The sequence below is a fragment of the Streptomyces sp. NPDC033178 genome (assembly GCF_055577685.1).
This window is the reverse complement of record NZ_JBVIPT010000003.1, coordinates 461,374-519,044: the sequence shown is the minus strand read 5'-3', so window position 1 is coordinate 519,044 and position 57,671 is coordinate 461,374. Positions and strand designations below refer to the sequence as shown.

General features: G+C 69.8%; 48 protein-coding genes and 1 tRNA gene (1 of these 49 running past the window's edge). 37 read left to right on the top strand and 12 right to left on the bottom strand.

What is annotated here, in order from left to right:
* The 16 genes from ACZ5VQ_RS09575 to ACZ5VQ_RS09500 form a co-directional block, all read left to right on the top strand.
* On the top strand, positions 1–86 hold the 3' portion of the coding sequence (locus tag ACZ5VQ_RS09575) for an ROK family protein (RefSeq protein ID WP_469104586.1). The gene continues 1,096 nt to the left of window position 1, outside the view; only the last 86 of its 1,182 coding nucleotides appear in the window; its start codon lies off the left edge, out of view; its stop codon occupies positions 84–86.
* 215 nt (positions 87–301) lie between these two features.
* The gene (locus tag ACZ5VQ_RS09570) at positions 302–1,819 is read left to right on the top strand and encodes a sugar ABC transporter ATP-binding protein (RefSeq protein WP_469104408.1); all 1,518 of its coding nucleotides are present in this window, start codon (positions 302–304) and stop codon (positions 1,817–1,819) included.
* Positions 1,816–2,835 carry an ABC transporter permease gene (locus ACZ5VQ_RS09565; protein WP_469104407.1) on the top strand — a complete coding sequence of 340 codons (1,020 nt, stop codon included), beginning with the start codon at positions 1,816–1,818 and terminating at the stop codon, positions 2,833–2,835. Before ACZ5VQ_RS09570 ends, ACZ5VQ_RS09565 begins: the two co-directional genes overlap by 4 nt.
* 17 nt (positions 2,836–2,852) lie before the next feature.
* Positions 2,853–3,890: a substrate-binding domain-containing protein gene (locus ACZ5VQ_RS09560; RefSeq protein ID WP_469104406.1), complete on the top strand. Its 1,038-nt coding sequence runs from the start codon at positions 2,853–2,855 to the stop codon at positions 3,888–3,890.
* A 170-nt stretch (positions 3,891–4,060) separates the two neighbouring features.
* Positions 4,061–5,281 (top strand): Gfo/Idh/MocA family protein, encoded by a 1,221-nt coding sequence (locus tag ACZ5VQ_RS09555; protein ID WP_469104405.1) that lies wholly within the window; start codon positions 4,061–4,063, stop codon positions 5,279–5,281.
* 13 nt (positions 5,282–5,294) lie between these two features.
* Positions 5,295–6,299, top strand: coding sequence for a sugar phosphate isomerase/epimerase family protein (locus ACZ5VQ_RS09550; protein WP_398894207.1), 1,005 nt, complete (start codon positions 5,295–5,297; stop codon positions 6,297–6,299).
* Between the two features lie 91 nt (positions 6,300–6,390).
* Positions 6,391–8,910, top strand: coding sequence for a PQQ-dependent sugar dehydrogenase (locus tag ACZ5VQ_RS09545; protein ID WP_469104404.1), 2,520 nt, complete (start codon positions 6,391–6,393; stop codon positions 8,908–8,910).
* Between the two features lie 12 nt (positions 8,911–8,922).
* Positions 8,923–10,329 (top strand): ThuA domain-containing protein, encoded by a 1,407-nt coding sequence (locus ACZ5VQ_RS09540; RefSeq protein WP_469104403.1) that lies wholly within the window; start codon positions 8,923–8,925, stop codon positions 10,327–10,329.
* A 160-nt stretch (positions 10,330–10,489) separates the two neighbouring features.
* Positions 10,490–11,731 (top strand): inositol-3-phosphate synthase, encoded by a 1,242-nt coding sequence (locus ACZ5VQ_RS09535; protein ID WP_469104402.1) that lies wholly within the window; start codon positions 10,490–10,492, stop codon positions 11,729–11,731.
* A gap of 335 nt (positions 11,732–12,066) precedes the next feature.
* Positions 12,067–13,161 (top strand): SCO3242 family prenyltransferase, encoded by a 1,095-nt coding sequence (locus tag ACZ5VQ_RS09530; protein WP_469104585.1) that lies wholly within the window; start codon positions 12,067–12,069, stop codon positions 13,159–13,161.
* Positions 13,158–14,162 (top strand): sugar phosphate isomerase/epimerase family protein, encoded by a 1,005-nt coding sequence (locus tag ACZ5VQ_RS09525; RefSeq protein WP_469104401.1) that lies wholly within the window; start codon positions 13,158–13,160, stop codon positions 14,160–14,162. The genes ACZ5VQ_RS09530 and ACZ5VQ_RS09525 overlap by 4 nt, the downstream gene beginning before the upstream one ends.
* Complete coding sequence (locus ACZ5VQ_RS09520; RefSeq protein WP_469104400.1) at positions 14,159–14,857, top strand: EboA domain-containing protein; 699 nt, start codon at positions 14,159–14,161, stop codon at positions 14,855–14,857. The genes ACZ5VQ_RS09525 and ACZ5VQ_RS09520 overlap by 4 nt, the downstream gene beginning before the upstream one ends.
* Entirely contained in the window at positions 14,857–15,876 is a 1,020-nt protein-coding gene (locus tag ACZ5VQ_RS09515; protein ID WP_469104399.1) for a TatD family hydrolase, read from the top strand. Before ACZ5VQ_RS09520 ends, ACZ5VQ_RS09515 begins: the two co-directional genes overlap by 1 nt.
* A gap of 3 nt (positions 15,877–15,879) precedes the next feature.
* Positions 15,880–17,049: a metabolite traffic protein EboE gene (gene eboE, locus ACZ5VQ_RS09510; protein WP_469104398.1), complete on the top strand. Its 1,170-nt coding sequence runs from the start codon at positions 15,880–15,882 to the stop codon at positions 17,047–17,049.
* Complete coding sequence (locus ACZ5VQ_RS09505) at positions 17,046–18,470, top strand: nucleotide pyrophosphatase/phosphodiesterase family protein (RefSeq protein WP_469104397.1); 1,425 nt, start codon at positions 17,046–17,048, stop codon at positions 18,468–18,470. The genes eboE and ACZ5VQ_RS09505 overlap by 4 nt, the downstream gene beginning before the upstream one ends.
* Positions 18,471–18,646: 176 nt before the next feature.
* The gene (locus tag ACZ5VQ_RS09500) at positions 18,647–19,822 is read left to right on the top strand and encodes a sugar phosphate isomerase/epimerase family protein (RefSeq protein ID WP_469104396.1); all 1,176 of its coding nucleotides are present in this window, start codon (positions 18,647–18,649) and stop codon (positions 19,820–19,822) included.
* A 209-nt stretch (positions 19,823–20,031) separates the two neighbouring features.
* Here the strand turns inward: ACZ5VQ_RS09500 and ACZ5VQ_RS09495 are convergent, their stop codons facing one another.
* From ACZ5VQ_RS09495 to ACZ5VQ_RS09480, 4 genes are all read right to left on the bottom strand, one after another.
* Complete coding sequence (locus ACZ5VQ_RS09495; protein ID WP_469104395.1) at positions 20,032–21,420, bottom strand: OFA family MFS transporter; 1,389 nt, start codon at positions 21,418–21,420, stop codon at positions 20,032–20,034.
* Between the two features lie 165 nt (positions 21,421–21,585).
* Entirely contained in the window at positions 21,586–23,718 is a 2,133-nt protein-coding gene (locus tag ACZ5VQ_RS09490) for an acetate--CoA ligase family protein (RefSeq protein WP_469104394.1), read from the bottom strand.
* 3 nt (positions 23,719–23,721) lie between these two features.
* Positions 23,722–24,999 carry a formyl-CoA transferase gene (gene frc / locus ACZ5VQ_RS09485; protein WP_469104393.1) on the bottom strand — a complete coding sequence of 426 codons (1,278 nt, stop codon included), beginning with the start codon at positions 24,997–24,999 and terminating at the stop codon, positions 23,722–23,724.
* A gap of 1 nt (position 25,000) precedes the next feature.
* The gene (locus ACZ5VQ_RS09480) at positions 25,001–26,686 is read right to left on the bottom strand and encodes a thiamine pyrophosphate-binding protein (RefSeq protein ID WP_362076650.1); all 1,686 of its coding nucleotides are present in this window, start codon (positions 26,684–26,686) and stop codon (positions 25,001–25,003) included.
* A 187-nt stretch (positions 26,687–26,873) separates the two neighbouring features.
* Here ACZ5VQ_RS09480 and sucC point away from each other — a divergent pair, with 187 nt between their 5' ends.
* The 3 genes from sucC (at position 26,874) to ACZ5VQ_RS09465 (ending at position 30,683) form a co-directional block, all read left to right on the top strand.
* On the top strand, positions 26,874–28,004 hold the full coding sequence (gene sucC / locus ACZ5VQ_RS09475) for an ADP-forming succinate--CoA ligase subunit beta (protein WP_469104392.1): 1,131 nt from the start codon (positions 26,874–26,876) through the stop codon (positions 28,002–28,004).
* An 11-nt stretch (positions 28,005–28,015) separates the two neighbouring features.
* Complete coding sequence (sucD, locus tag ACZ5VQ_RS09470) at positions 28,016–28,900, top strand: succinate--CoA ligase subunit alpha (protein WP_469104391.1); 885 nt, start codon at positions 28,016–28,018, stop codon at positions 28,898–28,900.
* Positions 28,901–29,141: 241 nt separating this feature from the next.
* Entirely contained in the window at positions 29,142–30,683 is a 1,542-nt protein-coding gene (locus ACZ5VQ_RS09465) for an aldehyde dehydrogenase family protein (protein ID WP_469104390.1), read from the top strand.
* Between the two features lie 106 nt (positions 30,684–30,789).
* Here ACZ5VQ_RS09465 and ACZ5VQ_RS09460 read toward each other — a convergent pair whose 3' ends face one another.
* A complete protein-coding gene (locus tag ACZ5VQ_RS09460) occupies positions 30,790–32,154 on the bottom strand; it encodes a DUF2254 domain-containing protein (protein WP_469104389.1) in 1,365 nt (454 codons plus the stop codon).
* A 141-nt stretch (positions 32,155–32,295) separates the two neighbouring features.
* Here ACZ5VQ_RS09460 and ACZ5VQ_RS09455 point away from each other — a divergent pair.
* Positions 32,296–32,380, top strand: a tRNA-Leu gene (locus ACZ5VQ_RS09455).
* Between the two features lie 69 nt (positions 32,381–32,449).
* Here ACZ5VQ_RS09455 and ACZ5VQ_RS09450 read toward each other — a convergent pair.
* Together ACZ5VQ_RS09450 and ACZ5VQ_RS09445 are read right to left on the bottom strand one after the other, a co-directional pair.
* Entirely contained in the window at positions 32,450–33,517 is a 1,068-nt protein-coding gene (locus ACZ5VQ_RS09450) for a D-2-hydroxyacid dehydrogenase (protein WP_469104388.1), read from the bottom strand.
* Entirely contained in the window at positions 33,517–34,152 is a 636-nt protein-coding gene (locus ACZ5VQ_RS09445; protein ID WP_362076586.1) for an RraA family protein, read from the bottom strand. Before ACZ5VQ_RS09445 ends, ACZ5VQ_RS09450 begins: the two co-directional genes overlap by 1 nt.
* 602 nt (positions 34,153–34,754) lie before the next feature.
* Here ACZ5VQ_RS09445 and ACZ5VQ_RS09440 point away from each other — a divergent pair.
* The 7 genes from ACZ5VQ_RS09440 (at position 34,755) to ACZ5VQ_RS09410 (ending at position 41,541) form a co-directional block, all read left to right on the top strand.
* Positions 34,755–36,134, top strand: a complete 1,380-nt coding sequence (locus ACZ5VQ_RS09440; protein ID WP_469104387.1) for an MFS transporter — start codon at positions 34,755–34,757, stop codon at positions 36,132–36,134.
* A 22-nt stretch (positions 36,135–36,156) separates the two neighbouring features.
* The gene (locus ACZ5VQ_RS09435; RefSeq protein ID WP_469104386.1) at positions 36,157–36,963 is read left to right on the top strand and encodes a LamB/YcsF family protein; all 807 of its coding nucleotides are present in this window, start codon (positions 36,157–36,159) and stop codon (positions 36,961–36,963) included.
* Positions 36,964–36,986: 23 nt separating this feature from the next.
* Complete coding sequence (locus ACZ5VQ_RS09430) at positions 36,987–37,730, top strand: 5-oxoprolinase subunit B family protein (RefSeq protein ID WP_469104385.1); 744 nt, start codon at positions 36,987–36,989, stop codon at positions 37,728–37,730.
* On the top strand, positions 37,727–38,746 hold the full coding sequence (locus ACZ5VQ_RS09425) for a 5-oxoprolinase subunit C family protein (RefSeq protein WP_469104384.1): 1,020 nt from the start codon (positions 37,727–37,729) through the stop codon (positions 38,744–38,746). The genes ACZ5VQ_RS09430 and ACZ5VQ_RS09425 overlap by 4 nt, the downstream gene beginning before the upstream one ends.
* A 71-nt stretch (positions 38,747–38,817) precedes the next feature.
* Entirely contained in the window at positions 38,818–39,627 is an 810-nt protein-coding gene (locus ACZ5VQ_RS09420; protein ID WP_469104383.1) for an SDR family oxidoreductase, read from the top strand.
* Between the two features lie 97 nt (positions 39,628–39,724).
* Positions 39,725–40,894, top strand: a complete 1,170-nt coding sequence (locus ACZ5VQ_RS09415) for a pyridoxal phosphate-dependent aminotransferase (protein ID WP_469104382.1) — start codon at positions 39,725–39,727, stop codon at positions 40,892–40,894.
* 32 nt (positions 40,895–40,926) lie between these two features.
* Positions 40,927–41,541, top strand: coding sequence for a TetR/AcrR family transcriptional regulator (locus ACZ5VQ_RS09410; RefSeq protein ID WP_469104381.1), 615 nt, complete (start codon positions 40,927–40,929; stop codon positions 41,539–41,541).
* Between the two features lie 41 nt (positions 41,542–41,582).
* Here ACZ5VQ_RS09410 and ACZ5VQ_RS09405 read toward each other — a convergent pair whose 3' ends face one another.
* Positions 41,583–42,608, bottom strand: a complete 1,026-nt coding sequence (locus tag ACZ5VQ_RS09405) for a LacI family DNA-binding transcriptional regulator (protein WP_469104380.1) — start codon at positions 42,606–42,608, stop codon at positions 41,583–41,585.
* 352 nt (positions 42,609–42,960) lie between these two features.
* On the opposite strand from ACZ5VQ_RS09405, the gene ACZ5VQ_RS09400 reads away from it, so the two are divergent.
* The 5 genes from ACZ5VQ_RS09400 to ACZ5VQ_RS09380 all read left to right on the top strand — a co-directional run bounded on the left by ACZ5VQ_RS09400 (position 42,961) and on the right by ACZ5VQ_RS09380 (position 49,118).
* Entirely contained in the window at positions 42,961–44,352 is a 1,392-nt protein-coding gene (locus ACZ5VQ_RS09400; protein ID WP_469104379.1) for an ABC transporter substrate-binding protein, read from the top strand.
* A gap of 140 nt (positions 44,353–44,492) precedes the next feature.
* Positions 44,493–45,401 (top strand): carbohydrate ABC transporter permease, encoded by a 909-nt coding sequence (locus ACZ5VQ_RS09395; protein WP_469104378.1) that lies wholly within the window; start codon positions 44,493–44,495, stop codon positions 45,399–45,401.
* A 2-nt stretch (positions 45,402–45,403) separates the two neighbouring features.
* On the top strand, positions 45,404–46,291 hold the full coding sequence (locus ACZ5VQ_RS09390; RefSeq protein WP_469104377.1) for a carbohydrate ABC transporter permease: 888 nt from the start codon (positions 45,404–45,406) through the stop codon (positions 46,289–46,291).
* Positions 46,292–46,344: 53 nt separating this feature from the next.
* The gene (arfA, locus tag ACZ5VQ_RS09385) at positions 46,345–47,862 is read left to right on the top strand and encodes an arabinosylfuranosidase ArfA (RefSeq protein ID WP_469104376.1); all 1,518 of its coding nucleotides are present in this window, start codon (positions 46,345–46,347) and stop codon (positions 47,860–47,862) included.
* A gap of 83 nt (positions 47,863–47,945) precedes the next feature.
* Positions 47,946–49,118, top strand: a complete 1,173-nt coding sequence (locus ACZ5VQ_RS09380) for a sialidase family protein (RefSeq protein WP_469104375.1) — start codon at positions 47,946–47,948, stop codon at positions 49,116–49,118.
* Positions 49,119–49,249: 131 nt separating this feature from the next.
* Here the strand turns inward: ACZ5VQ_RS09380 and ACZ5VQ_RS09375 are convergent, their stop codons facing one another.
* Positions 49,250–50,254, bottom strand: coding sequence for an NADP-dependent oxidoreductase (locus ACZ5VQ_RS09375; RefSeq protein ID WP_469104374.1), 1,005 nt, complete (start codon positions 50,252–50,254; stop codon positions 49,250–49,252).
* 194 nt (positions 50,255–50,448) lie between these two features.
* On the opposite strand from ACZ5VQ_RS09375, the gene ACZ5VQ_RS09370 reads away from it, so the two are divergent.
* Together ACZ5VQ_RS09370 and ACZ5VQ_RS09365 are read left to right on the top strand one after the other, a co-directional pair.
* The gene (locus tag ACZ5VQ_RS09370; protein ID WP_469104373.1) at positions 50,449–51,264 is read left to right on the top strand and encodes an oxidoreductase; all 816 of its coding nucleotides are present in this window, start codon (positions 50,449–50,451) and stop codon (positions 51,262–51,264) included.
* A 92-nt stretch (positions 51,265–51,356) separates the two neighbouring features.
* Positions 51,357–52,223, top strand: coding sequence for an alpha/beta fold hydrolase (locus ACZ5VQ_RS09365; protein ID WP_469104372.1), 867 nt, complete (start codon positions 51,357–51,359; stop codon positions 52,221–52,223).
* Positions 52,224–52,270: 47 nt separating this feature from the next.
* Here ACZ5VQ_RS09365 and ACZ5VQ_RS09360 read toward each other — a convergent pair whose 3' ends face one another.
* Together ACZ5VQ_RS09360 and ACZ5VQ_RS09355 are read right to left on the bottom strand one after the other, a co-directional pair.
* Entirely contained in the window at positions 52,271–52,843 is a 573-nt protein-coding gene (locus ACZ5VQ_RS09360) for a TetR/AcrR family transcriptional regulator (RefSeq protein WP_469104371.1), read from the bottom strand.
* A gap of 127 nt (positions 52,844–52,970) precedes the next feature.
* Complete coding sequence (locus ACZ5VQ_RS09355) at positions 52,971–53,456, bottom strand: carboxymuconolactone decarboxylase family protein (protein ID WP_469104370.1); 486 nt, start codon at positions 53,454–53,456, stop codon at positions 52,971–52,973.
* 176 nt (positions 53,457–53,632) lie between these two features.
* Here ACZ5VQ_RS09355 and ACZ5VQ_RS09350 point away from each other — a divergent pair, with 176 nt between their 5' ends.
* Positions 53,633–54,571: an RNA polymerase sigma-70 factor gene (locus tag ACZ5VQ_RS09350; protein WP_469104369.1), complete on the top strand. Its 939-nt coding sequence runs from the start codon at positions 53,633–53,635 to the stop codon at positions 54,569–54,571.
* 91 nt (positions 54,572–54,662) lie between these two features.
* On the opposite strand, the gene ACZ5VQ_RS09345 is transcribed toward ACZ5VQ_RS09350, so the two are convergent.
* Entirely contained in the window at positions 54,663–55,130 is a 468-nt protein-coding gene (locus ACZ5VQ_RS09345; RefSeq protein WP_362076526.1) for a winged helix-turn-helix transcriptional regulator, read from the bottom strand.
* 93 nt (positions 55,131–55,223) lie between these two features.
* Here ACZ5VQ_RS09345 and ACZ5VQ_RS09340 point away from each other — a divergent pair, with 93 nt between their 5' ends.
* The gene (locus tag ACZ5VQ_RS09340) at positions 55,224–55,724 is read left to right on the top strand and encodes a PaaI family thioesterase (RefSeq protein WP_362076523.1); all 501 of its coding nucleotides are present in this window, start codon (positions 55,224–55,226) and stop codon (positions 55,722–55,724) included.
* Between the two features lie 298 nt (positions 55,725–56,022).
* On the top strand, positions 56,023–57,435 hold the full coding sequence (locus tag ACZ5VQ_RS09335) for an amidohydrolase family protein (protein WP_469104368.1): 1,413 nt from the start codon (positions 56,023–56,025) through the stop codon (positions 57,433–57,435).
* Positions 57,436–57,671: the final 236 nt, after the last annotated feature.

The following is a 57,671-nucleotide window of genomic DNA, read 5'->3' as shown; positions in this document are numbered from 1 at the left end:
CGATCGTTCTGGGGGAGTTGGGCCCCACCGCCGGAGTCATCGGCGCGGCCCGGCTCATCAGCGACCACCTCTTCTCACCCGCGTAACGCCTGCTTCCAGAGCCGCAAGAGCGCAACCACGCCTTCACGAGCCGCAAGAGCGCCATTTCCGCACGAGCCGCAAGAGCGCCACTTCTCCACGAGCCGCAAGAGCAGCACCTCTTCCCGAGGTGCTACCGCACCACACCTCACCACACACCCTGCTTCGCCCTGCCTCACTCCGCCCTGCCCTGAGACCGGCCCGCACGCCGAGGGGAACCGTCATGGCTCCAGAACCACCCCTGCTCACCATGTCCGGAATCACCAAGTCGTTCCCCGGTGTCCGGGCCCTCGACGGCGTCGACCTGGACGTCCAGACCGGCGAAGTGCACTGCCTGCTCGGCCAGAACGGCGCGGGGAAGTCCACTCTCATCAAGGTCCTCGCAGGTGCCCACCAGCCTGACGACGGCGTGATCACCTGGCGCGGCGAACACGTCACCCTGCGCTCGCCCATCGCCGCCATGCGCCTCGGTATCGCCACCATCTACCAGGAACTCGACCTGGTGGAGCACCTGTCGGTGGCCGAGAACGTCTACCTCGGCCATGAACCGACGACCGCCGGATTCGTCGTGCGCGGCAAGGACGCCAAGGCCTCAACCGGTGCTCTCCTCAAGCGACTTGGGCACTCGGAGATAGATCCGGCGCGGCTCGTCGGTGACCTGTCCGCGGCCCAGCAGCAGATCGTCTCCATGGCACGGGCGCTCTCCCACGACGTACGGCTCATCGTCATGGACGAACCGTCCGCGGCCCTGGACCCCGACGAGGTCGACAACCTCTTCCGCATCGTCGGCGACCTGACCGCGGAAGGGGTCGCCGTCGTCTACATCTCGCACCGGCTGGAGGAGATCCGCCGCATCGGCGACCGGGTCACGGTCCTGAAGGACGGCCGGGCGGTGGCGGGCGGACTGCCCGCGAAGTCGACGCCGACCCGCGAGGTCGTCGCGCTGATGACCGGGCGGAACGTCGAGTACGTCTTCCCGGAGCGGCCCACGCACCAGGCGCTTCCCGATCCGGTGCTTGAGGTCCAAGGCCTCGCCCGGGACGGTGAGTTCGCCTCGCTCGACCTCACCCTGCGCCCCGGCGAGATCGTCGGCCTCGCGGGACTCGTCGGCTCCGGCCGCTCCGAGATCCTGGAGACCATCTACGGCGCCCGCAAACCGAGCACCGGCCAAGTCCTCGTCGACGGCAAGCGGTTGAAGCCCGGCAGCGTCCGCGCCGCCGTCCGCGCCGGACTCGGACTCGCCCCCGAGGAACGCAAGGCACAGGCCCTGCTGATGCTGGAGTCCGTCACGCGGAACGTTTCGGTGTCCTCCATGTCCCGCTTCTCGTACGGGGGTTGGCTCGACCGGAGCGCCGAGCGGAACGCGGCGCAGAAGGCGACCCGCGAGCTTTCACTGCGCCCCGACAACCCGTCCGCCCCTGTGCGCACCCTCTCCGGCGGCAACCAGCAGAAGGCCGTCCTCGCCCGCTGGCTGCTGCGCGGCTGCCGGGTGCTGCTGCTCGACGAACCGACCCGCGGCGTCGACGTCGGCGCCCGCGCCGAGCTGTACGCCGTCATCCGCCGCCTCGCCGACGAAGGCCTGGCCGTGCTCATGGTCTCCAGCGAAGTACCCGAGGTCCTCGGCCTCGCCGACCGCGTCCTGGTGCTCCGCGAGGGCCGGGTCGTGCACACGGCGCCCGCCCGGGAGCTCGACGAACACCGCGTACTCGACCTCGTCATGGAAGGAAGCCCGGCGTCATGACGCAGCCCGTGTCCCCGCCCCGGGACGACACCCCGAAGCTGTCACCACAGGTGGACCCCAGTCCGTGGCGGGCGGTCGTGGCCCGTGCCGACGTCCGCACGCTCTCGCTGCTCGGTGTGCTCGCCGCACTGATCCTCATCGGAGGCATCACCAAGCCCGACGAGTTCCTCGACACCCGCAACCTCCAACTCGTCCTCACCCAGGCCTCGGTGATCGGTGTCGTCACGGTCGGCATGACCTTCGTCATCATCTCCGGCGGCATCGACCTGTCCGTCGGCGCGATCGTCGCGCTCGCCTCGGTGTGGGCGACGACCGTCGCCACCCAGGACTACGGCTTCGTCGGCATCTTCTTCACGGCGGTGATGGTCGGCGTCGGCTGCGGCCTCGTCAACGGGGTGCTGATCGCGTACGGCACCATGGTGCCGTTCATCGCGACACTGGCCATGCTCGCCTCGGCCCGCGGTCTCGCCCTCCAGATAACCGACGGCAACACCCAGGTCGTCACCGTCGACGGCATCCTCGACCTCGGCGAGCGCGACTCCTACGTCCTGGGCGTCCCGCCGCTCGTCATGGTGTTCGCGGTCGTGACGATCATCGGCTGGCTCGTACTCAACCGCACCACCTTCGGCCGGCGCACGGTCGCCGTCGGCGGCAACGCGGAGGCGGCCCGGCTCGCCGGTATCGACGTACGCCGCCAGCGCCTCTACCTCTACCTGCTGTCCGGACTGTGCTGCGGCATCGCGGCCTTCCTGCTGATCATCCTGTCCGGCTCGGGCCAGAACACCAACGGCAACCTCTACGAACTCGACGCCATCGCCGCCGCGATCATCGGCGGCACCCTGCTCACCGGGGGACGCGGCACCATCGTCGGCTCGGTGCTCGGAGTCCTGATCTTCACCACGATCACCAACATTTTCGCCCTGAACAACCTGCAGAGCGACGTCCAGCAGATCGCCAAGGGCGCGATCATCGTCGCCGCCGTGCTCGTCCAGCGCCGTACCGCCAGCACGACCTGAGGAAAGGGTTCACCGCCATGCCAGAGATCACGAGCCGCAGAGGACTGCTCTTCGGCACCGCCGCCGTCTCGGCCGGTGTCCTCCTCGCCGGTTGCACCAGCAACGAATCCGACGACGAGCCGGCCTCCAACGACCAGCCCGCCGCCGACGACAAGCCCGGCAAGCAGGTCACCATCGGCTTCGCCGGCCCGCAGGCCGACCACGGCTGGCTCAACGCGATCAACGACAACGCCAAGAGCCGCGCCAAGAAGTACAAGGACGTGACGCTGGAGATCACCGAGGGCTCCAACGACACCGCCCAGCAGATCGGCCAGATCGAGACGCTGATCAACAAGAAGGTCGACGTCCTGGTGGTGCTGCCCGCCGACGGCAAGGCGCTCACCCAGGTCGGCCTCCAGGCCATGCGCGCGGGCATCCCGGTCGTCAACCTCGACCGGATCTTCAACTCCCCGCAGGCGTACCGCTGCTGGATAGGCGGCGACAACTACGGCATGGGCCTCAACGCCGGCCACTACATAGGCGAGAAGCTCAAGGACAAGAAGGGCGCGCGGGTCATCGAACTCGCGGGACTCGACAACCTGGAACTGACGAAGCAGCGCACGCAGGGCTTCGACGCGGCCCTCAAGAACTACCCGAACATCAAGAAGGTCGCCCGCCAGGCCGCCGAGTTCACCGTCGAGTCGGGACAGGCCAAGATGTCCCAGCTCCTGCAGGCCCAGTCGAACTTCGACGCCCTGTGGAACCACGACGACGACCAGGGAGTCGGCGCCCTGCGCGCCATCGAGCAGGCCGGACGCGACGACTTCCTGATGGTCGGCGGCGCGGGCGCCCTGTCCGCCATGCAGGCCATCGAGTCGGACAACAGCGTCCTCAAGGCCACCGTCCTCTACCCGCCCACCATGGCCGCGTCCGCGATCGACCTCGCCCGCGCCCTCGGCCAGAGCAAGGGCATCGGCGGCCTCGCCGAGTTCGAGATCCCGGCGTCCCTGACGCTCTACTCGGCGGTCGTCGACAAGGACAACGTCAAGCAGTACCTGCCCACGGGCTTCAAGTAGGCCGCGCCCCAGTAGGGGCGCCCCGTCAGGGGCGCGGGACTGTGACGACGTGCGGCTCCGCCGCGTGGGCGCGAGCAGCCACAACGGACCCGCAGTCTTCACACCGCGCCAGGCGGAGCGCCCCCGCGCAACACCCCCCACCGCGCCACGACGAAGAGGAGGACCTCCGCATGGGACAGCCGCAGCAGCCCGACGAGGCACAGGCCGGGGCAGCGGCCGGAAGGCCGCCCCTGGGCGTGGGCATGGTCGGATACGCGTTCATGGGCGCCGCCCACTCACAGGGCTGGCGCACCGTGGGCCGTGTCTTCGACCTGCCACGCCGACCGGTCCTCGCCGCCGTCTGCGGCCGTGACGCGGGAGCCGTACGAGCGGCGGCCGACCGGCTCGGCTGGGCGGCCGCCGAGACCGACTGGCGGGCACTGATCTCCCGCGACGACGTCGACGTGGTCGACATCTGCACCCCCGGCGACAGCCACGCCGAGATCGCCGTCGCCGCGCTCGCGGCCGGCAAGCACGTGCTGTGCGAGAAGCCCCTCGCCAACACGGTCGAGGAGGCGGAGGCGATGGCCGAGGCCGCCCGGGCCGCCGCCGAGCGCGGCCAGGTGGCGATGGTCGGCTTCAACTACCGCCGGGTGCCCGCAACTTCGCTCGCCCGGCAGATGGTCGCCGAGGGGCGCCTCGGCACCCTGCGGCACGTACGGGTGACATACCTTCAGGACTGGCTGGTGGACCGGGAGTTCCCGCTCACCTGGCGGCTGCGCAAGGAGACGGCGGGCTCGGGAGCGCTCGGCGACCTCGGGGCGCACATCGTCGACCTCGCCCAGTACCTGGCGGGCGAGCCGGTCGTGGGAGTGTCCGCGCTCACCGAGACCTTCGTACGCGAGCGGCCGCTGCTGTCCGGATCCTCCAGCGGCCTCTCGGCGGCCGGAGGCAGCGAACTCGGAGCCGTCACGGTCGACGACGCCGCCCTGTTCACCGGGCGGTTCGCCTCGGGCGCTCTCGCGTCCTTCGAGGCCACCAGGTTCGCCACCGGCCGCAAGAACTCCCTGCGCATCGAACTCAACGGCGACAACGGCTCGTTGGCCTTCGACCTGGAACGCCTCAACGAACTCTCGTACCACGACGCGACCGAGCCCGGTACCCACGCCGGCTTCCGCCGCATCCTCGTCACCGAACCCGACCACCCCTACCTGGAGGCCTGGTGGCCGCCGGGCCACGGCCTCGGTTACGAGCACACCTTCACCCACCAGGCCCGCGACCTCGTGCACGCGATCGCGGACGGCGGGCAGCCGCTGCCCTCCTTCGCCGACGGGCTGCAGGTGCAGCGTGTGCTCGCGGCGGTCGAGGAGAGCGCCGAGAAGAACTCCGTCTACACCCCCATCGCGAGCTGAGGAAGGCCAGTCCATGCCGCGCAACTTCACGCTGTTCACCGGCCAGTGGGCCGACCTGCCGCTCGAAGAGGTCTGCCGGCTCGCCCGCGACTTCGGCTACGAGGGGCTCGAACTCGCCTGCTGGGGCGACCACTTCGAGGTCGACAAGGCGCTCGCGGACTCCACCTACCTCGACTCGCGCCGGGAACTGCTCGACAAGTACGGCCTCAAGTGCTGGGCCATCTCCAACCACCTGGTCGGCCAGGCCGTCTGCGACGCCATCATCGACGAGCGCCACCAGGCGATCCTGCCCTCCCGTATCTGGGGCGACGGCGAGGCCGAGGGCGTACGGCAGCGGGCGGCGGCCGAGATCGCCGACACCGCGCGTGCCGCGGCGGCCTTCGGCGTCGACACCGTCATCGGCTTCACCGGCTCCGCGATCTGGCACCTGGTCGCGATGTTCCCGCCCGCCCCCGAGTCGATGATCGAGCGCGGCTACGACGACTTCGCCATGCGCTGGAACCCCATCCTCGACGTCTTCGACACCGAGGGCGTGCGGTTCGCGCACGAGGTCCACCCGAGCGAGATCGCGTACGACTACTGGACAACTCAGCGCGCCCTTGAGGCCGTTGACCACCGGCCGGCCTTCGGGCTGAACTTCGACCCCTCGCACTTCGTCTGGCAGGACCTCGACCCGGTCGGCTTCCTGTGGGACTTCCGAGACCGGATCTACCACGTGGACTGCAAGGAGGCCCGCAAGCGCCTCGACGGCCGCAACGGACGGCTCGGCTCCCACCTGCCGTGGGGCGACCCGCGCCGCGGCTGGGACTTCGTGTCCGCGGGCCACGGCGACGTCCCCTGGGAGGACGTGTTCCGGATGCTGCGCTCCATCGACTACAAGGGCCCCATCTCGGTCGAGTGGGAGGACGCGGGCATGGACCGCCTCCAGGGCGCACCCGAGGCACTCACCCGACTGAAGGCGTACGACTTCGAACCTCCGACGGCGTCCTTCGACGCGGCGTTCGGCGGCAACGACTAGCCACCCCCCTCACAGAGTTCGTTCCGGGGTGACGGCGCACCCCGGCGCATCGCACCCGCATGTACAACCAGCCCCACTCTGGAGGCATTCCGTGCACGGGAACGACCACATAAGCACCACCAGAACCGAGAGCCACAGACGACGCCCGAGACTCCGACTGCGCAAGGCGCTCGCCCTGTTCACCGGTGCGCTCCTCGCGGGTGCCTCGCTCACCCTGGCCGCGCCGCCGGCGGGCGCCGCCGTCGCCGACCCGGCCGCCGCGCCGGCCGCGCCCGCGGCAGCCGAGGACTTCCAGCAGGTCACCCTCGCCAAGGGCGAACCCGAGGTCGGCGAGCCCATGTCGCTGGCCGTCCTCCCGGACCGCTCGGTCCTGCACACCTCGCGCGACGGCGAACTGCGGATCACCGACAGCGCCGGCAACACCAAAATGGCGGGCAAGCTCGCCGTGTACTCGCACGACGAGGAAGGCCTGCAGGGCGTCGGCATCGACCCCGGCTTCGCCGACAACCGGTTCATCTACCTCTACTACGCCCCGCCGCTCGACACTCCGGCGGGCGACGCCCCCGAGACGGGCACCGCGGCCGACTTCGCGCCCTTCGACGGCGTCAACCGGCTCTCGCGCTTCGTACTGAAGGCCGACGGCACCCTCGACAACGCCAGCGAGAAGAAGATCCTCGACGTCCCGGCGACCCGCGGCATCTGCTGCCACGTGGGCGGGGACATCGACTTCGACGCGGCCGGGAACCTCTACCTGTCGACCGGTGACGACTCCAACCCGTTCCAGTCGGACGGCTACACGCCCATCGACGAGCGCGCCAACCGCAACCCCGTCTTCGACGCGCAGCGCACCTCCGGCAACACCAACGACCTGCGCGGCAAGATCCTGCGCATCAAGGTGAACGCCGACGGTTCGTACACGGTTCCCGACGGCAACCTCTTCGCGCCCGGCACGGACAAGACGAAGCCCGAGATCTACGCGATGGGCTTCCGCAACCCGTTCCGCTTCAGCGTCGACAAGAAGACCGGCATCCTCTACGTCGGCGACTACGGCCCGGACGCCGGTGCCGCCGATCCCGCGCGCGGCCCGGCCGGCCAGGTCGAGTTCGCCCGCGTCACCGAGCCCGGCAACTTCGGCTGGCCCTACTGCACGGGCAACAACGACGCCTACGTGGACTACGACTTCGGCACGGGCGCGTCGGGGGCCTCCTTCGACTGCTCCGCGCCCAAGAACACCTCGCCCAACAACACCGGTCTGACGGATCTGCCCCCCGCCCAGACCGCGTGGATCCCCTACGACGGCGGATCCCTGCCCGAGTTCGGCAGTGGCTCCGAGTCCCCGATGGGCGGCCCGGTCTACGACTACGACGCCTCGCTCGACTCCCCGGTCAAGTTCCCGGAGGCGTACGACGGGGACTTCTTCGCCGGGGAGTTCGGCCGCCGCTGGATCAAGCGGATCGCCTCGGACGACAGCGGCACCGTGCAGTCCATCAACGACGTGCCGTGGACCGGCACCCAGATCATGGACATGGCCTTCGGCCCGGACGGCGCGCTGTACGTCCTCGACTACGGCCTCGCGTGGTTCGGCGGCGACGAGAACTCGGCCCTGTACCGGATCGAGAACGCGACCGACGGTCACTCGCCAGTGGCACAGGCCGCGGCCGACCGCACCTCGGGACAGGCCAAGCTGAAGGTCAAGTTCTCCTCGGCCGGCACCACGGACGCCGACGGTGACGCCCTCACGTACAGCTGGGACTTCGGCGACGGCGGCAAGTCGACGGCGGCGAACCCTACGTACACGTACAAGAAGAACGGCACCTACACGGCGACGCTGACCGCGAAGGACACGACCGGGCGGACCGGCAGCGCGAGCGTACGGATCGTCGTCGGCAACACCGCGCCGAAGGTGACCCTCCAACTCCCCGAGGACGGACAGCTGTTCAGCTTCGGTGACGCCGTGCCCTTCAAGGTCAAGGTGACCGACCCGGAGGACGGCAGGTCGATCGACTGCGCCAAGGTGAAGGTCAGCTTCGTCCTCGGCCACGACAGCCACGGCCACCCGCTGACCACCGCGAACGGCTGCTCCGGCACCATCCAGACCAGCGCCGACGGCGGCCACGATGAGGACGCGAACATCTTCGGTGTCTTCGACGCGGAGTACACCGACAACGGAGGCGGCGGCCAGGAGGCGTTGACCACGCACGACCAGAACGTCGTCCAGCCCAGGCACCGGCAGGCCGAGCACTACGGCAAGTCCGAGGGCGTCACGATCCAGACCAAGGCCACCGCACACGGCGGAAGGACCGTCGGTGACATCAACAACCGCGACTGGATCTCCTTCGAGCCGTACGTCCTGAGCAACGCCACGAAGATCACGGCGCGCATCTCCTCCGGCGGCACCGGCGGCAAGCTGGAGGTCCGCGCGGGCTCGCCCACCGGCCGCCTGCTCGGCACCGCGACCGTCCCGGTGACCGGCGGCTGGGAGAACTTCCAGGACGTCAGCGCCAATCTGAGGAACGCGCCGCGTGGCACCACCACGCTCTACCTCGTCTTCAAGGGGAGCGGTACCGGAGCCCTGTACGACGTGGACGACTTCACCTTCACAACCCGCTGAGGGAGGTGCGCCATGCGAGCAACTGGCCGAACAGTGACCGCTGTCGTCGGCGCCACCCTGCTCATCGGGTGTGTGTCGGGGCCGGCGGCGTCGAAGGGATCCTCCTCCGACTCGTCGCCGCCGTCCGGGACTTCCGCTTCGAAGAAGCCCTCGAAGGGTGAGCGGGTCCTGGTGTTCTCCAAGACCGCCGGGTTCCGGCACGACTCGATCCCCGAAGGGGTCGCCGCGGTGAAGAGCCTCGGCGCCGATAACGGGTTCGCGGTGGACGCCACCGAGGATGCGCGAGCCTTCTCCTCGCGCAACCTCGCCCGGTACGACGCCGTGGTGTTCCTCTCCACGACCGGGGACGTCCTCAACGAGGCCCAACAGCGGGCCTTCGAGGGCTACATCAAGCGCGGCGGCGGATATGTGGGCATCCACGCGGCCGCCGACACCGAGTACGACTGGGAGTTCTACGGCGGCCTCGCCGGCGCCTACTTCCAGTCGCACCCGGCGATCCAGCCCGCGCGGATCGAGGTCGAGGACCGGGCACACCCGGCCACCTCGCACCTCGGTGAGTCCTGGAACCGTACGGACGAGTGGTACAACTACCGCTCCAATCCCCGGGACCGGGCCCACATCCTGGCCTCGCTCGACGAGTCGTCGTACAGCGGCGGCACGATGAGCGGCGACCATCCGATCGCCTGGTGCCAGGAGTACCGGGGCGGCCGCGCCTTCTACACCGGCAGCGGTCACACCAAGGAGTCGTACGCCGATCCCGCCTTCCGGCAGCACCTGCTGGGCGGCATCCGGTGGACCGTCGGAGCCGCGGAGGCCGACTGCCGCCCGGAGAAGGGGTATTCACCCCTCTTCGACGGGACCGCCGAGTCACTGGCGGACTGGAAGCAGGCGGGACCGGGCTCGTTCTCGCTCTCGGGCGACGGCACACTCACGTCGTCCGGCGGCCTGGGCATGCTCTGGTACGCGGACCGCGGCCTCGGCTCGTACTCGCTGAAGCTCGACTGGAGGATGGCGAGTGCCTCCGGGGACGACAACTCCGGTGTGTTCGTGGGCTTCCCTGCCTCCGACGATCCCTGGTCGGCCGTCAACAACGGCTACGAGGTCCAGATCGACGCGTCCGACGCCCCCGACCGCACCACCGGGGCCGTGTACAGCTTCCAGTCCGCCGACATCGGGAAGCGCGACCGTGCGCTGAACCCGCCGGGGGAGTGGAACACGTACGAGATCCGCGTGGAGGGCGAACGACTCCGCGTCTGGCTCAACGGCGTGAAGATCAACGATTTCACCAACACCGATCCGGCGCGCAGCCTGCGTGACGGTCACGTCGGCATCCAGAACCACGGAGCCGAGGACCAGGTGTCCTTCCGGGACATCCGGATCAAGGAACTGCCGGCGCGATCCGGCGCGCAGGGCGATTGAGCGGCGGCGGGCGGGGGACGCCGGACCTCCGCCCGCCGTCTTGTCCCCTCCATCTGTCCCCTTCGCGGCAGCTGACTTTCCCGGCTGCCGATTCCGGCTCGCTTTCCCGGCTTGCGTTTCCGGCTTGCGAATGACCTCACGTACGACAAGGAGGCTGCCCATGTCCGCCGAATCCTCCGTCTCCCCGCCGCGGGTGGGAGTGTGGCTGATCGGAGCACGTGGCTCTGTCGCCACCACGGCCGTCACGGGCTGCGCCGCGGTGACCGCGGGGCTGCACCCACCGACAGGCATGGTCACCGAGACCCCCGCGTTCGCCGACTGCGGGCTGCCCCCGCTGTCGTCCCTCGTCTTCGGCGGTCACGACACGGTGGACTGCCCCCTGCCGAAGCGTGCGGAGGCGCTCGCCGCCGGGGGCGTGCTGCCGCCCGGACTTCCGGCGGCCGTCACAGCCGAACTCGCCGCCGCCGACCGGGAGATCAGGCTCGGCGGCCCGCTGTCCGGTGAGACGCGCGACGAGGACGAACTGGTGGAGGCCCTGGCCCGCGATATCCGTGACTTCACGAGCCGATGCGGACTGGACCGCACGGTCGTGGTCAACGTGGCGTCCACGGAACCCGTGCCCACCGGCGCGCAGCTCCCGGCCAGCTCCCTGTACGCGGCGGCCGCGCTGCGGGCGGGCTATCCGTACGTCAACTTCACTCCGTCCATGGGCCTGCACCACCCGGCACTGGCGTCCGCCGCCGCGGAGTCCGGGCTGCCGTACGCGGGCCGGGACGGCAAGACCGGCCAGACCCTCCTGCGGTCGGTCCTCGGCCCGATGTTCGCGCAGCGCGCGCTGGCCGTCCGCGCCTGGTCCGGTACGAACCTGCTGGGCGCCGGTGACGGCGCGGCCCTCGCCGATCCGGGGGCCGCGGCCGCGAAGAACGCGGGCAAGGAACGCGTCCTCGCCGACACCCTCGGCGGGGTTCCCGAGGGCGAGACCCACATCGACGACGTGCCTTCGCTCGGCGACTGGAAGACCGCCTGGGACCACATCGCCTTCGACGGCTTCCTCGGCACCCGGATGGTCCTCCAGACGACCTGGCAGGGCTGCGACTCCTCCCTCGCGGCCCCGCTGATCCTCGACCTGGCCCGCCTGGTCGCCCGGGCCCACGAAGCCGGCCTGTCCGGCCCGCTGTCCGAACTCGGCTTCTACTTCAAGGACCCGGTGGGGGAGGGGCCCGCTGCCCTGGGCGAGCAGTACGCGGAACTGGTGGGGTTCGCGGGGCGGTTGCGGGGGGCCGGGGATCCACCGCGGGGCCTTGGGGATCCGCAACCGCCTTCGGGCGAGCGGCCGGGCTTCTCGGTCGAGCGGCCTGCCTCTTCGGGCGAGTGGCGAGGCCTTTCGGGTGAGCGGCGATGAGCGGGAGGGGGCGGCCGGTGTCGCAGGACGCGAGCCCGGGTGGGCCGCACACCGGCCCGAGCGACGAACTGCACGCCGGCCCGGGCCAGCCGCACGGCAGCCCGAGCGAGCTGCACGCGAGCCGGAGCGAGCCGCACGGCAACCCGAGCGAGCTGCACGCGAGCCGGAGCGAGCCGCACGGCAACCCGAGCGAGCTGCACGCGAGCCGGAGCGAGCTGCACGGCAGCCCGAGCGAGCTGCACCCCGGCCCGGGCCAGTTGCGCACGAGCCCGGTGTCACTGGAGGCGGACCTCGCGGAACAGCAGGCGAGTTCTGGGGCGCGGAGGGTGAGCTCGATGCCACAGGAGGACGCCGCGAGGGCGGCATCACCACGGACCGCGAGGCAGGGAGTGAACGTGAACGCCTGGGTGGAACTCCTGCGCCTCCCCGCCCTCTTCACGGTCCCCGGCGACGCGCTCGCTGGCGCCGCCGCGGCCGGGGCGCGCCCGAACCCCCGAACCCTGGTGGCCATAGCTTCCTCCCTCTGCCTGTACGAGGCCGGCATGGCCCTCAACGACTGGGCCGACCGCGCGGAGGACGCCGTGGACCGCCCGCACCGCCCCCTGCCCTCCGGCCGCATCAGGCCGGCCGCGGCCCTGGCGGCGGCCGGCGGCCTGACGGCGGCGGGCCTGGCCCTGGCGTCCACGGCGGGCCGCCGACCCCTCGCGGTCGCCGGCGCGCTGGCGGCCACGGTCTGGTCGTACGACCTGGTCCTCAAGCGCACCCCCGCGGGCCCCGTGGCGATGGCCGCGGCCCGCGCCCTGGACCTCCTGCTCGGCGGGGTGGCCGCCAACGGCGACATGCGCAGGGCACTGCCCTCCGCACTGGCCCTGGGCGCCCACACCCTGGCCGTCACCACGGTCTCCCGCCACGAGACCCAGGGCGGTTCACCGTGGGCTCCCTTGAGTGGATTGGCCACGACGGCGGCACTGGCCTGGTCCATCTCCCGCGACGCCCCGGCACGGGACCGCCACCCGGGATGGGACCGCCACCCGGCACGGGACCGCCACCCGGGATGGGACGGGCACCTGGGACGGGATCGGCAGTCGGCGAGGGGCCGGCGGTCGGCACGGGACCGGCACCCGGCGCAGGGCTGGAATCCGGTACGGGACCGGCAGCCAGGACACACGGCGGCAACCGCCGCGAACCTCGTGTCCCTGCGCGGAGCACTCGCCGCCGTCTACGCGGCGACCGCCGCCCGCCCTCTCTTCCACGCCGCCCTCAACCCGTCACCTCAGCTCACCCAACGGGCTGTCGGCGGAGGGATCCGAGCCATGATCCCTCTGCAGGCCGCCCTCGCGGCCCGCTCCGGCGCTCCGGTCACCGCACTGCTGACGGCGGCGCTCGCTCCGGCCGCCCGCCGGTTCGGCCGGAAGGTGAGCATGACATGAGCCTTCGGCCGAGCCCCTGCCCCACCGCGCACCCCCTCCGCTACTCCTACGGCACCAACGGCCTCACCGACCTCCGCCTGGACGACGCCCTCTCCCTTCTCGCCGACCTCGGCTACGACGGCGTCGGCCTGACGCTCGACCACATGCACCTGGACCCACTCGCCCCCGACCTCGCGGCCCGCACACACAAACTGGCCCGCAGACTGGACGAGCTCGGCCTGGGCGTCACCATCGAGACCGGCGCCCGCTACGTACTCGACCCGAGGCGCAAGCACGGCCCGTCCCTCCTCGACCCGGACCCGGCCCAACGCGCCCGCCGCGCCGACCTGCTCGTCAGAGCCGTCCAGATCGCCACCGACCTCGGCGCCCACGCGGTCCACTGCTTCAGCGGCATCCTCCCGAAGGACACGGCCACAGCCACGGCGACGGCCGAAAGCGCGGACGCCGAAGCAGCTGTCGGCGAAGCGGCCGAGGACGCCGCCTGGAAGCGCCTCGCCGAAACCCTCACCCCCGTCCTCGACGCCGCCACCGCCGCCGGAATCCCGCTCGCCGTCGAACCCGAACCCGGTCACCTACTCGCCACCCTCGACGACTTCCACCGTCTGCGTACCGCCCTCGGCAGCCCCGACGCCCTCGGCCTCACCCTCGACATCGGCCACTGCCAGTGCCTCGAACCCCTCTCACCCGCCGACTGCGTACGCGCCGCCGCCCCCTGGCTCCGCCACGTCCAGATCGAGGACATGCGGCGCGGCGTCCACGAACACCTCCCCTTCGGTGACGGAGAGATCGGCTTCCCTCCCGTACTCGAAGCCCTCGCCGCCGTCGGCTACCAGGGTCTGGTCTCCGTCGAACTGCCCCGCCACTCCCACGCGGGCCCCCAACTCGCCCAGCAATCCCTCCCGTTCCTCCACCACGCGGCCGCCGTCTCCACACCCCCGGACGCCGACCGGCCGCCGATCCCCGGCGAGGGCTCCACCGCCTCCGAAGGGAGAACCCCGTGAAGGACCTCCACGACGACCTCGGCACCCCGACGGACGTCGCCCCGCCGCCCCTCGCAGCCCTGCACACCCGCCTGAACGGACGGCTCGACGGCGCCGCCCGCGCCTGGCTGGACCAGGCCCTCGACGAGGCGGCCGCCCACCCGGGCACCCACGGGCCCATCTCCGTCTGGGAGTTGCGGATCGCCGAGGCCGGCCGCCGCTGCGGCCCCGACCACGCGGAGGCGGCCCGCATTCTCCTGCTGCACGCGGCCCGGGCCGACGTCACCACCCTCGCCCGCGTCTACCGTCAGGGCACCGCCGACGAACGCCGCGCCGTCCTCCAGGCACTGCCCCACCTCGTGCCGGGCCCCGACGCCCTGCCGATCGTCGAGGACGCCCTGCGCACCAACGACACCCGGCTCGTGGCCGCCGCCGTCGGTCCGTACACGGCCCTGCACCTGGATGCCCACAACTGGCGGCACGCCGTGCTCAAGTGCCTGTTCACCGGTGTCCCCGTCGAGGCGGTGGCCGACCTGCCCCGCCGCGCCCGCGCCGACGCGGAACTCGCCCGCATGCTCGCCGACTACGCCGACGAACGCATCGCCGCGGGCCGCCCCGTACCCCATGACCTGCACCGCGTCCTGTCCCTGACCGAGCACCCGGCCACCCCGCCCGGCACCGACGCCCCCCACGGCAGCGACGGCAAGGAGTCCTGATGCGCATCTTCGACCCCCACATCCACATGACGTCACGGACCACCGACGACTACGAAGCCATGCACGCGGCCGGTGTCAGAGCCGTCGTCGAACCCGCCTTCTGGCTCGGCCAGCCCCGCACCTCGGTGGCCTCCTTCCTCGACTACTTCGACTCCCTCCTCGGCTGGGAACCCTTCCGCGCCGCCCAGTACGGCATAGCCCACCACTGCACTCTCGCCCTCAACCCCAAAGAGGCCAACGACCCCCGCTGCGTGCCCGTCCTCGACGAACTGCCCCGGTATCTCGTCAAGGACCACGTCGTGGCCGTCGGCGAGATCGGCTACGACTCGATGACCCCCGCCGAGGACACCGCCCTGGCCGCCCAGCTCCAGCTCGCCGCCACCTACGAGCTGCCCGCGCTCGTCCACACCCCGCACCGCGACAAGCTGGCCGGTCTGCGCCGCACCCTCGACGTGGTCCGGGAGTCCGCACTGCCCCCGGACCACGTCCTGATCGACCACCTCAACGAGACCACGGTCAAGGAGGCCAAGGACGGCGGCTGCTGGCTCGGCTTCTCCGTTTATCCGGACACCAAGATGGACGAGGAACGCATGGTCGCGGTCCTGCAGGAGTACGGGCCGGAGAAGGTGCTGGTCAACTCCGCGGCCGACTGGGGCAGGAGCGACCCGCTGAAGACCCGCAAAGTCGCCGACGCCCTGCTGAAGGCAGGGTTCACCGAGGACGACGTCGACCAGGTGCTGTGGCGCAACCCCGTCGCCTTCTACGGACTCAGCGGACGCCTCGACCTGGACGTCGCCGGCACGGACGCCACCCACGAGGGCAACTCCATCCTCCGCGGCGTCCCGAAAGCCGACCCCGGGACCGCCCCCGGGACAGACCCGAAAGCCGACCCCGGGACCGCCCCCGGGACAGACCCGGACACCGACCCCGGGACCGCCCCCGGGACAGACCCGGACACCGCCCCCGGGACCGACCCGGGCACCACTCCCAGGACCGCCTCCACGACGACGGGGGCGTGACCCATGCGCTTCCGCCACCCCGACGGCTCCACCGTCCACCTCGCCTACTGCACCAACGTCCACCCCGCCGAGACCCTCGACGGAGTCCTCGCCCAGCTCCGCGACCACTGCGAACCCGTACGCAAACGCCTCGGCCGCGACCGTCTCGGCATCGGCCTGTGGCTCGCCAAGGACGCCGCGCACGCCCTCGTCAGCGACCCCTCCGCCCTTCGGGGGCTGCGCACCGAACTCGACATCCGCGGCCTCGAAGTCGTCACCCTCAACGGCTTCCCCTACGAGGGATTCGGCGCCGAGGAGGTCAAGTACCGTGTCTACAAGCCGGACTGGGCCGACCCCGAGCGGCTCGAACACACCACGGCCCTCGCCCGCGTGCTCGCCGGCCTCCTCCCCGACGACGTCACCGAAGGCACCATCTCGACCCTGCCGCTCGCCTGGCGCACGGTGTACGACGACAGCCGTGCCGCCCGGGCCCACGCGGCCCTGACCACCCTCGCCGAACGCCTCGACGCGCTGGAGGAGCTGACCGGCCGCTCCATCCGTATCGGCCTGGAGCCGGAGCCGGGCTGCACCGTCGAGACCACGGCCGACGCCATCGCCCCGCTCACCGCGATCGGTCACCCCCGCATCGGTGTCTGCGTCGACACCTGCCACCTCGCCACCTCCTTCGAAGATCCGAACACCGCCCTGGACGCGCTTGGCGCCGCCGGCGTCCCCGTCGTCAAGTCCCAGCTCTCGGCCGCCCTGCACGCCGAACACCCCCACCTCCCCGAAGTCCGCGAGGCCCTCGCCGCCTTCGACGAACCCCGCTTCCTGCACCAGACCCGCACCCTCACCGCCGCCGGACTCCGCGGGACCGACGACCTCGGCGAGGCCGTCAAGGAGGACGCTCTGCCCGACGCCTCCCCGTGGCGCGCCCACTTCCACGTCCCGCTGCACGCGGCACCCGACGCGCCCCTCACCTCCACGCTGCCCGTACTCAAGGACACGCTGACCCGACTGGTCGGCGGCCCGCACCCGCTGACCAGCCACCTCGAGGTCGAGACCTACACCTGGCAGGCCCTCCCGCCCGAGCTGCGCCCCCGCGCCCGCGCCCAGCTCGCCGACGGTATCGCCGCGGAACTCACCCTCGCCCGAGACCTGTTGACGGACCTCGGCCTGAAGGAACTCCCATGAGCACCCACGAGACCCCGGCAGCGCCGGCCGGCACCGACGGCTCCACGAGCCCCACCCCGCTCCTCGTCCTCGACGTCGTCGGCCTCACCCCCCGTCTCCTCGACCACATGCCCCACCTCAAGACCCTCGCCCAGTCCGGCTCGCAGGCCACCCTCGGCACGGTCCTGCCCGCCGTCACCTGCGCCGCCCAGTCGACGTTCCTCACCGGCACCCACCCGTCCGAGCACGGCATCGTCGGCAACGGCTGGTACTTCCGCGACCTGGGCGACGTACTGCTGTGGCGCCAGCACAACGGACTGGTGTCCGGGGACAAACTGTGGGACGCCGCCCGCCGCGCGCACCCCGGCTACACGGTCGCCAATATCTGCTGGTGGTACGCCATGGGCGCCGACACCGACATCACCATCACCCCTCGTCCGATCTACTACGCCGACGGCCGCAAGGAACCCGACTGCTACACCCGGCCCCCGGCCCTGCACGACGAACTCACCGAGAAACTCGGCACGTTCCCGCTCTTCCACTTCTGGGGTCCCGGCGCCGACCTCGTCTCCAGCCGCTGGATCATCGACGCCACCCGGCACATCATCCGCACCCGCCACCCGGACCTGACCCTCTGCTACCTCCCTCATCTCGACTACGACCTGCAGCGCTTCGGCCCCGACGACCCGCGCTCCCTCAAAGCGGCCGCCGATCTGGACGCGGCCATGGCCCCCCTCCTCGACGACGCCCGGGCGGAAGGCCGCACCGTCGTCGCCCTGTCCGAGTACGGCATCACCCGCGCGGACCGTCCCGTCGACATCAACCGCGCGCTGCGCCGCGCCGGACTCCTCGAAGTGCACACGCAGGACGGCATGGAGTACCTCGACCCGATGGCCTCACGTGCCTTCGCCGTAGCCGACCACCAGATCGCCCACGTCTACGTACGCCGCCCCGAGGACATGGAGGCCACGAAAGCGGCGCTCGCCGATCTGCCCGGTATCGAGCAACTCCTCGACGACGAGGGCAAGAAGATCCACCACCTCGACCATCCGCGCTCCGGCGAACTCGTCGCCGTCGCGGAGCCGGACGCCTGGTTCACGTACTACTACTGGCTCGACGACGCCCGCGCGCCCGACTTCGCGCAGCTCGTCGAGATCCACCGCAAACCCGGCTACGACCCGGTCGAGCTCTTCATGGATCCGCTCGACCCGTACGTCAAGGTCAAGGCCGCGGGCGCGCTGGCCCGCAAGAAGCTCGGCATGCGCTACCGCATGGCGGTCGTGCCCCTCGATCCCTCACCTATTCGAGGCAGCCACGGCCGCCTCCCCCTGAGCGACGACGAAGGTCCGCTCATCATCTGCTCCACCCCCCGCGCTGTCGGCGACCGCGTCGCGGCCACCGATGTGAAATCCCTGTTGCTCGACCTGGCCGGCCTCGGGTGACAGCACCCGGGAGCGACCGGACGGGCGATTACGAAAAGTGAAACACACGGCACCGACAGTGCGTTCGGCCTGTGGATAACCGGCACACCGCACGGCAACCGTCACAGCCGGACCTCTGACGAACATGGCTGGGCCCCTGCCGAACACGGAGGGCCCCTACCCGAAAGAGAGACACCGTGACCGCGTTCAACGACGAATCCGGAACCGGCGACGCCCTGCGTCGCGCGCTCGGCGTCAACCGCCGCCGCTTCCTCAGCACCTGCACCGTCGTAGCCGCCGGGGCGATCGCCGCCCCGGTGCTGGGCGCCTCACCAGCCCTGGCCCAGGACCGGGGCAGAGGCCACGACCACGACCACGACCACGGTCGCGGTCACGTCCTCGTTCCGCCGGGCAAGCGCGGCATCATCCTCTACACCGTCCGCGACGCCACGGCCCGCGACCCGCTCGCCTCGGACCTGCCCTCCGGCTTCCGCGAGGTGTTCAAGCAACTGGCCCGCCACGGATACCGTCAGGTGGAGTTCGCCGGCTACAACCAGCACGCCAACGCGCCCGGCGGCGCCAGCCTGGAGTCCGTCGCGGGCGCCAAGCTGCTGCGCTCCTGGCTCGACGACTACGGCCTGCGCGCCCAGGGCAACCACGGCTTCATACCGTCCTCCTGGCCGCTGACCAGCGCCGATCTGGACAACTTCAAGAAGCACCTGGAGATCGCCAACATCATCGGCATGGACCACATGGGCACCGGCGGCGACCCCACCGGCAGTTCCTACCCGGCCGACTGGGACGTGGCGGCCGACAAGTGGAACGCGCTGGGCAGGATCGCCCGCCGCGAGGGCATCAAGCTGTACACGCACAACCACGACTCCGCCTACGGCTTCCTGCTCGACGGAGGCCCGCTGGACGCCCAGGGCCGGCCCACCCGCAGCTCCGGCATCCGCAAGCTGGAGTACTTCCTGAAGGCCACCGACCCGAAGCTGGTCTGGCTGGAGATGGACATTTTCTGGGCACACGTGGCCCAGTACAAGTTCCACACCTACACCGCCCACGACGGCTCCACCCGCGAGAAGGTCTTCGACCCGGCGGGGCTCGTCGCTCGCAACAACAAGCGCTACCCGCTGTTCCACGCCAAGGACGGTGTCGTGAGCACCACCAACGGCATGGGCTACGACATGGTGCCCTTCGGAACAGGCGTCATCGACTACACCACGTTCTTCTCGCGGGTCGGGGAGCGGAACTACCACAACCCGATGGTCGAGGACGACAACTCGCCCAGTGCCACCGACCCCGCACAGTCGCTGCGCGAGGCCAAGATCAGTTACGACAACCTCGCGGCCCTCCGGGCAAGGCGCCACTGACCCCGGACACACAGCGAACGGTCCTCCCCACGCGGTGTCGTGGGGAGGACCGTCGGCGTTTCCAAGGACAGAATTCCAAGGACAGAAGCAGTTCGTGGAGGTTCTAGAGCGTCGGGGACGTGTGCGGCGGACACAGTGCGGGACGGTTCCGCACCGCAGGGTTCATGAGGGGGCATCCCCCCACCGGTTCGATTCGCCTCCTCGCCGGTTCAGGCCATCTCCTCGCCGATCGGGTGCGGGTTGGGCACGACGCGCTTGGGGCTCGGGCGGCCCGGAGCGCGCAGGAAGAGCGCGAGGACCGCGGAACCGAGACCGATGCCGCCTGCCAGTGCGAAGGCGCCTCCGTAGCCCCAGGTGCTCACGACGACCGCTCCCACGCCGGAGCCGACGAGACCGGAGATGAGCTTGGAGCTGTAGACCATGCCGTAGTTGGAGGCGTTGTTGTTCTCACCGAAGTAGTCCGCCGTCATGGCCGCGAAGAGCGGGAAGATCGCGCCGCCGCCGAAGCCCGAGACCATAGAGCAGACGAGGAAGAACGGCATCGAGCCCATGTTCCCGGAGAAGAACACGCCGAACTGCGAGCAGCCGAGGACGATACAGACGATGACGAGTGTGTTCCGGCGGCCGTAGCGGTCCGAGATCCAGCCGATGACACCACGTCCGGTGCCGTTGACGATGGCCTTGAGTGACATCGCGGTGGCCACGATGCCGCCCGCGAACCCCATCTCCTTTCCGAACGGCACCTGCATGGCGATGCCGAAGATGTTGATACCGGCCGTGCACAACAGGCAGAACCACATCATCCACAGGACGGGCGTCCTGGCCGCCTCCCGCGGTGTGTACTGCTTGACCGCCGGCGGGTTCTTCGCCAGTGCCCGCACGACCCGCGGGTCGTCGGAGGTCTTCAGCGGGTCGACGTGTGCGGGCCACCAGTTCTTCGGCGGGTCCTTGAAGAACCAGCCGGCGACGGCGACGACCGTGCAGCAGATCACGCCGACCATGACCAGCACGGTCTCGTAGTTGGACAGGTCCATGTACGAGGTGAACAGGAACACGAAGGGCACGGAGCCGTAGGCGAAACCGCCGTTGACCATGCCGGTCTTGCCGCCCTTGCGCTCCGGATACCACTTGCCGACCATGTTCACGCAGGTTGCGTAGACGAGGCCGGCGCCGATGCCGCTGAACATGCCGAAGCCTATGTAGGCGACGATCACGTGTGGCGCGTACGCCAGCGAGATGTAACCCAGGATCGTGCCGAGTGCGCCGAGCATCATGGCGTACCGCGCGGGCAGCTTTCCGCTCTCGCGCAGCTGGCCGGCCGGGAAGGCCACGGCCGCCTGGAAGAACACCCAGACGCCCATCAGCCAGAAGATGTGCCCACTGTCCCAGAGGTGGGCCTCGTGCAGGGTGTCCTCGGCGGATGTGAACGCGTACTCCGAGGAGCTGATGCCCATCATGCCCATCCAGGGGAAGAGCACCATGGTCCAGCGTGGTCGCCCCATGATGTCCCGGTCGGTCTCACCGATCCGATACAGGCGGCCGTTGCGGTCCGTCACCTCCCTGTAGGGGACGGGTGTCGTGAAGTCGGTGGTTGTCATGTCGCGTAGCACCCCTTGCGTCGAAAGATCTGGCCAGCGCCCCCTGTCCAATTCCTTTCGTGTGCGCACGGGTCCCGGGGCGGGCCGACGCGCACCGTCGGCCCGCCCCTTCACCGGGTCAAGTCATGAACCGCCCCCCAACAGCGCCCGCCACGCGCCGCCGCCTCACAACAGCCCCGCAGCCCGCGCCCAGCGGTACTTCGCGCCGAGCACGGCCACCGGCTTCTCGGTCGTGTACGGGTATGCCACGACCCCGTGCTCGTAGAGGTACTGGCAGGCCTCCTCGACCTCGACATCGCCCGCGAGCGACGCCACGACGGGCTTCTCGATCCCGCGCTCCCTGAATTCGGCCACCACGCGCGCGGTGAGCTCGGCGAAGACCATGGGAGGGGTCACGATCGTGTGCCAGTAGCCGAGGACCAGCGAGTGGATCCGCGGGTCCTCAAGACCGAGCCGGATCGTCGCCTCGTACGTCGACGGCGGCTCGCCGCCCGTGATGTCCACCGGGTTGCCGGCCGCGCCGAAGGGCGGGATGAACTTCCGGAAGGACGCGTCCAGGTCCGGCGGGATCTCCATCAGGGAGAGGCCGTTGTCGGTCACCGCGTCGGACAGCAGTACGCCACTGCCGCCGGCGCCCGTGATGATCACGATGTTGTCGCCCTGAGGAGTCGGCAGTACCGGCAACCCGCGCGCGTACTCCAGCATTTCGTTCAGACCGGGCGCCCTGATGACACCGGCCTGCTTCAGGATGTCCTCGTACACGGCGTCGTCGCCCGCGAGGGCGCCCGTGTGCGAGCCCGCGGCCTTGGCGCCGGCCGCCGTACGGCCCGCCTTCAGGACGACCACCGGCTTCTTGGGGACGGTCGCCCGCGCGGCCTCCACGAAGGCGCGTCCGTCCTTGAGGTCCTCCAAGTGCATGGCGATGCACTTGGTGTTGGGGTCCTCGCCGAACCAGGTCAGCAGGTCGTCCTCGTCCAGGTCCGACTTGTTGCCGAGCCCCACGATCGCGGAAACACCCGTCTTCGTAGTGCGCGCGAAGCCCAGAATGGCCATCCCTATGCCACCGGACTGCGAGGTGAGCGCGACGCCGCCCTTGACGTCGTACGGCGTGCAGAACGTGGCGCACAGGTCCTGCCACGTCGAGTAGTAGCCGTAGATGTTCGGCCCGAGCAGCCGGACGCCGTACCGCTCGCCGATGGCCACGATCTCGTCCTGGAGCTCGTGCTCACCCGTCTCCGCGAACCCGGAGGGGATCAGGACGGCGTTGGGGATCCCCTTGCGTCCCACCTCCTCCAGGGCCGAGGCAACGAACTTGGCGGGAATAGCGAAGACCGCCACATCCACCTCACCGGGAACGTCCGTGACACTCTTGTACGCCTTGCGGCCCAGAATGTCATCGGCCTTGGGGTTCACCGGGTGGATCTCCCCGGAGAAGCCGCCGTCGATGAGGTTGCGCATGACCGAATTGCCTATCTTGCCCTGCTCGTTGGAGGCGCCGATCACGGCCACCGACGACGGCTGCATCAGCCGGCGCATGGTGGTGAGGATCTCGTCGCGCGTGTACTTGCGGCGGGGCTTGGCCACTTCCTCGGCGAGGATGACCCGGATGTCCGCGGCCACCGCTCCCTCCGGGGTGGCGATCACCGGGTTGAGGTCCACCTCGGCGATCTCCGGGAAGTCCGCGACCAGTTCGGAGACCCGGCGTATCTGCTCGGCGATCGCCCACCGGTCCACCGCCGGAGCGCCCCGCACACCGCGCAGGATCTCCGCGGCGCGGATCGAGTCCAGCATCGACAGCGCCTCGTCCGCGTCCACGGGCGCCAGCCGGAACGTGACGTCCTTGAGGACCTCGACGAGCACACCGCCGAGCCCGAAGGCCACGACCTTCCCGAACGTCGGATCGGTCACCGCACCGACGATGACCTCCTGCCCCTGGGGGAGCAGTTCCTGGACCTGTACGCCCTCGATACGGGCCTGGGAGTCATAGGCCCGGGCGTTCTCGATGATCTTGTGGAAGGCGGCGCGCACGTCCGTCGCGCCCTCCACTCCGACGATCACGCCGCCGGCGTCGGTCTTGTGGAGGATGTCCGGGGACACGATCTTCATCACGACGGGCCCGCCGAAGCGCGCCGCGTACGAGACCGCCTCGTCGACGTCGGTCGCCAGCTCCTCGCCGGGGACGGCGATCGCGTACGCGTCGGCGATCACCTTGCCCTCGGGCGCGGTCAGCGCCGTCCGCCCCTCGGCCCGCACGGCTTCGAGGAGCGTACGCACCCTCAACACCCGGTCTTCGGCCATCAATCAGATCACTCCGTTCGACTTGAGCAGGCGCAGCTCCTCGTCGCCGAGACCCAGCTCGCCGACGTACACCTCTTCGTTGTGCTCGCCGAGCAGCGGCGAACTGGTCACGTCCACGGGGGAGTCGGAGAGTTTCAGCGGGCTGCCCACGGTCACGAAGTCGCCCCGCTCGGGGTGCGGCACCGTCACGACCATCTCGTTGGCCACCAGCGACTCGTCCTCGATGATCTCCTTGGTGGAGAGGATCGGGCCGCAGGGGATGTTGTGGGCGTTGAGCTGCTCAAGCACCTGCCACTTGGGGAGCGTGGACGACCACTCCTCGATGAGCTGGAACATCTTGGTGAGCTGGGGGAGGCGGGCCTCCGGGGTCGCCCACTCGGGGGCGTCCGCGAGTTCGGGGCGCCCGATGAGCTCGGTGATGGGCTTCCAGCCGACGGGCTGCACGATGACGTACACGTAGTCGTTCGGGCCGCCCGGCGCGCACTTGACCGCCCAGCCGGGCTGACCGCCGCCGGACGCGTTGCCCGACCTGGGAACCTCGTCGCCGAAGTCGTCGTTGGGATATTCAGCCAGCGGCCCATGCCCGAGGCGCTGCTGGTCCCGCAGTTTCACCCGGCACAGATTCAGCACGGCGTGCTGCATCGCCACGTTCACGCGCTGCCCGCGCCCCGTGTTCTCCCGCTGGAACAGGGCGGCGAGGATCGCCGCCACCGCGTGGATGCCCGTGCCCGAGTCACCGATCTGGGCCCCCGTCGCCAGCGGCGGCCCGTCCTCGAAGCCGGTGGTCGACATCGACCCGCCCATGGCCTGAGCGACGACCTCGTACGCCTTGAAGTTGGTGTACGGGCCGTCCCCGAACCCCTTGATGGAGGCATAGACGATCCGCGGATTGATCTCCTGGATGCGGTCCCAGGTGAAGCCCATGCGGTCGACCGCGCCCGGTCCGAAGTTCTCGACCATGACGTCGGAGCGCCGGATCAGCTCGGTGAGGATCTCCTTGCCGCGCTCGGTCTTGGTGTTGAGGGTGATGCTCCGCTTGTTGCAGTTGAGCATCGTGAAGTAGAGGGAGTCGACGTCCGGGAGGTCGCGCAGCTGCTTGCGCGTGATGTCTCCGGTCGGCGCCTCCAGTTTGACGACGTCCGCGCCGAGCCAGGCGAGCAGCTGGGTGGCGGAAGGGCCGGACTGGACGTGCGTCATGTCGAGGACGCGGATGCCTTCGAGTGCCTTGGTCGAGGCCGCCGGCGTCGAGGCCGTCGGTATCGTCGCTGTCAACGGGTCCACCTCACTTGTACATCGTCTGGTTCATGGTTCCGGGGGCGTACGCGTCCGGGTCGACCCAGACGTTGATCAGTGACGGCTTGCCCGACTCGCGGGCGCGCTGGAGGGCGGGGGCGATGTCGGCGGGGTCGCGGACCTCCTCGCCGTAACCGCCCAGCATCTGGGCGAACTTGTCGTAGTGGACGTCGCCGAGGGTGTTGCCGACCCGCTCGCGCTCCAGGCCGTACTTGGCGGCCTGGCCGTAGCGGATCTGGTTCATGGAGGAGTTGTTGCCGACGATGCCGACGAACGGGAGGTTGTAGCGGACGAGGGTCTCGAAGTCCCAGCCGGTGAGGGAGAAGGCACCGTCTCCGAAGAGGGCGACGACCTCCTTGTCGGGCCGTGCCTTCTTGGCGGCGAGCACGAACGGGACGCCGACGCCGAGCGTGCCGAGCGGTCCCGGGTCCATCCAGTGCCCGGGTGACTTGGGCTGCACGACCTGACCGGAGAAGGTGACGATGTCGCCGCCGTCGCCGATGTAGATGGAGTCCTCGGTGAGGAAGTCGTTGATCTCGCTGACCAGGCGGTACGGGTGGATCGGCGAGGCGTCCGACTTCAGGTTGGGCAGCCGCTTCTCGATGGCGGTCTGCTCGGCGGCGCGCAGTTCGTCGAGCCACTCCTTGCGCTTCGACCCGCCCCCGTTGATGCGCCCGGAGGCCGCCTCGGCGACCGACTTCAGGACGAGTCCCGCGTCACCGACGATCCCGAGGTCGATGTCCCGGTTCTTGCCGACGGTCCGGTAGTCGAGGTCGATCTGCACGACGGTCGCGTCCTGCGACAGCCGCTTCCCGTAGCCCATGCGGAAGTCGAAGGGCGTGCCGACGATGACGATGACGTCGGCGTTGGAGAAGGCGTACCGGCGCGAGAGCTGGAAGTGGTGCGGGTCCCCGGGCGGCAGCGTGCCGCGCCCGGCGCCGTTCATGTAGGCGGGGATGTTGAGAGCGCGTACGAGGTCGATGGCGGATTCGGTGCCGCGGGTCGTCCACACCTGGCTCCCCAGCAGGATCGCGGGCTTCTCGGCGTGCACGAGCAGGTCGGCGAGCTTCTCGATGGCCTCGGGGTCACCGGCCGAGCGGGTCGAGGCCCGGTAGTGGCCGGCGGCGGGGACCCGGGCCTTCTCGACCGGCACCTTGGCGTCGAGGACATCGCGCGGGATCTCCAGGAAGGACGGGCCGGGCGCCCCGTGGTAGCACTCGCGGAACGCCATCGACACCATGTCGGCGGCCCGCGCGGTGTCTGGCACGGTCGCCGCGAACTTGGTGATCGGCGTCATCATGTCGACGTGCGGCAGGTCCTGCAGGGACCCCATCTTGTGCTGGGTGTGGGCCCCCTGGCCGCCGATCAGCAGCATCGGGGACTCCGCGCGGAAGGCGTTGGCGACACCCGTCACGGCGTCGGTCGTGCCGGGACCGGCGGTGACGACGGCGCAGCCGGGCTTGCCGGTGATGCGCGCGTAACCGTCGGCGGCGTGGGCGGCGACCTGTTCGTGGCGTACGTCGACGACCTCGATGCCTTCGTCGACGCAGCCGTCGTAGATGTCGATGATGTGGCCGCCGCAGAGCGTGTAGATGACCTCCACACCCTCCGCTTTGAGTGCCTTGGCGACCAGGTGCCCACCGGAGATGAGGTTCTGGCTGTTGTCGTCGGGCATGGCGAAGTCCTGTCCCTTCGTAGGGGATTGGGCGCGCGGAAGTGCAGGTCGGACGTGGTGCGCGCACTGTTCGTGGATGCCGTCGCGGTACATTGCATACAGTCGACGAATACTGTATGAAGCTTGTTATCCCGCATCCAGTGGGTGGTGTCCAGGGGGCGTGCGGCACTTTTAAGAGGGAGCCGAGATGGACCTGTTCGAGCACCAGGCAAGGGAACTCTTCGAGGAACACGGCATTTTGGTGCCGAGGGCGGAGGTCACGGACTCGCCCAAGGAGGCACGCGAGATCGCCCGCAGGCTCGGCGGCCGAGTCGTCGTCAAGGCACAGGTGAAGACCGGCGGACGCGGCAAGGCGGGCGGCGTGAAACTCGCCGCGGACCCCGCCGCCACCGAACTGACGGCACGTCAGATCCTCGGTATGAACATCAAGGGCCACACCGTCGGCAAGGTGATGCTGGCCCAACCGGTCGACATCGAGAGCGAGTTCTACGTCAGTTACGTACTCGACCGGGCCGCCGGCCGGTTCCTCGCGATCGCCTCGGCCGAGGGCGGCATGGACATCGAGGAGGTCGCCGCCACCCGGCCGGACGCCGTGGCACGCGTCCACATCGACCCCGCCGAGGGCGTCACCTCGGCGAAGGCGGCCGAGATCGCCGACGCCGCGGGCCTGCCCCCGCAGACCGTCGACGTCCTGGTCAGGCTCTGGGACGTACTGATCCGCGAGGACGCCGTACTCGTCGAGGTGAACCCCCTCGTCCGTACCGCCCAGGGGCAGATCCTCGCCCTCGACGGCAAGGTCACCCTCGACGACAACGCCCGCTTCAGGCAGGCGCGTTGGGGCGACCAGGAGTCCACGCACGACGACCCGCTGGAGGCGGCGGCCGCCGCCAAGAACCTCAACTACGTGAAGCTGGACGGCGAGGTCGGCATCATCGGAAACGGCGCCGGACTCGTCATGTCGACCCTCGACGTGGTCGCCGGCTGCGGCGCGCGCCCCGCCAACTTCCTCGACATCGGCGGCGGCGCCTCCGCCCAGATCATGGCCGACGGCCTCTCCGTCATCCTCTCCGACCCGGCGGTGAAGTCCGTCTTCGTCAACGTCTTCGGCGGCATCACCGCCTGCGACGCGGTCGCCGACGGCATCGTGCAGGCCCTGGAATCAGTCCACTTGACCAAGCCGCTGGTCGTCCGCCTCGACGGGAACAACGCCGTACGCGGCCGCGCGATCCTCGATGAGCGCGCACACCCCCTGGTCCAGCAGGCCACCACCATGGACGGCGCCGCGCGCCGTGCCGCCCAACTCGCCAACGCCAGCTGAAGGAGCGGGACATGGCCATCTACCTCACCAAGGAGAGCAAGGTCCTCGTCCAGGGCATGACCGGCGGCGAGGGCATGAAGCACACCCGGCGCATGCTCGCGGCCGGTACCGACGTCGTCGGCGGCGTCAACCCGCGCAAGGCCGGGCAGAGCGTCGACTTCGACGACCGTGCCGTGCCCGTCTTCGGCTCCGTGCGCGAAGGCATCGAGGCCACCGGAGCCGACGTCAGCGTCGTCTTCGTCCCACCCGCCTTCTCCAAGGCGGCAGTTGTCGAAGCAGCCGACGCGGGCATCGAACTCGCCGTCGTCATCACCGAGGGCATCCCGGTCCACGACTCGGTCGCCTTCACCGCGTACGCGAGGGCGAAGGGCACGCGGATCATCGGCCCCAACTGCCCCGGCCTGATCACCCCCGGCCAGTCCAACGCGGGCATCATCCCGGCCGACATCACCAAGTCGGGCCGCATCGGCCTCGTCTCCAAGTCGGGCACGCTCACCTACCAACTCATGTACGAACTCCGGGACATCGGCTTCTCGACCTGCGTCGGCATCGGCGGCGACCCCGTCGTCGGCACCACCCACATCGACTGCCTCGCCGCCTTCCAGGACGACCCCGACACCGAACTCGTCGTCCTCATCGGGGAGATCGGTGGCGACGCCGAGGAACGCGCGGCCGCGTACGTCCGCGACCACGTCACCAAACCCGTGATCGGCTACATCGCCGGATTCACCGCACCCGAGGGCAAGACGATGGGCCACGCGGGCGCCATCGTCTCCGGCTCGTCCGGCACGGCCCAGGCGAAGAAGGAAGCCCTGGAAGCGGCCGGCGTACGGGTGGGCGACACCCCGACCGAGACGGCCCGGCTGGTCCTCGCCGCACTCGGTGAGCCCGGATGAGGGAGCGTGATGTCACTCATAGTTGACACCGCGTTACTTTCCGAGGTCGAGATGGATCGCTAGCGTCCTTCGTACGACGTCTCCGTACGCGAGTACGCCAAGCACTCCGAGTACACCAAGCGCTCTGGGTAGACCATGCACTCCGAGCGCCCCAGGTACTCCAAGTGCGCCCAGTACTCCCGTACGGGAGACGAGCCATGCACTACCGCCCCCGACTGTGCACCGAGAGCGGAGCAACCGAATGGCACCCACCCTCACCCTCAAGTCCCACACCTCCTGGACCGACGCCTGGCAACGCTGCCTCACCGTGGCGCCGGAAGCGTTCCGGGACGACCGTGTCCTCAACCTCTGGGGCGCCGCCTGGCAGGCGGACGGCAGGGCGCTGCCCGCCACCAGCCCGGTGGATGGGAGCCCCATCGCGGGCCCGCCGCGCCTCGACGGCCCGACGGCCCACCAGGCCGTACGCGCCTCACTCGACCACCACCGCGCCTGGCGGCACGTGCCCCTGGACGAACGCCGGGCCCGCGTCGCGGCCACGCTCGACGCGCTCACCGAACACCGCGAACTGCTGGCCCTCCTCCTCGTCTGGGAGATCGGCAAGCCCTGGCGGCTCGCGCAGGCCGACGTCGACCGGGCCATCGACGGCGTGCGCTGGTACGTCGACGGAATCGAGCCCATGGTCGACGGCCGGACCCCGCTCGACGGGCCCGTGTCCAACATCGCGAGCTGGAACTACCCGATGAGCGTGCTCGTTCACGCAATGCTGATACAGGCATTGGCAGGGAACGCGGTCATCGCCAAGACCCCGACCGACGGCGGCGTCGCGTGTCTCACCCTGGCCTGCGCGCTCGCCGCACGCGAGGGGATTCCCGTCACCCTCGTCAGCGGCAGCGGGGGCGAGCTGTCGGAGGCGCTCGTGCGCGCGCCCGAGATCGGCTGCGTCTCCTTCGTCGGCGGCCGCGACACCGGCGCCGCGGTGGCCACGGCCGTCGCCGACCTCGGCAAACGACACGTACTCGAACAGGAGGGTCTGAACACCTGGGGCATCTGGAACCACACGGACTGGGACACGCTGACGGCGGTCATCCCCAAGCTCTTCGACTACGGCAAGCAGCGCTGCACCGCCTACCCGCGATTCGTCGTCCAGCGTGAACTGTTCGACGACTTCCTGGCGGCGTACCTGCCGGCGGTCCGCACGCTGCGGGTCGGCCACCCGCTGGCGGTCGAGCACCCGGACGACCCGTATCCGCAGCTGGACTTCGGCCCTGTGATCAACGCGGCCAAGGCGAAGGACCTCCACGACCAGGTCGCCGAGGCGATCGACCGGGGCGCGGTCCCGCTGCACCGCGGCCGGCTCGCCGACGCGCGCTTCCTGCCCGGCCAGGACACGGCGGCGTACGTCCAACCGGTCACGCTCCTCAATCCGCCCCCGTCCTCGCCCCTCCACCACGCGGAACCCTTCGGCCCGGTCGACACCATCGTCCTGGTCGACACCGAGGCGGAGCTGCTCGCCGCCATGAACGCGTCGAACGGCGCCCTCGTCGCGACCCTGTCGACCGACGACGAGGCCACCTACGACCGACTGGCCCCGCAGATCCGCGCGTTCAAGGTCGGTCACGGCAAGCCCCGTTCGCGCGGCGACCGCGATGAGCTCTTCGGCGGCTTCGGCGCGTCCTGGCGGGGTGCGTTCGTGGGCGGCGAACTGCTGATACGCGCGGTGACGCGAGGACCGGCGGGGGAGCGGTTGCCGGGCAACTTCCCGGAGTACCACCTCATGCCGTGACGGCGAGTGGGCGGCGCCGTGCGGGGCGCCGCCCACTGGCTTTCGGGAACCGTCGGTGGTCGTACGGCTCGCCCAGCAGATGCCCTGCTCTACCCGACGCCCTGCTCTACCCGATGCCCTGCCGGTCCGGGTGGAGGGCGAAGGCGCGGTCCGCGGCTTCCGGCACGGTCCGTTCCACGGCCTGGGTCAGCAGCGTGCGATGGCGGACCAGCGGCGCCCGACGGTCCTCGGAAACGGCACCGAGGAGATCATCGAGCCCGGCCAGCAGACGGCGGGTGACCTGAGGGCTGGACACGGCACACCCCCGGATCTCGGTGAAGCCGAGGTCGACCAACTCGGTCCAGCCGGGCACGGGTTGCACCAGCCGTACGGTGCCTCGCCTGTCCCGGTGCAACAGGGCCCCGAGCGGGCGCTGCGCCACCGAGGACAGGAACTGCACGATCCGGTCCACGGCCTGCACCGCCGTGGTGGGGTCGTTCACCGCGGGCGACAGGGCACGCAGCGCGATGTCCGACAACTGCCGCAGCCCGAACCCCAGATCCTGATGGAACGTCCGCTCGGCACCCACGGACACCTGAAAGCTCAGCGCCCGCAGCGCCTTCGTGGCGGGCCCGCCGTGTACGGCGAACACCGGCGTGCCCGGCACGACGAAGTCCCCGATCCGCGGAACGAGCCGCAGAACGACACCGCTCTGCCGCGCCATCCGGACGAGCCGTGCGATGTCCACGTCCCGCAGCACGCCCGCGCGGCCGTGATGGGCGAAGCGGGCGGTCTCGGGGGCGAGGCCGGGGCCGGGGCTGGAATTGGTGCCGGTGCCGACGGGCTCCTCCGCGGAGACGTCGAGGGGCATGTTCGCGACGACCCGCAAGGCCTCCCTGGTGATCAGGTCGACGACGTGCGCGACCCGCATCAGCCGCAGCGTCGAGTTCACGTACATCACGAACAGGACGACGCTCAGCCCCACCAGGATCAGCGTGAGGACGGACTGGACGAGCGGGATCGAGGCCACCAGCGCGGGATCGCGCTGACTGTCGTACGAGGTGAGGACGAGCAGGGACTGGACGAAGGTGGCCAGGAACACCGCGAAGGTGGCCTTGGTGATCCGGCTCCGCACGAAGATCCGTACGACCCGGGGGCTGAACTGCCCGGCGGCCATCTGTACGGCGACCAGCGAGATACTGAAGACGACACCGATGAAGGTCATCATGGCGGCGCTGATCGTGGTGACCACGGTCTTCGCGTCCTCGGCGATCCCCAGCAGGTCGCTGACGGAGTCCTCGTCGCCCGCGTCGCGCAGTGCGGTCAGGATCGCGTCGTCCGCCGCCGTCGCCGCGGACCACACCACGAACACCAGGACCAGGGCGACGGTCGGAGCGAACCAGAACGTGTCCCGCAGATGCTCCCGCCACGGCGACAGAGCCCGGTACCGCCGTCTCCGCGGCAACCCGTCCGTAGTCTTCCAGTCACCCATGGTGAGACTGTAGGCGCACCCTCCGCACCTGTCGGGAACCCCCGCCGGGGCGAGGAAACGCAGGTGAAAGCCACTCCGAAAGCTTGGTATTGTTGTCCATGTCGCCACGGGGAACACCCCCGTCCAGGCGGCAGACACCTAGTCCGGGTGGCGGAATGGCAGACGCGCTAGCTTGAGGTGCTAGTGCCCTTTATCGGGCGTGGGGGTTCAAGTCCCCCCTCGGACACAATCTTTGCGCACACGGATGGCGTCGACCGGTTTCGGTCGGCGCCATCCGTTTTCGTTCGCCTGGTCGTCAGTAGAACTCCACCGTGTTCACGCGGTTGAGCAGGCTCTCTCCGTCGAGGAGCCGGGTGGCGTTGGTGGCGAAGAGTTCGGCGATGAGGCGGTCCTCGGCGGGGCTGAGGGCGGCGGTGTGGGGGCTCACCAGGACGCGGTCGTGGTTCCAGAGGGGGCTGTGGGCCGGGAGTGGTTCCGTCTCGAAGACGTCCAGTGCGGCGAAGCCGACTCGGCCGGAGTCGAGGGCCTCGATCAGTGCGGCCTCGTCGACGACGCTTCCGCGGCCGACGTTCACGAGGGTCGCACCGGGCCGGAGGGCATCGAAGAACCGCTTGTCTAGCAGGTGCTCGGTCGCCGCGGTGCCGGGGAGCGTGTTCACGACGGCGTCCACCGTCGGTGCGGCCTCGGCGATCCGGTCGAGGGGTACGACCTCCTGGACCCCGGGAACGCCGGTGCCGCTCCTGCTCGTTCCGATGACCCTGGCGCCCAGCGTGTGCAGCTTCTGGGCGACGACCCGGCCGATGCCGCCGAGGCCCAGCAACAGGATCGTCTGCTCACTCACCTGCCCCATCGCCCAGCGGCCGCCCCACTCGTGGTCGCGTTGTCCTCGGATCAGGCGGGGGAGGCTCTTGGCTCCACCCAGTACGCCGAAGACCGCGAACTCGGCGAGCGGCTGCCCGTGCACTCCGGCGGAGGTGGTGAACAGGACCCGTTCGAGTTCGTCGGCGGTGAGCCGCGCGGCCTTCACCTGGCTGCCGCCGCCCGCGGCCATCGTGTGCACCCAGCGCAGCCCCCGGTTGGCGCGGACCGTACGTGCCAGGGCGGCCGGGTCCACGTCGGGGATGCCGTAGAGCGCGTCGGCCGAGTCGAGGGACTCCTCGTAGGCCCGTTGTTGTGCCGGTGTGCGGTGCCAGGACGGGTCACCGGCGAAGTCGGCCGGCCACCGCATCGGCGGGAGCAGGGACTGGTCGACGACGAGGTCGATCCGTGGTTCCAGCGCGAGGATCCGCGCGCAGTTCTCCTCCGATAGTGGCGAGGCTACCGCGACCCGGAGCCTGCCAGGGGCTCGTTCCTCGGTCCCCATCAGGCGATTCGACTCCGCAGTTCCGCGACCTCGGCGTCGAGGTCGGCCTCACGGGCGACGATCGCCTCGACCGCCGTCAGCGCTTCCTCGGCGCGACGGGGCGGGATGACGATGACGCCGTCGTCGTCGGCGACGACGATGTCGCCCGGATTCACCACGACACCGCCGAGAGCGACGGGTTCGCCGATCGTGCCCGGTCCGTTCTTGAAGGGGCCGGCAGGCGTGAGCCCGCGTGCGAAGACGGGCACGCCGAGCTTCTCGATGATCGCGCCGTCACGGACGTAGCCGTCGACGACAGCGCCGACGGCGCCGAACACGTCGAACCGCTGGGCGAGGTTGTCGCCGATGACGGCGCGGCCGTCGTAGCCGAAGGCGTTGATGACCAGGATGTCCCCGGGGCGGATGTGGTCGAGCGCGGCGATCACCGCCTTGTTGTCGCCGGCGACGGTGAGTACGGGCAGCGCGGTGCCGACCGCCTTTGCTCCGTGCCAGACCGGCGAGATCCCGCCGTCCACGATGTTCAGCCGGTCCAGGGCGTCGCCGAGATTGGCCACGGAATGCTCACGGAACCGCTGGAGCACCTGCTGGTCCGGGCGGTCCCAGACAGGGGCCACACGCACGTTGTCTTGGGTCATCACAGTCTCCTGCGGGTGGTGTTGGGGGTGGGAGCCAAGGGTCCGTCCGTCCCGTCACAGCTGAGAAGTGCGAAAGGTTTCGCGTTTCGCGAGTGTCAGTGTGCATCCATCCGTGCCGCGAGACAAGGGTGGGCCGGAGGGGGTGACGGGCTCGTGGGGTGCCTCGCCGGCAGCTGCCGGACGGCCGCCGGGCCGCCGTCTCTCCGGTGAAGTCGCGATAGCCGAAGGCGGAACCGCGCCGGAATCGCAAGATTTACCTGGCGGCAACTTCCATCCTTGACCACCCCAGAATGCGAATCTATTCTCATTCGAGATTCGAGTCGCAACTTGGCTCGGATGTGCCCCTACGGCCCGCTCCCGGACGTGCTCCACGGGTGCGAAAGGGGCGGGTGGGGGGCGTCACCAGCCGTCCACCGACACCTCCAGACATCCTCCGACGACACCGACGCCGCTTGACCGCCGAGGTGTCATCGTCGCCTTCCCACGAGGATCCGGAACGCAGGCGGAACACCCCAGCACATGGGCGACCGCCGGCAGCGACGACGTTCAGCGTACGACTGTTCAGGACACCGTCCCCGGAGTCCGCGACCGAAGGTGAACGCATGACAACGTCAGATCGGCTCGACACGACGTCAGATCGTCACGAGGCATCGTCGGACCAGCTCGACGCGACCACGGCCGGCGTGGTCACCGTGGACGGCAAGGTGGTCCGCAAGGCCACCGTCGCCGGAGCCATAGGTTCCTTCGTCGAGTGGTACGACTACGGCATCTACGGCCTGCTCGTCACCTACCTCGCGATCAACATCATGGGGGAGGCGGAAGCCGGAGGGCTCTTCCTCACCAACGTCGGCTTCCTGGTCAGCTTCGTCGCGCGGCCGTTCGGCAGCGTCATCTGCGGATACCTGGGAGACAGGCTCGGGCGGAAGAGGCTGCTGGCAAGCCTGCTGGTGCTCATCTCGGCCGCCACGGCGGCGATCGGTCTCATCCCCTCCCACGCCGCCATCGGCGTCGCCGCGCCCGTACTGCTGGTCGCGCTCCGAGTGCTGCAGGGCTTCTCGGCCGGTGGCGAGGTGGCGGGTGCCATGTCGTTCGTCGGCGAATACGCCCCGGACGCCCGCCGCAACTACATGATGAGCTTCATCGCCGTCGGCTCGTTCATCGCGCTCATGGTCGGCAGCGCCTTCTCGGCCATCCTCATCTCCACGCTCGGCGACGACGCCATGGCCTCCTGGGCCTGGCGGGTGCCGTTCCTCGTCGCGGTCCCGCTGGGCTATGTCGGCTTCTACATCCGCCGCCAGCTGGAGGAGACCCCGCACTTCAAGGCACTGCGCGAGCGCAACACCGTCGTGCGCAACCCGCTGAAGGACGCGCTCACTTCCCCGCGGCACCTGAAGGCGATCGTGCTCACGATCTTCCTGCCCGCGCTCAACGGACCCGGCTACTACCTGCTGTTCGTCTACATGCCGACCTATCTCAAGACCTCGCTCGGCGACGACAACAATTTCTCCATGCTGCGGGCGCTCACCGTCACCGCTGTCAGCCTGGTCGCCATCGCCGTCTGCATCCCCCTCATGGCCCGGCTGTCGGACCGTATCGGCCGCAAACCCGTGCTGGTGCTCTCCGCCGTCGCGATGGCCGTGGTCTCGTACCCGATGTTCCTGCTCATCACCACCGGTGAGTTCGCGCTGGCATGCATCGGCACCACCGTGCTCGCGATCGCCTTCTCCGGCCACGCCGCCGTGGTGCACACCGTGCTCGCCGAGATGTTCCCGACCACGGTGCGCTACTCCGCCTACAGCATCGGGTTCAGCATCTCCACGATCATCTTCGGCGGCAGCGCCCCGCTGCTGATGACCGAGCTCATCGAGGCGACCGGGTCGAATCTGATCCCGGCCTTCGCCGCCATCACCACCGCCCTGATCACCCTGGTCGCCATCGCGTTCGTACGGGAGACCAAGGGTCGTCCGCTGGCAGCCCACTGACCGCCCACACCCGGGAGACACCATGGGAATCAACTCGGTAGCCGTCGTCGCCGACCTCGGTGAGAGCTTCGGCAACTACACGATCGGCGACGACAACGCCCTCCTCGGCCTCGTCACCGCGTCGAACATCGCCTGCGGCTTCCATGCCGGTGACCCGCGCGTCATGGACAGGACCGTCGCCGACTGCGTGGAGCGCGGCATCGAACTCGGCGCGCACCCCGGATACCCCGACCTCGTCGGGTTCGGCCGCCGGCTCATCGAGGCGTCGGAGGAGGAGATCCGCACCGACGTCCTCTACCAGCTCGGCGCACTCGACGCCTTCGCACGAGTGCACGGCGGGACGATCACCCATGTGGCGCCGCACGGCCGTATGGGGTCGATCGCACAGACCGACGCCAAGCACGCCCGCGCCATCACGGACGCGATCGCCGCGTACAACACGGACTATGTCGTGATCTGTCAACGCGGCCTGCTCGCTGAGGAATCGCGCAAGCGCGGCCTCGAAGTCGGTTACGTGTTCCTGGCCGACCGCGGCTACGGCGACGACGGCATGCCCGTCTCGCGCTGGCACGAAGGGGGGCTCATCCACGACCCCGAGCTCATCGGCGAACGCTCCGTCCAGGTCGTACAGGAAGGCACCGTGCGCTCGGTCGACGGCAACGTCGTACCGCTCGGCCACGACGCCGACGTACTGCTCCTGCACGGAGACCACCCGACCGTCCTGCAGAACGGCATCGCGCTGCGGGCCGCGCTCGACAAGGCGGACGTGCGTGTCGCGGGTCTGCGGGACGTCCTCAAGGAGAAGGCCGAGGTCGCGCTCGCCCGTTGAGGGCGGCGCGCGGGAGCCAGCCGATGACCACTGCACCGATCGGCACCGTCGCCGTCGAGCCCTTCGGGGACTCGGCGGTGATGGTGACCATTCCCCACGCCGAACAGGCGATCCGCAGGTCCGCGATCGTTGCCTTCCGCGACCGGTTCCTCGCGCACCGCCCCCACGGCGTGCTCGATGTCGTCTCCGGTCTGGAGTCCCTGCTCATCGAGTTCGATCCGCAGCACACCGCGCTTGAGCATGTGGAGTACGCGGTCCGGCTGCTGGCCCGATGGGCGCCGGGCGCCGGTTCGGACGGCTGTCCGGAACTGCCGCGTGCGGTACGGGAGTTCGCCGTCCCGGTCGTCTTCGACGAGGAGACCGGGCCCGATCTGGTGTCCGTCGCCGAGGAAGTGGGCCTGGAACCCGCCGAGGTGGTCGAGGCGATCGCCAAGTCCACCTTCACCATCGCCCTGTTGGGCGCGGCGATGGCCCCGATGATGGACGGGCTCGAACTGCCCGGGCCGGTACGCCGGCGCGCCGAGCCGCGTACGGACGTCGTTCCCGGATCGATCATGATCGCCGGTGACAACGCGATCATCCAGCCGTTCCCCGGCCCGACCGGCTGGCGTGTGGTCGGCCGCACCCCGCACGCCATCGTCGACATCTCCCGCTCCGACCCCGTCTCGTTCGGCCCCGGCGACATCATGCGCTTCGTTCCCGTCACGCGGGACGAGGCGGCGGCGCTGGACGCCGGCTTCCTGCTGCCGGTGGAGGTGCCCCTATGACAACCGTGACGACGAAGACCGTGGCGCTCGAATTCACCCGCACCGGATGGACCACCACCTTCCAGGACCTGGGCCGCCGCGACACGGAACGGCGCGGTGTCCCCACCGGGGGCGCAGCCGACCAGCACTCCGCGGTCGTTGCCAACCTCCTCGTGGGCAACCCTCGCGGCGCGACCCTGATCGAGAACCTGGGCGGCGAGTTGGCCCTCGTTCCCGACGCCGAGGTCCTGCTCGCGGTGACCGGAGCGCCCGCCCGGGTCACCGTCGGCGGCGCCCCGGTCGAGAGCTGGTCGCCGCTGGTGGTGCCGAAGGGGCATGAGGTACGGGTCCACGCCGATGTCGGCCGGGGGACCCGCACCTATCTCGCCGTGAACGGCACGCTCGCGGCGGAGACCCTGCTGGGCAGCGCCGCCCCGGACGCCCGGATGGGGTTCGGGCAGGTCGTCACCCGGGGCTCGCGCGTACTGCTGGACACGGGGTTCCAGGGCTTCCGGCGCCGGCTGTTCGAGCCGCCGCTGTTCCGGCTGCCCGTCCCCGTCCCGCGCTTCGACGAAGGGGCGTGGGTCGTCGATGTCGTCGCGAGCCACGGAATCCACTCGATCCCCGGTGTCCGCGAGGTGATCGAGGAGGCGGAGTACGTCGTCACGCCCCGCTCCAACCACGTCGGGCTGCGGCTCGACGGCCCGGTGCTCCACCCGGACACCGACGCCGAGATCGTGTCGCACGGGGTTCCCGTCGGGGCGCTGCAGATCCCGCACGCGGACGAACTCATCGTGCTCGGCAGATACCGGAGCCTGACGGCGGGCTATCCGATCGTCGGCGTTGCCTCGCGGGCCTGTCTGCCGCTGCTCGGACAGGCCGGTCCGGGGCGGCGGCTGCGGTTCCGCTGGACCGACCGCGAGAGTTCGCTCCGCCGGTTCGCTCGGCGCGAGGCGGAGGTGCGGGCGCTCGAACACGCGGTTGCGGAGGCGTTCGCCGCGCTCGGCTTCGAGACGTCCTTGCCCCACAGTAGGTGAGAAGATATTCTCATTTGAGCCTCGAATTTCATATCGATCATGTCGAGCATGCTGATCATGGAGGAGGAACGGTGACGACGTCGGCCGGCAAAACCGCGCTCATCACAGGGGCCGGCAGCGGGATGGGGCTCGAAACCGCGCGGCTCCTTGCCCGGGACGGCGCCACCGTCGTGCTCGTCGGCCGCAGACAGGAGGCGCTCGACGACGTCGCGGCCACCATCCGCGCCGAGGGCGGAACGGCGCTGGCCCTCGCCGCGGACATCACCCGCCCGGACGACGTGACCCGGGTCCTCGACCGCGTCCACACCGACCTGGGCCCGGTCGACATCCTGGTCAACAACGCGGGCAGTGCGTCGACGGTGCTCAACCCGCAGTGGCTCCCGCACGACGAGTGGCGCCAGGTCCTCGACGTGAACCTCACGGCCGTCTTCCAGCTCACCCAGGCCGTGCTGCCCGACATGCTCGGCCGCGGCACCGGAACCATCGTCACCGTCTCGTCCCTCGCCGCCGTCAACCCCAACCTGCTCGGCGGCGCTGCCTACGGCGCCGCAAAGGCCGGGGTGCGCAACTTCATGACCTTCCTGCACAACACCTTCCGCAACCAGGGACTGCGGGCCATCACCGTGCTGCCCGGCGAGGCGGACACGCCCATCCTCGACAACCGCGCGCGACCGCCGGCGGCCGAGGAACGCGCCCACATGGTGCAGCCCGAGGACGTGGCCGAGGCCGTCCGCCTCGCCGTCGCCCTGCCCCAGCGGGTCGTCCTCCAGGAGATCGTCGTCGCCCCGACCCGACAGCGGGACACCTCCGCCGATCTGGAGATCAGCCGCTGGGCGGGCGCCCCGGCCGATACCTCACCACAGCCCTCACCACAGCCCTGAGTGCACCCCTGACCACCTCGCCCCCGGCCCCTGCTTCGAGCACCCGCTTCCAGCGCAGCAGCACCCGCGTCCAGCACCTCGCTTCCAGGAGGAGCGCATGCCGTCCACCGTCTCCACGTACCCGCCCCGGTTCGCCACCGCCGAGGCCGTCGCCCGGATAGCCGCCGCCTCCCGCCGGACGCAGCAGCCGCAGTCCAAGGGAGACCTCGTCTCCCTCGCCATGGGTGAGCCCGACTTCGACACGCCCCGGCAGGTGACCGAGGCGGCCGACGCCTCGCTGCGCGCCGGACGTACCCACTACTCACCGCTGCTCGGCGAACCGGAGCTGCGCGAGGCGCTCGCCGAGAAGCTGTACGGCATCGCCGGAGCACCGGTCTCCGCCGCCGACATCCTCATCACCCAGGGCGGTACCGCCGGCCTGGCCGCCGCGATCCTCGGGATCGTCGACCCCGGCGACAAGGTGGTCGTCCCGGACCCCACCTACTCCCTCTACGCCGACCTGGTCAGCATGGCCGGCGGCATCGTCGTACCCGTCCCGCTCGCCCCGGACCTGCACTGGGACCTCGACCGGCTCGCTGACGCCCTCGACGGCGCGAAGCTCTTCGTCTTCTGCAACCCGAGCAACCCGACCGGCATCGTGCACAGCCGCGCCGAACTCGACGCGCTCGCCGACCTGTTGGACGGCACGTCCACGATCGTCATCTCCGACGAGGCGTACTCCGACCTCGACTACACCGGCCGCCCCTTCACCTCGGCGATCTCCCTCGACGGACTGCGCGACCGTACGGTCTACTGCCAGACCTTCTCCAAGAGCTACGCGATGACCGGCTGGCGCGTCGGCTACCTCTGGGGTCCCGCACCGCTCATCCAGGCGGCCGCGCGCATCCACAACACCTTCAACGGCTCGGTGAACACCTTCATCCAGGACGCCGCCCTCGTCGCGGTGCGGACCTGCGACGCCGACATCGCCAGGATGCGGTCCGCCTACGAGGAGCGAGGCGCGATCATGCGCGCGGGACTCGCCGAGATCCCGGGTCTCACGCTGAGCGCGTCGGAGGGGGCCTTCTACCAGTTCCCGCGCTACGACCTCGACCTGCCCGCCGTGGAGGTCGTGGCGGCACTGCGCACGCACGGCGTCGCGGTCAGGCCGGGGAGCGAGTTCGGCGCCCGGGGCGAGGGGCACCTGCGGCTGTCGTACGCTGCCAGCCCGGAATCCATCTCCGAGGGTGTTCGCCGACTGGCGTACGGCCTCTCGGCCCTTCAGTGAACGCCGTCCCACAGGCAACGGGGAGTCGACCCATGCGCAGTGACACCGAACGCAACCGCAGGTACCTCATCAAGGCCGCCGCGCTGCTGTTCGAGAACTCGCCGACGCCCGTGAGCCTGGCCGAGATCGCCAAGCAGGCCGAGGTGTCGACCGCCACGGCATACCGGCACTTCTCCTCCGTCGAGGAGATCCTGCACGCCTTCCGGGCCCAAGTCGGCTCCGAACTGCGCGACTTCAGCGCACGGCAGACCACCCGGGGCATGGAGAGGCTGGAGGCGGTGTCCCGCTACTGGGTGTCGCTCGTCCTCGAACACGGCGGGGCGATGGCACAGATGCGCTCGCACCGCGGATACCTGGAGCGGCTGCGCGAGGGCACCGGCTATCTCGCCCCGCAGGCCGAGGCGCTCGCCGAACCGCTGCGGCAGACCACCGAGGAACTCGGGCTCGGCGACCTGGGCGACGAGGCCCTGTTCCTGTGGAACCTCCTGTTCGACCCCCGCGACATCCTCGACCTCATCAAGAGCGGCCACACCGAGGACGAGGCAGCCACCCGCCTGGTCACCGCCCTGCGCGGCGCCCTCATCGGCTGGTCCGCGGCGGCGAACGGGACCCCTGAGGCTGCTCCGGAGCACCGACGATCCGGGTGACGGGTGACGGGTGACGGGCCTGGCGTGCAGCCGTCTGTCCGTCACCCCGTCGGCGAACTCGGCTGCGTGCTCTCCCGCACGACCAGCGAGTACCCCGCGGTGAGTCTCGTGTGGGGGGCCTCCGCGTCGGTGGTGATCCTCCGCAGCACCGCATCCACCGCCAGTTCGGCGATCTCTCGCTTGTTGGGCGACACGGTGGTCAGTGAGGGCACGCTGTAGCCGGTCTCCTGGATGTCGTCGAAGCCCACGACCGCCAGGTCGCGCGGCACCCGCAGACCGTGTTCGTGTGCCGCGCGCACCGCGCCGGAGGCGAGCAGGTCGTTGAAGCAGAAGACCGCGTCCGGTGGTTCGTCCAGACCGAGCAGGACCCGCATGGCGGAGGCTCCGTCGGCGCGGGTGAACGCCACGGTGTCCGGGGCCAGCCGGGGGTCGTGCGGCACACCCGCGGCATGCAGCGCGGTCAGAAAGCCGTGCATGCGCTGCACCGTCGTCGCATGGGCCCGGTCCGACGGCTGGCCGATGACTCCGATGCGACGGCGGCCGAGCCGGAGCAGGTGTTCGGTCGCCTCGCGTGCCGCCGCGGAGTTGTCGATCAGCACGTGGTCCGCCGGGATTCTGTACGACTGCTCTCCCAGGAGTACGAGCGGCACGCGGCGCTCGCGGGTGGCGAGCATCGCCTCGTCGAGGCTGAGCGGGCTGAGCAGCACACCGTCGATGAGCGGGTCGCTCAGGCCGCAGGCGATACGGAGTTCCTCCGCGGGGTCCCCGCCGGTGTCCTCGATGAGGACGGTGCAGCCACGCTTCTTGGCGGCCGCGATGACCTCCGCGGCGAGCTCCGCGAAGTACGGTGCGACCAGCTCGGGGACGGCAAGCGCGATGATGCCGCTGCGGCCGGTGCGCAGATGGCGTGCGGAGGCGTTGGGCTGGTAGTCGAGTTCGGCTATCGCGCGCAGCACCCGCTGCCGGGTCTGTTCCGCGACACGGATCTCGCCCCGGACGACGTTCGACACCGTCTTGATCGATACGCCCGCGCGCTCGGCGACATCCTTGAGGCGTGCACCTGCCATGACGCTCGCCCTCCCTCCCCGCACTCTTCCGGCAGCCCTCGTCGCTCTCGCGGCAGCTCTCGCCGCCGCACCACGCGAGCCGATTCCGGTGTGCTGACCAGCGTAAGCCATGTTGCAACGTTGTAAGAGGTCTCCGCCCGCGTGCGGGAGATTCTCGTCCAGCGTGGGTGATATGCCCCGATGAGGCACTCGATCCCTGACGGGCAAGCAGTTCCTGCACAGGTGTTGACGTCGAATTTCCACAGGGATACAACGTTGTAACCGCTCCCGTGCATCGACTCGGTCGTTCGGACTTGTCACTCATTCCAACGTTGTACTCGTTGGGTTCCCTGTCGTGGAAGGACGCCTGCCCATGCGGGACCGCACACCGCACAACTCCCCGCCCCCGCCCCCGCCCCCGTTCTCGTCCCCACCGTCCCGGCGCGGACTCCTGCGCGGCACGCTCTCCATCGGCGCCGTAGCGGCCTCGTCAGTCGCCCTCGGCGGTTGTGGCAGCACGCTCGCGCAGGGGTTCACCGGAGGGTCGCCCACACCGTCACGGCTGAACTTCTGGAACCCCTTCACCGGCGGTGACGGCGAGCGGTTGCTGGCCATGGAGGACGTCTACCGGGCCCGGCACCGGGCGACGGACCTGAAGTCGGCGACCTTCGTCTGGGGCAGCCCGTACTACACCAAGCTCACCCTGGCGACGCTCGGCGAGCGGCCCCCGCAGGTCGCCGTCACCCATCTGTCGAAGGTGCCCACGCTCGCCGAGGCGGGGCTGCTCACCGAACTGAGGACGTCCGATCTGGCCCGGCACGGGCTGACCGAGGACAAGTTCGACCCACGGCCCTGGAAGAAGTCCCAGGTGGACGGGAAGCTGTACGCCGTCCCGCTCGACACCCACCCCTTCGTGCTCTACTTCCGGACCGACATCGCCGAGAAGGCCGGACTCCTCGACGGACAGGGCCGGTTGGCGGACGTGGACGGGCCCGACGCGTTCATCGACGCCCTGCGCGCCGCGAAGGAGGTCACCGGGGCCTGGGGCGGCTCGGTCGCCTCGGTGAAGGACGCCTCGACGCAGTTCCGGCTCTTCTGGTCGTTCTACCGGCAGATAGGCGGCGGCGATCTCGTCGCCGAGCAGGGCAAGAAGGTCGTCATCGACACGGCGGCCGCGGCCGAGGCCCTCGCGTACATCCGCCGCCTCACCCAGGAGAAGGTCGTCCCCGCGAGCACCGACAGCCCGGGCGCCATCACGATGCTCACCACCGGCAAGGCCGGATTCCTGATGGACGGCGTCTGGCAGGTCCTCACGGTCCAGGGCGCCAAGGTGAAGTTCGACGTACGGCCGCTGCCGAGGGTCTTCCATGACGCGCCCTACGCCTGCGCCGCTGACTCGCACTCCCTGGTCCTGCCCAAGGCGCCCTCCGCCGCGGCGCAACGCCTGGATCTCTCCCTGGGGTTCGTCGCCGCCCTGCTCAACTCCAGCAAGCTGTGGGCGGAGGGCGGACACGTCCCCGCGTGGCTGCCCACCCAGCAGTCACCCGGTTACCGGGACCTCGCACCACAGTCCCACTACGCCGCTGCCGCCGACGGCGCGGCCTACGACCCTGCTGCCTGGTACAGCGGCGCGGGCAGCACCCTGCAGGTCGTCGTCGGCAACGCCGTGACGTCCGTGTTCACCGGCGCCACCAGCCCCACGGCCGGAGCCGCACGCATGCGCCGCGAACTGCGCGAACTCGCAGGCCGGCCCGCACCCCTGTAGGCCGCACCCCTGTAGTCCGTACCCGCGCTAGTCCGTACCCGCTGTAGTCCGTACCGCCCGGCCGCCGACTGCCGCTGTCACGCCCGTATCGGGCCCCGCACGTCTGAGATTCCGCATGTCCTGACTGAAAGGGCCGTCCCATGGCCACGACAACCGCACCGAGCAAGGCCCCCGGCAGAGGTGACCGCTGGGCCGGTCCGGGGATGCTGTTGCCCTTCGCCCTGTTTTACCTGGTCTTTCTGGTGGGACCGCTGATCTATACGGTCGTAGCCGGCTTCTTCGACGCCAGCCTGCTCAAGAAGGGCCTCGGTGACTTCGCCGGGCTGTCCAACTACGCGGCCGTGCTGGGCGACGACGAGTTCTGGCGCACGTTCAGGAACACGCTGTGGTTCACCGTTCTGACCACTGTTCCGCTCGTGCTGCTCAGCCTGGTACTCGCGATTCTCGCCGACCGCTTCGTACGCGGACGCTGGTTCTTCCGCTTCGCCTTCTTCGCGCCGTTCGTGCTGCCCTCGGCGGTCATCTCGCTGATCTTCACGTTCATCTACGCCGACCAGGTGGGCCTCGCCCAGCAGACCGCGAAGTGGATCGGCGTGGACACCCCGCCGTCCTGGCTGGGCGATCCGGACTGGGCGATGATCTCCATAGCCGCCGCCACCGTGTGGTGGACGATCGGCTTCAACTTCGTGCTGTATCTGGCAGGTCTGCAGGACATCCCGCGTTCCGTGCACGAGGCCGCGGCCATCGACGGGGCCGGACCCTGGCAGCGCATCCGCCACGTCATCGTGCCAATGCTCGGCCGCACCACGACCCTCGTGACGGTCCTCCAGGCGGTCGCCTCCCTGAAGGTCTTCGACCAGATCTACATGCTGACCATGGGCGGCCCCGACGGGAGCACCCGCCCCTCCCTCCAACTCATCTACGACACGGGCTTCGTCGAGGGCCGCGTCGGCTACGCGTCGACCGTCTCGCTGCTGCTCTTCGTGGTGATCCTGCTGGTCTCGCTCGTCTGGTTCGCACTCGTACGCCGCGCCGAGAAGGAGCGCTGATCATGACCGCCATCGCCACACCGCCCGTGACCGAGCAGAAGACGACCACGGCCGAGCCGCCTCGCAGGTACGACGCCGAGCGTCTGTTCAACCGGGTGGCCCTCGGCGCCCTCATCGCCTTCGCGCTGCTGTGGCTGGTGCCGCTGGCCTGGGCGCTCGCCACTTCCATCCGGCCCGCGCAGGAAGTCGTCACCGACCCGACCAACTGGTTCACCGCCCACCCCACACTCGCGGCGTACGGCGACATCTTCGACGCGGGGAAGCTGCCCTACTGGTACGCGAACAGCTTCATCACGTCGATCCTCACCACCGCGCTCACGGTGGTCGCCGCGTCGCTCGCCGCCTTCGCCCTCTCCCAGACCCGCTTCAGGACGCGCCGCGCCGCGTTCGTCGTACTCCTCGCCGGGATCATGATTCCGGGGCAGGTCCTCATGATCCCGCAGTTCCTGGCGCTCCAGTCGGTGGGCCTGCTCAACACCTACTGGGGAGTCGTACTGCCCCAAGTCCCCAACGTCGTCGCCGTGTTCGTGTTCAAGCAGTTCTTCGACGGCATCCCCAGGGAGCTGATCGACGCGGCACGCGCGGACGGCGCGGGCTGGCTGCGTACGTACCGGCAGATCGTCATGCCCATCTCGCGGCCGGTGATCTCCGCGGTCACGATCTTCGTGTTCGTCGGGGTCTGGAACAACTTCCTGTGGCCCCTCCTCGTCGTCACCGACCCGGAAATGATGACCCTCCCGGTCGGGCTGACCTCCGTCCAGGACGTCTTCGGCGTGCCCTACGCCCAGTTGATGGCCTCCGCCGTGCTGGGTGCGATCCCGCTCCTCGCAGTCTTCCTGCTCTTCCAGCGCCGCATCGTCGAGGGCATTGCCGGAACCGGCCTCAAGTAGCCGTACCCGCTTGCCAGTTCACACCCCTTCGCCCTACCGAGAAAGGCTCCAGCATGCCGCACACCGCACGGTTCACCGTCGACCCCGAGTTCACCATCGGGGAGGTGGACCCGCGCCTGTACGGAACGTTCGTCGAGCACATGGGGCGCTGCGTCTACACCGGCATCCACGAGCCGGAGCACCCTTCGGCGGACACCGACGGGTTCCGTACGGACGTCGCCGAACTGGTACGAGAACTCGGCACCGGACTCGTCCGCTACCCCGGAGGCAACTTCGTCTCCGGCTACCACTGGGAGGACGGGGTCGGCCCCGCCTCCGAGCGGCCGCGCCGGCTCGACCTGGCATGGCGCTCCATCGAGACCAACCAGGTGGGCACCAACGAGTTCCTCGCCTGGGCCAAGCAGCTCGGTCTCGACCCGATGATGGCGGTCAACCTCGGCACCCGCGGCATCGACGCCGCCCGCGCCCTGGTGGAGTACTGCAACCAGCCCGGCGGCACGGCCTGGTCCGATCTGCGGATCAAGCACGGCGTCCCCGAACCGCATGACGTCAAACTGTGGTGCCTGGGCAACGAGATGGACGGCCCCTGGCAGACCGGCCACAAGACGGCCACCGAGTACGGACGGCTGGCGGCCGAGACCGGCAAGGCGATGCGTCAGGTCGACCCGTCCATCGAACTCGTCGCCTGCGGCAGCTCCAACGCGGGCATGCCGACCTTCGGCACCTGGGAGCGCGAGGTCCTGGAGCAGACCTACGACGAGGTCGACTACCTCTCCCTGCACGCCTACTACGAAGAGCTCGACGGCGACCGCGCCAGCTTCCTGGCCTCCGGGGCGCATATGGACCAGTACATCCGCGATGTGGTCGCCACCGCGGACCACGTACGGGCCACGCGCCGCGCCAAGAAGCACATCAGGCTCTCGTTCGACGAGTGGAACGTCTGGTACGCCGCCCGTTTCGTCGGGGAACGCAACCTGGAGACCGCCGAGACACCCCGCCTGATCGAGGACACCTACAGCGTGACCGACGCCGTCGTCGTCGGCTCGCTGCTCATCACCCTCCTCCGCAACGCCGACCGGGTGGCCATCGCGTGCCTTGCCCAGCTCGTCAACGTCATCGCCCCGATCCGCAGCGAACCGGGCGGCGCGAGCTGGCGGCAGACCATCTTCCACCCGTTCGCCCAGGCCGCCCGGTTCGCCTCCGGGAAGGTGCTGCGCACCGACATCACCGGGTCCCGCATCCACACACGGCAGCACGGCGACGTATCGGCGCTGGACACGGTCGTGACGTACGAGGAGGAGAGCGGCGCGCTCACGGTCCTCGCCGTCAACCGCGGCCAGGACCAACCTCTGCACCTGCGGGCCGAGTTGCGCGGCGCACTGTCCGGATACCGGGTGCTGGAGCACCTCGTCCTGGCGGACCAGGACCCGGACGCCGTGAACACCGAGACCGAACCGGACCGCGTGACGCCGCGCACTGGCGGCGGAGCTCAGGTCACCGCCGAAGGCGCACTTGAGGCGGAGCTGGCCCCGGTGTCCTGGAACGTCATCCGCCTGGCCCCCGCCCGGTGACGTCCCGCCCGACGGCACCGTCCGAACAGATCCAGCCCGCACCCCGATGGGAGAATCTGATGTCGGCAAGACCCCGTACACCCATGCGTTCACTCCAACTGGCCGCCCTTGTCTCCGCGTTGATCGCCCTCCTGGCGGCCCTGCTCACCGCGCAGTCGGGAACGGCGGACGCGGCGACCGGCACCGCGCTGCGCAACGACACCGGCCTGTACCCCCGGGCCGTCCGCCTCGCGCACAACGCGGGCGCCAACGGCCGCGTTCTGTCGTCGGTGGTCACGTTCTCCGGCAACAACGGACTCGGGGCCATCTACGAGAGCACCGACTCCGGCGCGTCCTTCCAGCAGGTCGGCACGGTCAGCGACCCGGAGGCGGCCGGCGGGCAGGGACTCTGCTGCTCCACGCTCTTCGAACTCCCGCAACGGGTCGGCAGTCTGCCCGCCGGCACGCTGCTGTGGTCGGCCTCGGTCGGCCAGGACGAGACGAACCGGCGCATGGCCCTGCGCGTCTTCAAGAGCAACGACCTGGGACGCACCTGGAGTTACCTGTCCACCATCGCGACCGCGGGCAGCACCGGAGGCCTGTGGGAGCCCGAGTTCTCCGTCGACGCCTCCGGCCAGCTGGTCGCCCACTACTCGGACGAGACCGACCCCGCACACAGCCAGAAGCTCATGGCCGCCCGCACCTCGAACGGCCTGACCTGGACCGGGCACCGTGCCACTGTCATCAGCCCGCTCGTCACCGACCGCCCCGGCATGGCAGTCGTCCGCAAGCTCGGCAACGGCACCTACTTCATGTCGTACGAGATCTGTGCCGCCCCCGGTCAGTACCAGTGCGTCGTGCACTACCGGACCTCGGCCGACGGCTGGGACTGGACGAGCGGTCCGTTCCTCGGCTTCCGGCCCGAGACGGCCGACGGCAAGTACTTCAAGCACGCCCCGACCGTGGCCTGGGCTCCCGAGGCCGGCAATCCGCTGGGCAGGCTCTTCCTGATCGGCCAGGTCCTCTACAACAAGGACGGCACCCGGGCCGCTGGCAGCGGAAGGACCGTCTGGGTCAACAGCGCGGGCGGCAGCGGAACTTGGCGGGAGATCCCGGCGCCCGTCACCGTCGACTCGACGGTCGTCGACTACTGCCCCAACTACAGCTCGGCCCTGCTGCCGTCGGCGGACGGCAACAGCCTGCTGGAGATCGCCACCGACTGGGTCGGCGGAGTCTGCAAGCCGTACTTCGCCACCAAGCCAGTGCCGTCGTCCTGAGTCACTCCGGGCCGGGCATGCCGCTGTGGGCACCACCACGAGGCCGGGTGGTGCCCACGGCCCACGGCCCATAGCCAATAGCCCAGTGGCCTTCGCCCGGCGGTGTCGCTCCCGCGGTGTGTCCATGTCCCTCACGTCATCCTGACGACGACCTTGCCGGCCTTCGCGCGCCCCGCTTCGACGTACTCCAGCGCCTCCCGGGCCGACTCGAACGGGAACACGGTGTCGACGACGGGCCGGATCCTTCCGGTCTCGATGAGAGGGGTGAGCTCGCGCAGCTGGTCGCCGCTGGCCCTCATGAACAGGAACGAGTACGTCACGCCGCGGCGCCGGGCCGCTCGTCGGATCTGGAGACTCAGCGCGGACATCACCAGCCGGATGACCGGGTTCGCTCCCAGTTCTCTGCCGAAAGCGGCGTCCGGAGGGCCCACGACACTGATGACCTTTCCGCCGGGCTTGAGTACGTCCAGGGACTTCTTGAGGGTCTCGCCGCCGAGCGAGTCAAGGACGACGTCGTAGTCGTGCAGCTCCGTCTCGAAGGCCTGCTTCTTGTAGTCGACGACGACGTCCGCGCCCAGCCGCTTCACCAGGTCGACGTTGGCCGTGCTCGTGGTGGTGGCCACGTACGCGCCCAGTTGCTTGGCCAGCTGGACGGCGATGGTGCCCAGGCCGCCGGAGCCCGCGTGGACGAGGACCTTCTGGCCCGGCTGGACGTGAGCCCGCTCGACCAGCGCCTGCCATGAGGTCAGGGCGACCAGGGGAAGGGACGCGGCCTCCTCCATGGTCAGCGCGGCCGGCTTGATCGCCACGTCGTCCTGGTGCACCGCGATGCGTTCGGCGAACGTGCCGATCCGGTTCTTGTCGGGCCGCGCGAAGACCTCGTCGCCCACCGCGAACCGCGTGACGGCCGCGCCCACCTCGACCACCACTCCGGCCAGGTCGTTGCCCAGGACGAACGGGACCTTGTACGGCAGGATCGTCTTCATCTCGCCGTCCCGGATCATGCGGTCGAGCGGGTTGACGCTCGCGGCCTGGATCCGGACCAGCACGTCGTCCGCGCCCACGTCCGGCTCCGGCACGTCGCCGACACGCACTCCGTCCTTGCTGCCGTAGCGCTCCACCGTGAAGGCCCTCATCGTCGTCTCCTCGTCTCATCCGCAGGCGGACGAAGGTTCATTGAATTACGGTCATAATGTTATGCTGCGGGTCAGCGGTCCGCAAATGGACTCGCTGGTACGGACTCGCTGGTCCCGGGGCTGCCGTGGGGCGTCGACGGCGTTTCGAATCCCTGTAGAGCGCATGAGCATCATCAATTCCTCAAGGACTCCTCATGACGACAACACGGCCGGTAGCACTCGTGACAGGTGCGTCCTCCGGCATCGGAAAAGCAGCCGCCCTCGCGCTCGTCGGAGCGGGCTTCGAGGTGGTCGGAACCGGCCGGAAGGCCTCGGAGGTCACCCCGCTCGACGGCGTCACCCTCCTCGACCTCGACGTGACCAGCGACGCGTCCGTCACCGCCCTGGTCCGGCAGGTCACCGACCGGTTCGGCCGGATCGACGTCCTCGTCAACAACGCCGGCATCGGCTCGACAGGCGCCGCCGAGGAAAGCTCCCTGGCGCAGGACCGGCGCGTCTTCGACATCAACGTGTTCGGCCTCATCCGCATGACGAAGGCCGTCCTGCCGCACATGCGCGCCCAGGGCCGCGGACGCATCATCAACACGTCGTCGATCTACGGTTTCATCCCCCAGCCCTACATGGCCGTGTACGTCGCGTCCAAGCACGCGGTCGAGGGCTACTCCGAATCCCTGGACCACGAGGTCCGCGAGCACGGCGTCCGGATCCTTCTCGTCGAGCCCGGCGCGACCAACACCGCGTTCGAAGGGAACATCGTGCAGCCCGATACACCGCTGCCGGTCTACGCGGAGCAGCGGCACATCGCCGACCGGCTGGTCGCGGAGGCGGTCAGGGGCGGCGACGCCCCCGCCGTCGTCGCCAAGGCGATCGTCGCGGCCGCCACCGACCCGACGCCGAAGCTGCGCTACACCGCCGGCCCACTGGCCGGACGCCTCAGCCTGCTGCGCCGCATCGCTCCCGCCCGGACCTTCGACAAGCAGATCCGCAAGTTCAACAAGCTGGCCGGCTGACACCGGGCCCATTCGCGATTCCGGCAAGGGAGGGGCCGGTGCGCGCTCACAGAAACCCCCACACCGAAAACCCCACACCGAAGGGCAGGACCATGAACGACTCACAGGACGTACGAGGCCACGAGGTGACGTCGTACAAGAACGCACAGACCCGCACCGTCACCGCCGGGGGAGTGACCTTCGCCTATCGCGAGCTCGGTCCCCGGTCCGGTGTCCCGGTGGTCTTTCTCACCCACCTCGCCGCGGTCCTCGACAACTGGGACCCCCGGGTCGTCGACGGCATCGCCGCCAAGCGGAGGGTCGTCACGTTCGACAACAGAGGCGTCGGCGCTTCGACCGGTTCGACACCGCGCACCATCCAGGCGATGGCGAAGGACGCCGTCACCTTCATCCGGGCGCTCGGGTTCGACCACGTCGACCTTCATGGCTTCTCGATGGGCGGCATGATCGCCCAGGTGATCGCGCAGACCGATCCGGACCTCGTCCGCAGGCTGATCCTCACGGGTACCGGTCCTGCCGGCGGCGAGGGCATCAAGAACGTGACCCTGCTGTCCCATCCCGACACCGTCCGAGGGCTGTTCACCCTTCAGGATCCGAAGCAGTTTCTCTTCTTCACGCACACCGCGGGCGGGCGGCAGGCCGGGAAGGAGTTCCTGGCCCGCCTCAAGGAGCGCACCCAGGACCGGGACAAGGCGATCTCCCCGATTTCGTACAGCAACCAGCTCAAGGCCATTCACCGCTGGGGGCTGGAGCGGCCCCAGGATCTCTCCGCCATCCGGCAGCCCGTGCTCGTCGCGAACGGCGAGAGCGACAGGATGGTCCCGTCGCAGAACTCGTACGACCTGGCGCGGCGGCTGCCGAACGGCGAGCTGGTGATCTACCCCGACGCCGGCCACGGCGGTATCTTCCAGTTCCACCGGGAGTTCGTGGCGACGGCTGTCGAGTTCCTCGAACGGTAGTGGTCGGCAGGTGCCGATTGCGGCCGTGTGCCTTCCTCTCGGCCCCCTCAGCGCATGAACGCGAGGGCGTTCTCGATTCCCTGCTCGAGGACCTCGTCGGAGAACTTCCGGTCGGACAGGGCGCGGGACAGCTGCAACGTCCCCACCACCATGGTGAAGAGCCCGATCGCCCTGCCCCGGGCGGACCGCGGGTTCTCGGGTGTCAGACGGGCGGCGATCTCCTCCACGATGTCCCGCGCGCCGTCGGTGTAGGCCTGCTTGGTCTCGTCCCCGCAGCGGCCGATCTCGTCGAGCAGGGCGGCGGAGGGGCACCCGAGACCGGGGTGGTCCCGGTGCTCGGGCGACAGGTATTCACGAACGAAGTCCTCAAGCCCCCGGCGGCCGGGGCGCAGCATGCCGTAGCTCGCGATCTGCGTGCGCAGTTCCTCGGTCACGACATGGGCGACGAGGTCGTCCTTGGACGCGAAGTGGGCGTAGAAGGCTCCGTTGGTGAGCCCGGCATCCGACATCAGCGTGGAGATGCCCGAGCCGTCGATGCCGTCCTGCTTGAACCGATGGCCGGCCTTCTCGATGATGCGTTGCCGCGTCACCTGTTTGTGCTCCTTGGCGTAGCGCACCACGAGCTTCCTCCGTTCGCCCCGTAAGGCCGTTGCCTCGCACCCAGCCCAAGAGATGGGCTGACGTACGTAATATTACGATCCGCAGGCGAGCGAGCGAGCGAGCGGGCAGGCGGGCTTCGGCTGTCGGTCAGTCGAATGCGGCGGCGAACATGCCGGGCTCGTAGGAGCCTCCCCGCTGGTGGACGATCACGGCGAGCCGGTTGGCCGCGTTGATCAGGGCGACCAGGCAGACCAGCGCGGCGATCTGGTCGTCGTCGTAGTGCTTGCGTGCCTGGGCCCAGGTCTCGTCGGACACGCCCTCGTGGGCGTCGGCGAGCCGGGTGCCCTCTTCGGCGAGCGCCAGTGCGGCCCGCTCCGCCTCGGTGAACACGGTGGACTCGCGCCAGGCGGCGACCAGGTTGAGCCGGACCGCGGTCTCACCGGCGGCCGCGGCCTCCTTGGTGTGCATGTCGATGCACCAACCGCAGCCGTTGATCTGGCTGGCGCGCAGCGACACCAGCTCCTGAGTGGACTTCGGCAGCGGCGACTGCTGGATCAGCAGGCCGGCGCCTGCGAACCGCTTGGCGAACTTGCCGGCGATCTCGTTGCCGAACAGGTTGAATCGGGCGTCCATGGCTTCGTCCTCACTCGTGGTGTTGCACTGGTCGAACATGAGATGCCGGCGCCTCGCTCCCTGTGACGAGGCGGTCGTGTGACGTGCGCCACCGCTCATCGATGTCACAGAGCGGCGGCGGCCGGCGTCTTGTGCGCGTGACACCGTCGACAACGCAGAGGCAGGAGCAGCCGGTGATGAGCGAGCACGGCGAGCGCACAGACGACACGGCCGGGCAGCCCGCCGACGGCGGACGCACGGACCTCGCCACCGAGGCGTTCGTCGCCCATCGGAACCTGTTGTTCACCGTCGCCTACGAGATGCTCGGCTCGGCCGCCGACGCCGAGGACGTGCTGCAGGAGACCTGGCTGCGATGGGCGGGCGTCGACCTCGGCACCGTGCGGGACCCGCGCGCGTACCTGGTCCGGATCACCACGCGCCAGGCGCTGAGCCGGCTGCGTACGCTCGGCCGCCGCAAGGAGTCCTACGTCGGCTCCTGGCTGCCCGAGCCGCTGCTCACCGCGCCCGACGTGGCCGAGGACGTCGAGCTGGCCGACAGCGTCTCGATGGCGATGCTGCTGGTGCTGGAGACCCTGCAGCCGACCGAGCGGGCGGTGTTCGTGCTGCGGGAGGTGTTCGACCTCGGGTACGACGAGATCGCCGAAGCCGTCGACAAGAACCCGGCCGCTGTCCGCCAGATCGCGCACCGGGCACGGGCGCACGTCGCGGCGCGCAGGCCGCGCGGGGTCGTCTCCCCGGCGGAGACCAGGGACGCCCTGGACGCGTTCCAGCGGGCGGTCAACACGGGCGATCTGCAGAGCCTGCTCGACATCCTCGCGCCGGACGTCGTCCTCCTGGGCGACGGCGGCGGAGTCAAGCAGGCCGTGCTGCGGCCCATCGTGGGCGCCGACAAGGTGGCCCGCCTGCTTGTGGCCGGTCTTGGCAGGGTCGCCGACGCGGTGTCGCTGCGGCCCGTGCAGGTCAATGGCCACCCGGCGCTGATCGTCCGGCTCGACGGCGAGCTCGACACCGTCGTGGCGGTGCGCATCGACGACGGCCTCATCACCGGCCTCTACGCCGTACGCAATCCCGAGAAGCTGTCCCACATGGAGCGGGAGACCGCGCTGCGCCGCTGAGTACGGATTCTTGAGGGTTCTTGCGGGCCCTCGCGGGTTCTTCGGAAGCGGGCGCCGTCCTGAGAGGGCCCGCGTACCCCTTGCCGGTGGTTCAGGTGCGGAGGCGGGCGCCGGGTCCGAGCCGGGCGGTGACCTCCCTGGGGGTGAGCGTGGAGTGTTCCGCGGAGCACTCCACGACGACGCGGACCGGAGCGTCGCAGTCGGTGTGGCGGACATCCAGTACGGGGCCCTCGGCGCCGAGGGCGTGGGTCTCGCCCCACTGGCTCAGCGCCATCAGGACGGGCCACAGGTCCCAGCCCTTGCGGGTGAGGCGGTACTCGTTGCGGGAGCGGCTGCCCGCCTCCCGGTACGGGACGGTCTTCAGGATCCCGGTCGAGACCAGCTTCCGGAGGCGGTCGCTGAGGACGGCCTCCGACAGGCCGATGTGGCGGTGGAAGTCGTCGAAGCGGCGGACTCCGTTGACCGCGTCACGCAGGATCAGCAGCGTCCATTTCTCCCCGACCACGTCGAGCGTCCGCTGGACGGGGCAGTTCTCCGTGCTCGCCTCAAGCCACTCCATCCCCCCATCGTAGGGGCCTGGCTTCGTCATTGACAGTCAGGTGAGCCGGAAGCTAGCTTCGTTTGCAAAAGTCAGACGGGAAGGCGCCGGATCGTGGGACGAACACGTACGTATGAATGGGAAGACCCCGCGATCCTGGCGGAGGCCGCCGGACGCATGGCCGGCATCGACTTCCTGCGCGAGGTGCAGGCGGGGCGACTGCCACCGCCGCCCATCGGTGCCGGCATGGACTTCGCCCTGGACGAGGTGGAGCCCGGCAGGGCGGTCTTCTCCCTGATGCCGGGGGAGGAGCACTACAACCCGATCGGCAGCGTGCACGGCGGAATCTTCGCCACCCTGCTCGACTCGGCGGCGGGTTGCGCCGTCCAGTCCGCCCTCCCGCAGGGCATGGCGTACACCTCGCTCGACCTGACGGTGAAGTTCCTGCGGCGGATCACCGTGGACACGGGCAGGGTGCGAGCCATCGGTACGGTTGTCAACCAGGGCCGTCAAACCGCCCTCGCCCAGGCGCAGTTGTTCGACGCGAAGGACCGTCTGCTGGCCCACGCCACCAGCAGCTGCCTGCTCTTCCCGGTGCCGCCCGCTCAAGGGTGAGCCTTGGCCTCGGTGGATACCGGTCCATGTGCCTGGCGCAGGCCGGCGCTGAGGGCAATGCGTCCGGCGTGGCCCGGCGCTGAGGCAGGGGTGCCTCCGGTCCGGCCCGTCGGTCGATCGCCACGCCTCTCGGTGGCGGAGCCCCTGTGACCGCGGGCTGTCCTGGGTGCGTCGCACCTAGGGAAACGGCGGCCTGGTTGCCGTGCGGGCGCGGATCGAGTCTTGGACCAGAAGCCACTCGGCCCAGACTCGGCGCCTCCCCCGGCGCCTGCGAAGAGCCACCCGAAAGGGGCCCGCCATGAGCACCGACGACACCACCAGCGCCCGCCTTCTCGAACAACTGCGACGCCAGTCCGCCGACCCCCGTCGACGCATCCTGTTCACCGGCGCCACCATCGTCACGATGGACCCGGAACTGGGCGTCCTGCACGACAGTGACCTGCTCGTCGAGGGCGACTCCATCGCCGCGATCGGGCCGAACCTGACCGCGGAGGCCACGGAGGGCGTGGCGGGCGCGGTCGTCGTGGATGCCTCCGGCACCATCCTGGCTCCCGGTTTCGTCGACACCCACCGGCATGCCTGGGAGGCCCAGCTGCGCCGGATCATGCCCGACGTCGACGACCTCGGCGGCTATGTGATGTCCACACTCGCCGGATACGCCACTGTCTACCGCCCGCAGGACATGTACGTCGGCACCAAGCTGGCGGCGCTGACCGCGATCGACAGCGGCATCACCACCATGCTCGACTTCTCCCACAACTCCCGTACCCGCGAGCACTCCGACGCGGCGATCGAAGCACTGCGGGACACCGGTATCCGCGGGGTGCACGCCTCGATGGGGCCGCACTTCGGGGAGTGGGACCGCCAGTGGCCGGCCGACCTGACCCGCCTCAAGGACCAGTACTTCAGCAGCGACGACCAGCTGCTCACGCTCCGCATGGCGACGCTGGCCACCGACGAGATCGCGGGACCCGTCCTCGCGTACGGTCCCGAACTCGCCCGTACCGCAGCCGACTTGGGTATCGGTGTCAGCGTCGACGCGGTCTTCGGTACGGCCTCCTCGGAGGCCGTGCGGTCCTGGGCCGAGCACGGCATCCTCGGCCCCGATGTCACCCTGATCCACGCCACCGGTCTGACCTCCGAAGCCTGGAAGGTGATGGGGGAGTCGGGCACCACGGTCGCCCTCGCGCCCACCTCGGACGCACAGATCGGGCTGGAGACGGCCATCCCCGCCGTGGATGAGGCGCTCGCCGTCGGCATCCGCCCCGGCCTGAGCATCGACGTCGAAGTCGCCCTCGCCAGCGACATGTTCACCCAGATGCGGGCCCTGCTCGCGATCCAGCGGATGCGCGCGGTCAACGCCGCCTACGGAACGGGCGGCGACCTCTCCCGCATCACCACGCACGACGTCCTGGACTTCGCCACCCTCCAGGGCGCTCGGACCAACGGCCTCGGTGACGTCACTGGTTCGCTCACGCCCGGCAAGAAGGCCGACCTGCTGGTCGTCCAGGCCGAGGACCTCAACAACATGCCCCTCAACGACCCCATCGGCACACTGGTGTTGGGCTCCGACGCCCGCAACATCACCGGCGTCCTGGTGGGCGGCCGACCCCGCAAGTGGAACGGCCAGGTCCTCGACGTCGACCTACCCGCACTGCGCAGCGAGGTCGGCGCGTCCCGCACGTACGTGCTCAACACACCGGCCGGCTGACCGGAGTTCGGGGGCGCTCCCCGGCCGAGCCCGGGAGCGCCTCGTCGGACACGGCCCGGCACTCGGTACCAGCACCAACACCAGCACCATCACCCAGAAATCAGCGCCACCGACGTGTGCGCACAACCGGAGTCCCCATGTCCCGCCTCACCGTCCTCCGCCGATCCCCATCGCCCACCGCGACAGACCGATCCGCGTCACCCAAAGCATCGGACCGGCTCGCGACGGACCAACCC

Coding starts and splice junctions, on each gene's coding strand:
- ACZ5VQ_RS09480 (WP_362076650.1), bottom strand. CDS start 26,686: ATGCCCGACGACAACAGCCAGAACCTCATCTCCGGTGGGCACCTGGTC.
- ACZ5VQ_RS09530 (WP_469104585.1), top strand. CDS start 12,067: ATGCCACAGGAGGACGCCGCGAGGGCGGCATCACCACGGACCGCGAGG.
- ACZ5VQ_RS09410 (WP_469104381.1), top strand. CDS start 40,927: ATGCGCAGTGACACCGAACGCAACCGCAGGTACCTCATCAAGGCCGCC.
- ACZ5VQ_RS09465 (WP_469104390.1), top strand. CDS start 29,142: ATGGCACCCACCCTCACCCTCAAGTCCCACACCTCCTGGACCGACGCC.
- ACZ5VQ_RS09365 (WP_469104372.1), top strand. CDS start 51,357: ATGAACGACTCACAGGACGTACGAGGCCACGAGGTGACGTCGTACAAG.
- sucD (WP_469104391.1), top strand. CDS start 28,016: ATGGCCATCTACCTCACCAAGGAGAGCAAGGTCCTCGTCCAGGGCATG.
- ACZ5VQ_RS09400 (WP_469104379.1), top strand. CDS start 42,961: ATGCGGGACCGCACACCGCACAACTCCCCGCCCCCGCCCCCGCCCCCG.
- ACZ5VQ_RS09440 (WP_469104387.1), top strand. CDS start 34,755: ATGACAACGTCAGATCGGCTCGACACGACGTCAGATCGTCACGAGGCA.
- ACZ5VQ_RS09555 (WP_469104405.1), top strand. CDS start 4,061: ATGGGACAGCCGCAGCAGCCCGACGAGGCACAGGCCGGGGCAGCGGCC.
- ACZ5VQ_RS09345 (WP_362076526.1), bottom strand. CDS start 55,130: ATGGAGTGGCTTGAGGCGAGCACGGAGAACTGCCCCGTCCAGCGGACG.
- ACZ5VQ_RS09570 (WP_469104408.1), top strand. CDS start 302: ATGGCTCCAGAACCACCCCTGCTCACCATGTCCGGAATCACCAAGTCG.
- ACZ5VQ_RS09435 (WP_469104386.1), top strand. CDS start 36,157: ATGGGAATCAACTCGGTAGCCGTCGTCGCCGACCTCGGTGAGAGCTTC.
- ACZ5VQ_RS09430 (WP_469104385.1), top strand. CDS start 36,987: ATGACCACTGCACCGATCGGCACCGTCGCCGTCGAGCCCTTCGGGGAC.
- ACZ5VQ_RS09515 (WP_469104399.1), top strand. CDS start 14,857: ATGCGCATCTTCGACCCCCACATCCACATGACGTCACGGACCACCGAC.
- ACZ5VQ_RS09355 (WP_469104370.1), bottom strand. CDS start 53,456: ATGGACGCCCGATTCAACCTGTTCGGCAACGAGATCGCCGGCAAGTTC.
- ACZ5VQ_RS09460 (WP_469104389.1), bottom strand. CDS start 32,154: ATGGGTGACTGGAAGACTACGGACGGGTTGCCGCGGAGACGGCGGTAC.
- ACZ5VQ_RS09535 (WP_469104402.1), top strand. CDS start 10,490: ATGTCCGCCGAATCCTCCGTCTCCCCGCCGCGGGTGGGAGTGTGGCTG.
- ACZ5VQ_RS09565 (WP_469104407.1), top strand. CDS start 1,816: ATGACGCAGCCCGTGTCCCCGCCCCGGGACGACACCCCGAAGCTGTCA.
- ACZ5VQ_RS09375 (WP_469104374.1), bottom strand. CDS start 50,254: ATGAGGGCCTTCACGGTGGAGCGCTACGGCAGCAAGGACGGAGTGCGT.
- ACZ5VQ_RS09395 (WP_469104378.1), top strand. CDS start 44,493: ATGGCCACGACAACCGCACCGAGCAAGGCCCCCGGCAGAGGTGACCGC.
- arfA (WP_469104376.1), top strand. CDS start 46,345: ATGCCGCACACCGCACGGTTCACCGTCGACCCCGAGTTCACCATCGGG.
- ACZ5VQ_RS09380 (WP_469104375.1), top strand. CDS start 47,946: ATGCGTTCACTCCAACTGGCCGCCCTTGTCTCCGCGTTGATCGCCCTC.
- ACZ5VQ_RS09490 (WP_469104394.1), bottom strand. CDS start 23,718: ATGGCCGAAGACCGGGTGTTGAGGGTGCGTACGCTCCTCGAAGCCGTG.
- ACZ5VQ_RS09370 (WP_469104373.1), top strand. CDS start 50,449: ATGACGACAACACGGCCGGTAGCACTCGTGACAGGTGCGTCCTCCGGC.
- ACZ5VQ_RS09350 (WP_469104369.1), top strand. CDS start 53,633: ATGAGCGAGCACGGCGAGCGCACAGACGACACGGCCGGGCAGCCCGCC.
- ACZ5VQ_RS09335 (WP_469104368.1), top strand. CDS start 56,023: ATGAGCACCGACGACACCACCAGCGCCCGCCTTCTCGAACAACTGCGA.
- ACZ5VQ_RS09390 (WP_469104377.1), top strand. CDS start 45,404: ATGACCGCCATCGCCACACCGCCCGTGACCGAGCAGAAGACGACCACG.
- ACZ5VQ_RS09495 (WP_469104395.1), bottom strand. CDS start 21,420: ATGACAACCACCGACTTCACGACACCCGTCCCCTACAGGGAGGTGACG.
- eboE (WP_469104398.1), top strand. CDS start 15,880: ATGCGCTTCCGCCACCCCGACGGCTCCACCGTCCACCTCGCCTACTGC.
- ACZ5VQ_RS09450 (WP_469104388.1), bottom strand. CDS start 33,517: ATGGGGACCGAGGAACGAGCCCCTGGCAGGCTCCGGGTCGCGGTAGCC.
- ACZ5VQ_RS09525 (WP_469104401.1), top strand. CDS start 13,158: ATGAGCCTTCGGCCGAGCCCCTGCCCCACCGCGCACCCCCTCCGCTAC.
- ACZ5VQ_RS09505 (WP_469104397.1), top strand. CDS start 17,046: ATGAGCACCCACGAGACCCCGGCAGCGCCGGCCGGCACCGACGGCTCC.
- ACZ5VQ_RS09425 (WP_469104384.1), top strand. CDS start 37,727: ATGACAACCGTGACGACGAAGACCGTGGCGCTCGAATTCACCCGCACC.
- ACZ5VQ_RS09405 (WP_469104380.1), bottom strand. CDS start 42,608: ATGGCAGGTGCACGCCTCAAGGATGTCGCCGAGCGCGCGGGCGTATCG.
- ACZ5VQ_RS09560 (WP_469104406.1), top strand. CDS start 2,853: ATGCCAGAGATCACGAGCCGCAGAGGACTGCTCTTCGGCACCGCCGCC.
- ACZ5VQ_RS09415 (WP_469104382.1), top strand. CDS start 39,725: ATGCCGTCCACCGTCTCCACGTACCCGCCCCGGTTCGCCACCGCCGAG.
- ACZ5VQ_RS09540 (WP_469104403.1), top strand. CDS start 8,923: ATGCGAGCAACTGGCCGAACAGTGACCGCTGTCGTCGGCGCCACCCTG.
- ACZ5VQ_RS09445 (WP_362076586.1), bottom strand. CDS start 34,152: ATGACCCAAGACAACGTGCGTGTGGCCCCTGTCTGGGACCGCCCGGAC.
- ACZ5VQ_RS09550 (WP_398894207.1), top strand. CDS start 5,295: ATGCCGCGCAACTTCACGCTGTTCACCGGCCAGTGGGCCGACCTGCCG.
- sucC (WP_469104392.1), top strand. CDS start 26,874: ATGGACCTGTTCGAGCACCAGGCAAGGGAACTCTTCGAGGAACACGGC.